The 54,635-nt window shown below is 69.2% G+C and carries 58 protein-coding genes and 3 tRNA genes (1 of these 61 only partly in view); 27 read left to right on the forward strand and 34 right to left on the reverse strand.

The genetic code is table 11. The features are described from left to right. Positions 1-62 precede the first annotated feature (62 nt). The 6 genes from TSO352_RS02575 to TSO352_RS02600 form a co-directional block, all read right to left on the reverse strand. Positions 63-560: a nitrate reductase cytochrome c-type subunit gene (locus TSO352_RS02575; RefSeq protein WP_109105819.1), complete on the reverse strand. Its 498-nt coding sequence runs from the start codon at positions 558-560 to the stop codon at positions 63-65. A gap of 15 nt (positions 561-575) precedes the next feature. Continuing rightward, positions 576-3,068, reverse strand: coding sequence for a periplasmic nitrate reductase subunit alpha (gene napA, locus TSO352_RS02580; RefSeq protein WP_109105820.1), 2,493 nt, complete (start codon positions 3,066-3,068; stop codon positions 576-578). A gap of 66 nt (positions 3,069-3,134) precedes the next feature. Then, positions 3,135-3,449 carry a chaperone NapD gene (locus tag TSO352_RS02585; protein WP_109105821.1) on the reverse strand — a complete coding sequence of 105 codons (315 nt, stop codon included), beginning with the start codon at positions 3,447-3,449 and terminating at the stop codon, positions 3,135-3,137. Then, positions 3,439-3,951 carry a ferredoxin-type protein NapF gene (gene napF / locus TSO352_RS02590; protein WP_109105822.1) on the reverse strand — a complete coding sequence of 171 codons (513 nt, stop codon included), beginning with the start codon at positions 3,949-3,951 and terminating at the stop codon, positions 3,439-3,441. Before napF ends, TSO352_RS02585 begins: the two co-directional genes overlap by 11 nt. A gap of 14 nt (positions 3,952-3,965) precedes the next feature. After that, positions 3,966-4,211 carry a periplasmic nitrate reductase, NapE protein gene (gene napE / locus TSO352_RS02595; protein WP_109105823.1) on the reverse strand — a complete coding sequence of 82 codons (246 nt, stop codon included), beginning with the start codon at positions 4,209-4,211 and terminating at the stop codon, positions 3,966-3,968. Between the two features lie 167 nt (positions 4,212-4,378). Next, positions 4,379-4,894 (reverse strand): winged helix DNA-binding protein, encoded by a 516-nt coding sequence (locus tag TSO352_RS02600; RefSeq protein ID WP_109105824.1) that lies wholly within the window; start codon positions 4,892-4,894, stop codon positions 4,379-4,381. A 537-nt stretch (positions 4,895-5,431) separates the two neighbouring features. On the opposite strand from TSO352_RS02600, the gene TSO352_RS02605 reads away from it, so the two are divergent. The 7 genes from TSO352_RS02605 (at position 5,432) to TSO352_RS33095 (ending at position 11,452) form a co-directional block, all read left to right on the forward strand. Beyond that, positions 5,432-5,851, forward strand: coding sequence for a curli assembly protein CsgF (locus TSO352_RS02605; protein ID WP_109105825.1), 420 nt, complete (start codon positions 5,432-5,434; stop codon positions 5,849-5,851). An 87-nt stretch (positions 5,852-5,938) separates the two neighbouring features. Continuing rightward, positions 5,939-7,024, forward strand: coding sequence for a CsgG/HfaB family protein (locus tag TSO352_RS02610; RefSeq protein ID WP_109105826.1), 1,086 nt, complete (start codon positions 5,939-5,941; stop codon positions 7,022-7,024). Positions 7,025-7,213: 189 nt separating this feature from the next. Further along, complete coding sequence (locus TSO352_RS02615; RefSeq protein ID WP_109105827.1) at positions 7,214-7,810, forward strand: hypothetical protein; 597 nt, start codon at positions 7,214-7,216, stop codon at positions 7,808-7,810. Between the two features lie 130 nt (positions 7,811-7,940). After that, complete coding sequence (locus TSO352_RS32835) at positions 7,941-8,645, forward strand: hypothetical protein (RefSeq protein WP_146210699.1); 705 nt, start codon at positions 7,941-7,943, stop codon at positions 8,643-8,645. A gap of 115 nt (positions 8,646-8,760) precedes the next feature. Then, entirely contained in the window at positions 8,761-9,264 is a 504-nt protein-coding gene (locus tag TSO352_RS02630; RefSeq protein ID WP_109105830.1) for a hypothetical protein, read from the forward strand. 326 nt (positions 9,265-9,590) lie between these two features. Continuing rightward, positions 9,591-10,325, forward strand: a complete 735-nt coding sequence (locus TSO352_RS02635) for a response regulator transcription factor (protein ID WP_158284509.1) — start codon at positions 9,591-9,593, stop codon at positions 10,323-10,325. Between the two features lie 434 nt (positions 10,326-10,759). Then, on the forward strand, positions 10,760-11,452 hold the full coding sequence (locus tag TSO352_RS33095) for a response regulator transcription factor (protein WP_158284510.1): 693 nt from the start codon (positions 10,760-10,762) through the stop codon (positions 11,450-11,452). Positions 11,453-11,473: 21 nt separating this feature from the next. Here TSO352_RS33095 and TSO352_RS02645 read toward each other — a convergent pair whose 3' ends face one another. Further along, the gene (locus TSO352_RS02645; protein ID WP_109105833.1) at positions 11,474-12,328 is read right to left on the reverse strand and encodes a LysR family transcriptional regulator; all 855 of its coding nucleotides are present in this window, start codon (positions 12,326-12,328) and stop codon (positions 11,474-11,476) included. Between the two features lie 119 nt (positions 12,329-12,447). Here TSO352_RS02645 and TSO352_RS02650 point away from each other — a divergent pair, with 119 nt between their 5' ends. Beyond that, a complete protein-coding gene (locus TSO352_RS02650) occupies positions 12,448-13,455 on the forward strand; it encodes a zinc-dependent alcohol dehydrogenase family protein (protein ID WP_247871857.1) in 1,008 nt (335 codons plus the stop codon). 83 nt (positions 13,456-13,538) lie between these two features. Here TSO352_RS02650 and TSO352_RS02655 read toward each other — a convergent pair. From TSO352_RS02655 to TSO352_RS02680, 6 genes are all read right to left on the reverse strand, one after another. Next, positions 13,539-13,614 (reverse strand) — tRNA-Ala (locus TSO352_RS02655). A 4-nt stretch (positions 13,615-13,618) separates the two neighbouring features. Continuing rightward, positions 13,619-13,705 (reverse strand) — tRNA-Leu (locus tag TSO352_RS02660). 150 nt (positions 13,706-13,855) lie between these two features. After that, positions 13,856-14,800, reverse strand: a complete 945-nt coding sequence (locus TSO352_RS02665) for a methyltransferase domain-containing protein (protein WP_109105834.1) — start codon at positions 14,798-14,800, stop codon at positions 13,856-13,858. Between the two features lie 189 nt (positions 14,801-14,989). After that, positions 14,990-15,904, reverse strand: a complete 915-nt coding sequence (gene mepA / locus TSO352_RS02670) for a penicillin-insensitive murein endopeptidase (RefSeq protein ID WP_247871858.1) — start codon at positions 15,902-15,904, stop codon at positions 14,990-14,992. A gap of 217 nt (positions 15,905-16,121) precedes the next feature. Continuing rightward, positions 16,122-17,255 (reverse strand): ABC transporter permease, encoded by a 1,134-nt coding sequence (locus TSO352_RS02675; RefSeq protein ID WP_109106635.1) that lies wholly within the window; start codon positions 17,253-17,255, stop codon positions 16,122-16,124. Between the two features lie 84 nt (positions 17,256-17,339). Then, entirely contained in the window at positions 17,340-19,160 is a 1,821-nt protein-coding gene (locus tag TSO352_RS02680) for an ABC transporter transmembrane domain-containing protein (protein WP_109105836.1), read from the reverse strand. 224 nt (positions 19,161-19,384) lie between these two features. On the opposite strand from TSO352_RS02680, the gene rpmE reads away from it, so the two are divergent. Beyond that, positions 19,385-19,609: a 50S ribosomal protein L31 gene (gene rpmE, locus TSO352_RS02685; protein ID WP_012974887.1), complete on the forward strand. Its 225-nt coding sequence runs from the start codon at positions 19,385-19,387 to the stop codon at positions 19,607-19,609. Between the two features lie 118 nt (positions 19,610-19,727). Here the strand turns inward: rpmE and TSO352_RS02690 are convergent, their stop codons facing one another. Then, positions 19,728-20,156, reverse strand: a complete 429-nt coding sequence (locus tag TSO352_RS02690; RefSeq protein WP_109105837.1) for a DUF1465 family protein — start codon at positions 20,154-20,156, stop codon at positions 19,728-19,730. A 279-nt stretch (positions 20,157-20,435) separates the two neighbouring features. Between TSO352_RS02690 and TSO352_RS02695 the strand changes: the two genes are divergently transcribed. Next, complete coding sequence (locus tag TSO352_RS02695) at positions 20,436-20,927, forward strand: Hsp20 family protein (protein ID WP_109105838.1); 492 nt, start codon at positions 20,436-20,438, stop codon at positions 20,925-20,927. Positions 20,928-20,996: 69 nt separating this feature from the next. Here TSO352_RS02695 and TSO352_RS02700 read toward each other — a convergent pair whose 3' ends face one another. Beyond that, positions 20,997-21,680: a hypothetical protein gene (locus TSO352_RS02700; RefSeq protein ID WP_109105839.1), complete on the reverse strand. Its 684-nt coding sequence runs from the start codon at positions 21,678-21,680 to the stop codon at positions 20,997-20,999. 256 nt (positions 21,681-21,936) lie between these two features. Next, positions 21,937-22,026, reverse strand: a tRNA-Ser gene (locus TSO352_RS02705). A 208-nt stretch (positions 22,027-22,234) separates the two neighbouring features. Here TSO352_RS02705 and rplU point away from each other — a divergent pair. The 5 genes from rplU to TSO352_RS02730 all read left to right on the forward strand — a co-directional run bounded on the left by rplU (position 22,235) and on the right by TSO352_RS02730 (position 26,096). After that, the gene (gene rplU, locus TSO352_RS02710) at positions 22,235-22,552 is read left to right on the forward strand and encodes a 50S ribosomal protein L21 (RefSeq protein ID WP_109105840.1); all 318 of its coding nucleotides are present in this window, start codon (positions 22,235-22,237) and stop codon (positions 22,550-22,552) included. Between the two features lie 66 nt (positions 22,553-22,618). After that, positions 22,619-22,903 (forward strand): 50S ribosomal protein L27, encoded by a 285-nt coding sequence (gene rpmA, locus TSO352_RS02715; RefSeq protein ID WP_109105841.1) that lies wholly within the window; start codon positions 22,619-22,621, stop codon positions 22,901-22,903. A gap of 148 nt (positions 22,904-23,051) precedes the next feature. Next, positions 23,052-24,311 (forward strand): GTPase ObgE, encoded by a 1,260-nt coding sequence (gene obgE, locus TSO352_RS02720; RefSeq protein ID WP_109105842.1) that lies wholly within the window; start codon positions 23,052-23,054, stop codon positions 24,309-24,311. Beyond that, complete coding sequence (proB, locus tag TSO352_RS02725) at positions 24,301-25,440, forward strand: glutamate 5-kinase (protein ID WP_109105843.1); 1,140 nt, start codon at positions 24,301-24,303, stop codon at positions 25,438-25,440. The genes obgE and proB overlap by 11 nt, the downstream gene beginning before the upstream one ends. Further along, on the forward strand, positions 25,437-26,096 hold the full coding sequence (locus TSO352_RS02730; protein WP_247871859.1) for an HAD family phosphatase: 660 nt from the start codon (positions 25,437-25,439) through the stop codon (positions 26,094-26,096). The genes proB and TSO352_RS02730 overlap by 4 nt, the downstream gene beginning before the upstream one ends. 16 nt (positions 26,097-26,112) lie before the next feature. Here TSO352_RS02730 and TSO352_RS02735 read toward each other — a convergent pair whose 3' ends face one another. From TSO352_RS02735 to TSO352_RS02775, 9 genes are all read right to left on the reverse strand, one after another. Continuing rightward, positions 26,113-26,691 (reverse strand): hypothetical protein, encoded by a 579-nt coding sequence (locus TSO352_RS02735; RefSeq protein ID WP_109105844.1) that lies wholly within the window; start codon positions 26,689-26,691, stop codon positions 26,113-26,115. 119 nt (positions 26,692-26,810) lie between these two features. Then, positions 26,811-27,992 carry a divergent polysaccharide deacetylase family protein gene (locus TSO352_RS02740; protein WP_109105845.1) on the reverse strand — a complete coding sequence of 394 codons (1,182 nt, stop codon included), beginning with the start codon at positions 27,990-27,992 and terminating at the stop codon, positions 26,811-26,813. Positions 27,993-28,012: 20 nt separating this feature from the next. Next, a complete protein-coding gene (locus tag TSO352_RS02745) occupies positions 28,013-29,455 on the reverse strand; it encodes a S41 family peptidase (RefSeq protein ID WP_109105846.1) in 1,443 nt (480 codons plus the stop codon). Further along, a complete protein-coding gene (locus tag TSO352_RS02750) occupies positions 29,456-30,766 on the reverse strand; it encodes a peptidoglycan DD-metalloendopeptidase family protein (RefSeq protein WP_247871860.1) in 1,311 nt (436 codons plus the stop codon). 333 nt (positions 30,767-31,099) lie between these two features. After that, positions 31,100-32,662, reverse strand: a complete 1,563-nt coding sequence (gene gpmI, locus TSO352_RS02755; RefSeq protein ID WP_109105848.1) for a 2,3-bisphosphoglycerate-independent phosphoglycerate mutase — start codon at positions 32,660-32,662, stop codon at positions 31,100-31,102. A gap of 86 nt (positions 32,663-32,748) precedes the next feature. Beyond that, positions 32,749-33,207, reverse strand: coding sequence for a 23S rRNA (pseudouridine(1915)-N(3))-methyltransferase RlmH (gene rlmH / locus TSO352_RS02760; protein WP_109105849.1), 459 nt, complete (start codon positions 33,205-33,207; stop codon positions 32,749-32,751). A gap of 25 nt (positions 33,208-33,232) precedes the next feature. Continuing rightward, entirely contained in the window at positions 33,233-33,679 is a 447-nt protein-coding gene (gene rsfS / locus TSO352_RS02765) for a ribosome silencing factor (RefSeq protein WP_109105850.1), read from the reverse strand. Beyond that, positions 33,676-34,320, reverse strand: coding sequence for a nicotinate-nucleotide adenylyltransferase (locus TSO352_RS02770; protein ID WP_109105851.1), 645 nt, complete (start codon positions 34,318-34,320; stop codon positions 33,676-33,678). The genes rsfS and TSO352_RS02770 overlap by 4 nt, the downstream gene beginning before the upstream one ends. Beyond that, complete coding sequence (locus TSO352_RS02775) at positions 34,301-35,575, reverse strand: glutamate-5-semialdehyde dehydrogenase (protein ID WP_109105852.1); 1,275 nt, start codon at positions 35,573-35,575, stop codon at positions 34,301-34,303. Before TSO352_RS02775 ends, TSO352_RS02770 begins: the two co-directional genes overlap by 20 nt. 208 nt (positions 35,576-35,783) lie before the next feature. Here TSO352_RS02775 and TSO352_RS02780 point away from each other — a divergent pair, with 208 nt between their 5' ends. The 8 genes from TSO352_RS02780 to TSO352_RS02815 all read left to right on the forward strand — a co-directional run bounded on the left by TSO352_RS02780 (position 35,784) and on the right by TSO352_RS02815 (position 44,003). Beyond that, on the forward strand, positions 35,784-36,527 hold the full coding sequence (locus tag TSO352_RS02780; protein ID WP_109105853.1) for a sulfite exporter TauE/SafE family protein: 744 nt from the start codon (positions 35,784-35,786) through the stop codon (positions 36,525-36,527). A 20-nt stretch (positions 36,528-36,547) separates the two neighbouring features. Next, positions 36,548-37,045, forward strand: coding sequence for an RNA pyrophosphohydrolase (locus tag TSO352_RS02785; protein ID WP_109105854.1), 498 nt, complete (start codon positions 36,548-36,550; stop codon positions 37,043-37,045). 162 nt (positions 37,046-37,207) lie between these two features. Beyond that, positions 37,208-37,528, forward strand: coding sequence for an STAS domain-containing protein (locus tag TSO352_RS02790; protein ID WP_109105855.1), 321 nt, complete (start codon positions 37,208-37,210; stop codon positions 37,526-37,528). Then, complete coding sequence (locus tag TSO352_RS02795; protein WP_199231462.1) at positions 37,525-37,890, forward strand: response regulator; 366 nt, start codon at positions 37,525-37,527, stop codon at positions 37,888-37,890. The genes TSO352_RS02790 and TSO352_RS02795 overlap by 4 nt, the downstream gene beginning before the upstream one ends. Positions 37,891-37,954: 64 nt before the next feature. Next, positions 37,955-40,234 carry a chemotaxis protein CheA gene (locus TSO352_RS02800; RefSeq protein WP_247871861.1) on the forward strand — a complete coding sequence of 760 codons (2,280 nt, stop codon included), beginning with the start codon at positions 37,955-37,957 and terminating at the stop codon, positions 40,232-40,234. A gap of 10 nt (positions 40,235-40,244) precedes the next feature. Then, positions 40,245-40,820 (forward strand): chemotaxis protein CheW, encoded by a 576-nt coding sequence (locus TSO352_RS02805; protein WP_109105857.1) that lies wholly within the window; start codon positions 40,245-40,247, stop codon positions 40,818-40,820. A 62-nt stretch (positions 40,821-40,882) separates the two neighbouring features. Further along, positions 40,883-43,708 carry a methyl-accepting chemotaxis protein gene (locus tag TSO352_RS34205; RefSeq protein WP_109105858.1) on the forward strand — a complete coding sequence of 942 codons (2,826 nt, stop codon included), beginning with the start codon at positions 40,883-40,885 and terminating at the stop codon, positions 43,706-43,708. 103 nt (positions 43,709-43,811) lie between these two features. Continuing rightward, positions 43,812-44,003, forward strand: a complete 192-nt coding sequence (locus tag TSO352_RS02815; protein WP_109105859.1) for a hypothetical protein — start codon at positions 43,812-43,814, stop codon at positions 44,001-44,003. Positions 44,004-44,030: 27 nt separating this feature from the next. On the opposite strand, the gene TSO352_RS02820 is transcribed toward TSO352_RS02815, so the two are convergent. Together TSO352_RS02820 and TSO352_RS02825 are read right to left on the reverse strand one after the other, a co-directional pair. Continuing rightward, positions 44,031-44,609 (reverse strand): protein-tyrosine-phosphatase, encoded by a 579-nt coding sequence (locus TSO352_RS02820; protein ID WP_109105860.1) that lies wholly within the window; start codon positions 44,607-44,609, stop codon positions 44,031-44,033. A 174-nt stretch (positions 44,610-44,783) separates the two neighbouring features. Continuing rightward, a complete protein-coding gene (locus TSO352_RS02825) occupies positions 44,784-45,428 on the reverse strand; it encodes a tRNA-uridine aminocarboxypropyltransferase (protein ID WP_247871862.1) in 645 nt (214 codons plus the stop codon). A 402-nt stretch (positions 45,429-45,830) separates the two neighbouring features. Here TSO352_RS02825 and TSO352_RS33390 point away from each other — a divergent pair, with 402 nt between their 5' ends. Further along, positions 45,831-46,001, forward strand: coding sequence for a hypothetical protein (locus TSO352_RS33390; RefSeq protein ID WP_199231463.1), 171 nt, complete (start codon positions 45,831-45,833; stop codon positions 45,999-46,001). Here the strand turns inward: TSO352_RS33390 and TSO352_RS02830 are convergent. Both TSO352_RS02830 and TSO352_RS02835 read right to left on the reverse strand, forming a co-directional pair. Continuing rightward, the gene (locus TSO352_RS02830; RefSeq protein WP_247871863.1) at positions 45,995-46,939 is read right to left on the reverse strand and encodes a hypothetical protein; all 945 of its coding nucleotides are present in this window, start codon (positions 46,937-46,939) and stop codon (positions 45,995-45,997) included. The two genes, TSO352_RS33390 and TSO352_RS02830, sit on opposite strands and share 7 nt — an antisense overlap. Before the next feature lie 136 nt (positions 46,940-47,075). Next, positions 47,076-47,498: an SH3 domain-containing protein gene (locus tag TSO352_RS02835; RefSeq protein ID WP_247871864.1), complete on the reverse strand. Its 423-nt coding sequence runs from the start codon at positions 47,496-47,498 to the stop codon at positions 47,076-47,078. A 392-nt stretch (positions 47,499-47,890) separates the two neighbouring features. On the opposite strand from TSO352_RS02835, the gene TSO352_RS02840 reads away from it, so the two are divergent. Next, positions 47,891-48,745, forward strand: a complete 855-nt coding sequence (locus TSO352_RS02840) for an EF-hand domain-containing protein (protein WP_158284511.1) — start codon at positions 47,891-47,893, stop codon at positions 48,743-48,745. Positions 48,746-48,875: 130 nt separating this feature from the next. On the opposite strand, the gene hemN is transcribed toward TSO352_RS02840, so the two are convergent. The 3 genes from hemN to nhaA all read right to left on the reverse strand — a co-directional run bounded on the left by hemN (position 48,876) and on the right by nhaA (position 52,187). Continuing rightward, positions 48,876-50,288: an oxygen-independent coproporphyrinogen III oxidase gene (gene hemN / locus TSO352_RS02845; RefSeq protein ID WP_109105864.1), complete on the reverse strand. Its 1,413-nt coding sequence runs from the start codon at positions 50,286-50,288 to the stop codon at positions 48,876-48,878. Positions 50,289-50,380: 92 nt separating this feature from the next. Beyond that, positions 50,381-50,827 carry a DUF4112 domain-containing protein gene (locus TSO352_RS02850; protein WP_109105865.1) on the reverse strand — a complete coding sequence of 149 codons (447 nt, stop codon included), beginning with the start codon at positions 50,825-50,827 and terminating at the stop codon, positions 50,381-50,383. A gap of 157 nt (positions 50,828-50,984) precedes the next feature. Then, positions 50,985-52,187 carry a Na+/H+ antiporter NhaA gene (gene nhaA / locus TSO352_RS02855; protein WP_109105866.1) on the reverse strand — a complete coding sequence of 401 codons (1,203 nt, stop codon included), beginning with the start codon at positions 52,185-52,187 and terminating at the stop codon, positions 50,985-50,987. Positions 52,188-52,514: 327 nt separating this feature from the next. On the opposite strand from nhaA, the gene TSO352_RS32850 reads away from it, so the two are divergent. Then, on the forward strand, positions 52,515-52,748 hold the full coding sequence (locus TSO352_RS32850; RefSeq protein WP_146210700.1) for a hypothetical protein: 234 nt from the start codon (positions 52,515-52,517) through the stop codon (positions 52,746-52,748). A gap of 147 nt (positions 52,749-52,895) precedes the next feature. Further along, on the forward strand, positions 52,896-53,630 hold the full coding sequence (locus TSO352_RS02860) for a TerC family protein (RefSeq protein WP_109105867.1): 735 nt from the start codon (positions 52,896-52,898) through the stop codon (positions 53,628-53,630). A 43-nt stretch (positions 53,631-53,673) separates the two neighbouring features. On the opposite strand, the gene TSO352_RS02865 is transcribed toward TSO352_RS02860, so the two are convergent. Both TSO352_RS02865 and TSO352_RS02870 read right to left on the reverse strand, forming a co-directional pair. Further along, a complete protein-coding gene (locus TSO352_RS02865) occupies positions 53,674-54,084 on the reverse strand; it encodes a CBS domain-containing protein (protein WP_109105868.1) in 411 nt (136 codons plus the stop codon). 151 nt (positions 54,085-54,235) lie between these two features. Beyond that, on the reverse strand, positions 54,236-54,635 hold the end of the coding sequence (locus TSO352_RS02870) for a YbfB/YjiJ family MFS transporter (RefSeq protein WP_109105869.1). The gene runs 824 nt beyond the window's last position; only the last 400 of its 1,224 coding nucleotides appear in the window; its start codon lies beyond the right edge, outside the window; its stop codon occupies positions 54,236-54,238.

Below are 54,635 nucleotides of genomic sequence, written 5' to 3' on the forward strand. Positions count from 1 at the left end.
GGTCCGGCTGGGCCGGGAAAAGGTCTGCCACGCCTGCCGCAGCGACACCGGGATGCGCGGCTTCATCGGCGGTCCCCCCGGTCGGACGGCCGGCTGACCAGGCTGTCGAGGTCCTTGAAGCCGTTGGGGACGATCGGCTGCGCCGTCGTCTGCGGCACATGGCACTGCATGCAGAAATAGCGCCGCGGCGACACCGCGCCCAGCGTCTGGCCTTCACGGTCGACGTAATGGGTGATGCTGACCATCGGCGCCTGCACCGCCTCGGTGAAGCGGCGGCTGTGGCAGGTCAGGCACTGGTTGTTGTTCAGCGTGATCTGGTAGTCGCGGACGTTGTGCGGGATCACCGGCGGCTGTTCGGGGTAATTGCGGGCGACCCGGCGGTCGTCGGTGACGTCGGGCGGGATCGGCGGGGCCGCGTTCTGCTCGACGAAATTCACCGGCGGCCGAAAGGGCGAGTCGAGCCGCCGCGGGTCCGCGTTCTGGCCGGCGCTCTGGGCCGACAGCACCGCGGGCACGAGGAAGGGCAGCACCGCCAGGGCGGCGAGATGATGGGGACGCATGGCTCAACTCCTCCCTCACGCGGCGACGATCTTGACGGCGCACTTCTTGAAGTCGGTCTGCTTGCTGATCGGGTCGGTGGCGTCCAGCGTGCATTTGTTGATCAGCCGGGCGGAATCGAACCAGGGCACGAAGACCACGCCGCGCGGCGGCTTGTTGCGCCCGCGCGTCTCGACCCGCGTCTGCATCTCGCCGCGGCGGGAGACCACCCGCACCTCCGACCCGCGGCGCAGGCCGCGCGCCTTGGCGTCGTCGGGGTGCATGAAGACCAGCGCCATCGGCATCGCCTTGTACAGCTCCGGCACCCGCATGGTCATCGAACCGCTGTGCCAATGCTCCAGCACCCGCCCCGTCACCAGCCACAGGTCAAAGTCCTGGTCGGGCGATTCGGCCGGCGGTTCGTAGGGGAAGGCGAAGACGTTGGCCTTGCCGTCGGGGTTGCCGTAGAACCGCACACCCTCCCCCGCCTTGACGAAGGGGTCGTGGCCCTCGCGGTAGCGCCAGCGCGTCTCCTTGCCGTCCACCACCGGCCAGCGCAGGCCGCGCACCTCGTGGTAGCGGTCGAAGGGCGCCAGGTCATGGCCGTGGCCGCGGCCGAAATCGGCGTATTCCTCGAACAGGCCCTTCTGGACGTAGAAGCCGAAATCCTTGGATTCGTCGTTGGCGTAGCCGGCGTCGACCTCCGACAGCGGGAAGCGGTCGACGGTGCCGTTGCGGTACAGCACGTCGAACAGGGTCTTGCCGCGGTAGGACGGGTTGGCGTCCAGCACCGCCGCCGGCCACACCTCGTCGGTGGTGAAGCGCTTGGAGAACTCCATCAGCTGCCACAGGTCCGACCGCGCCTCCCCCGGTGCGCTGACCAGCTGGTGCCAGAAATGGGTGCGGCGTTCGGCGTTGCCGTAGGCGCCCTCCTTCTCCACCCACATGGCGGCGGGCAGGATCAGGTCGGCGGCCGACGCCGTCACCGTCGGGTAGGCGTCGGACACCACGATGAAGTTGTCGGGGTTGCGGTAGCCGGGATAGGTCTCGTTGCCGCTGTTGGGCGCCGCCTGGAGGTTGTTGTTCACCATGATCCAGAAGGCGTTGAGCTTGCCGTCCTTCAGCATGCGGTCCATCAGCACCGCGTGGTAGCCGATCTTGCCGGGCAGCAGGTCCTTCGGCAGCTTCCACGCCTCCTCCGCGTGGGCGCGGTGGGTCGGGTTGGTGACCTGCATGTCGGCGGGCAGCCGGTGGGCGAAGGTGCCGACCTCGCGCGCGGTGCCGCAGGCCGACGGCTGGCCGGTCAGCGAGAAGGGACCGTTGCCGGGCTCGGAGATTTTCCCGGTCAGCAGGTGGATGTTGTAGACCATGTGGTTGGCCCAGACGCCGCGGACATGCTGGTTGAACCCCATGGTCCACAGCGACATGACCTTGGTCTTGGGGTCGGCGTACAGCTCGGCCAGCGCCAGCAGCCGTTCCTTCGGCACCTTGGTCAGCTCGGCGGTGTAGTCCAGCGTGTAGGTGCTGACGAACTTGGCGAAGGCGTCGAAGTCGATCGGCTTGGAATCCGCCGGGTCCTTGGCGTTGGCGGCCCGCACCTCCAGCACGCTCTCCGGCCGCAGGCCATAGCCGATGTCCTTCTGCCCGAGCCGGAAGTTGCAGTGCGTCTCGACGAACGCCTTGTTCACCCGGTTGGTCTGGATGATGTGGTTGGCGATGAAGTTCAGGATCGCCAGGTCGGTTCCCGGCTCGAAGATCATCGGGATGTCGGCCAGCTCGAAGCTGCGATGCTCGAAGGTGGAGAGCACCGCCACCTTCACGTGGCCGTGGGCGAGCCGGCGGTCGGTGACGCGGGTCCACAGGATGGGGTGCATCTCCGCCATGTTGGAGCCCCAGAGGACGAAGGCGTCGGCGTTCTCGAAATCGTCGTAGCAGCCCATCGGCTCATCCATGCCGAAGGTGCGGATGAAGGCGACCGCGGCCGACGCCATGCAGTGGCGGGCGTTGGGATCGAGGTTGTTGGTGCGGAAGCCGGCCCGCATCAGCTTGGACGCCGCGTAGCCCTCCCAGATCGTCCACTGTCCGGACCCGAACATGCCGACGGCGTCCGGCCCCTTCTCCTTCAGGACGCGCTTCCACTGGCGCGCCATCTCGTCGAAGGCGCGGTCCCACGACACCGGCTGGAACTCGCCCTCCTTGTGGTACTGGCCGTCGCGCAGGCGCAGCAGCGGCTGGGTCAGCCGGTCCTGGCCATACAGGATCTTCGACAGGAAATAGCCCTTCACGCAGTTCAGGCCGCGGTTCACCTCGGCCTGCATGTCGCCGTGGGTGGCGACGATGCGGTTGTCCTTGGTCGCCACCATCACGCCGCAGCCGGTGCCGCAGAAGCGGCAGGGCGCCTTCGACCATTTCAGCGCCGTGTCCTCCCCCGCCACCATCGAGGTCTGGGCGGCCGCCGGCAGGCCGATGCCGCCCGCCGCCGCGGCGGCGGCGACCGCCTGGGCCTTGATGAAGTCGCGACGATCCAACATGGGCGTTTCCCCTTTTCTTCGGACGTTCGATGGAGGCGTTCGGTGGTGGCGGGCAGGGTCGGCGGCTCAGCTCCGGGACGGCGCGTCATCCCCCCCTTGGTCGTCAGGCCGGTCGATGTGATGGAAGACCATGACGGCGGAGAACACGCCGTCCAGCAGGTGCAGCGCGGTCATGCGGTCGGCGATCCAGCCCTCATGCGGTCCCTCGACGGTGACCACCATCTTTCCGGGCTGGTCGATGTGAAGCTCCGTGCCGGGCATGGTCGCCATCGCGGCGCGGACCATCGCCTGCCGGTCGGGCCGGACATGCAGCAGCAGCGAGGCGAGGTGGCGTTCGGCGACCGGTGGCGGCGGTCCGGCGGTGGCGGCGTCAGGTGGCATGGCGAGCGGTCCCTGGCTGGCGGTTGAGGGTGACGGCGCCGACCGGGCAGGCGGCCACGCAGGCGCCGCAGCCGGTGCAGGCGTCGTCGTCGATCCGGGCGTGGGCGGCTCCGCCCGCGGCGGGCCGGAATGCGATCGCCGATTCCGGGCAGGCGTCCCGGCAGCTGCGGCACACCACCCGCTGCACCGCCAGGCAGGACGGCGCGACGACCGGGCGCAGCGACCAGGGCGCCGCCGTCCGGTCGAAGACCGGCTCGGCGCAGGCGTCGGCGCAGGCGCCGCAGAAGCTGCATTCGCCGCGCGCGAAGTCGACCTCCGGATAGCCGCCGTCGCCGGGGCGCAGGATCGTCTCCGGGCAGGCGTCGGCACAGGCGCCGCATCGGGTGCAGAGGGAGGTGAAGAACGCGGGACGGGACCAGGGGGGATGGATTGGCGCGGGCGTCGAAGCCGCACATCCGCGCAGGAACCCCCGCCGTCCGCGGTCGATGGCATCGGCGGCCACGGGACGCGGGCCCGTCAGACCGGCGGCGGACCGGGCGGCCCCAGGATCAGCTGCGACATCCACACCGCGAAGCCATAGCCGCCGACCACCGCGACCGACAGCACCGGCCAGATGAACACCGCCAGCAGCAGGAACATCGCGATCTCACGCCGGCGGGTCGCCGGACCGGCAGGCGGGACCGCATCCGGGGCGAGGCGGGGATCGGCAGACGGGGAAGCATCGGGGTGGCGGGCTGGGCTGGGGTGCCGGGCTGCGCTCATGGGATGCGGCCTTCTGCTTGTTCTGCCTGCCAACCCAACCGATAAGGACCTTCGCCGTTCCGTCGGTCGGTTCGATCATCGGGCTTACCGCCACAGGCCTATGACCCGTTCGGCAGAGCGCGGAAAGGCTCCCCTTCGTCCGCTTGGCCCGGACCGGCCGGCGTCAATCAGTCCGCCATCGCTTGGGGCGGCCTGCGCATGCCCGCCGCCGGGCCGCCGGGCGCGGCCGCGGAAACGGGATGGTCATGCCCATCATACCCGCTGTCCATCGCGTCGGTGTCGATGCCGAACCGGCGCAGGATGGCGGCACCCTCGTCCGTAATATGGAGCAGCTTGGCTCGCTTGTCCTGCGCGTGCGGACGCTCTTCGATCAGCCCGCGGCGGGCAAGCGGCTTCAGCGAGTGGGTGAGCGGCCGCTCGCGGTTGAACAGCAGCTTGCTCAGTTTCGTTGGTTGCAGGGGTTCCCGGCTCAGCGTGTAGAGGATCGCCATTTGGAGGGGCGTGAGATCCCGGATGCCGTTCCGTTCGATCCAGATCATGACGATGTGCTGGACACGGTCGAGATGCTCGTGCGCCAGGCACAGCTCGTCAAGCGCGCTGGCGGCTTTCAACGGCGTTCCCGGTACCGGTCCCGGTCCGGGGTAAAGGGGCGATGCCCGATGCGTGGTGAAGATCCCGACCATGACACACCTGTTCCGGTTGGGGGTTTGGTTCACAGGGCAGGGTAAATCCTTTTCCAGGGCGCGACCGCGTTTCTGAAGGTCAGACTACCAAGGGTGGACCGCCGCGCCCGCACCCCCCGCAATCGCCGGGGCGGTGATCGAAGGTATTTGATACGAAAGCGTGACAGATGCCGCGCACCCCCTCGCGGAGGGGCATCTTTCCGGCAAGGGCCTTCCCCCACCCCCTCCCGCGGCTACAAACCAAAGACAACACAACACAAAAGTTGACGATCTCTCCGTACCGAAGATCGCGATACATTTCCGGTTTTCCGGGCTATAAATATCTCGCAATCAACGCTGACGACGCGAGAAACAAAACTGAGACAGCGACCCGACAAACCGATCGTTTGCTTTCAGTGAGTGCACTGGCACCGTTACAAGACGATGGTTGTCCAATCATTTCTTTGATCTTCACGGCAGTAGACTTCCCCACCTTCACAAGGTCGTTGACCGGCACCGGTCCAACGGGAAGCGCCGCACAGTCGGGAGTTCGAAACCATGCGAACAATCGGCGGAATCCTGGCCCTGAGCGCCATCGGACTCGCCATGGCAGCCGCATCCGCCGGCGCCGGGGAGCTGAAATACCGGCCGATCAACCCCTCGTTCGGGGGTGATCCCTTCAACAGCAGCCATCTGCTGGGCATCGCCAACGCGATCAACAAGTTCGAGGATCCGAAATCCTCGACGACGAGTTCGACGGCCGACGCCGCCGACTCCTTCGCCAACACGATCCAGGCAAGCGTGCTGAGCCGCGTCGCCAGCCAGATCGCCGACCAGATCTACGGCGAGAACGCCAAGACGAGCGGCACGGCCTCCGTCGGCGGGACCACGCTGCAGTGGGCCCAGGTCAACGGCCAGATCAAGCTCACGGTCAACAACGGCAAGAGCACTCAGATCATCGAGATGCCGGCCTACTGAGCGCACGTCCACCGCGGAAGCGCGGGCGAAGGCCTGCGGAACGCCGGACGAGACCCAACGCATCCTTCGCACGAAGGGTTCAGCATCATGTCGATCTCGATCGCATCCCCCCGCCATGCACTGGCGCTGGCCATCGGCGTGCTCTCCCTGTCGGCCTGCGCGGCGACCCGCCCGGAAACCGCGTTTTCCGAGAAACCGCTGCCCGAACAGAAGACGCAGGCCCTCGACACGCTCCAGACGCTGCCGCCGCCGGCGCGCCCGCTGACCGTCGCGGTCTACAGCTTCACCGACCAGACCGGCCAGAACAAGCCGAACGACAGCTTCTCCGAATACTCGCGCGCCGTCACCCAGGGCGGGAACTCCGTGCTGATCAACGCGCTGAAGCGGACCGGCAACAAGAGCTGGTTCAAGGTGGTGGAGCGCAGCTCCCTGCCGCAGCTCCTGCAGGAACGGCAGATCATCCGCCAGACCCGGCAGGCCTACGGCGGCGACGCCCTGCCCCCGCTGCCGCCGCTGCTCTACGCCGGCCTGCTGATCGACGGCGGCATCATCGGCTACGACTCCAACACGCTGACCGGCGGCTTCGGCGCCCGTTTCCTGGGTGTCGGCGGCGACGTCAAGTACCGGCGCGACACGGTGACCGTCTACATCCGCGCCGTGTCGGTGCAGACCGGCGAGGTGCTGAAGTCCGTCAACACCAGCAAGACGATCTATTCCGCCGCCCTGAACGGCAGCGCCTTCCGCTACATCGGGTTCAAGGACCTGCTGGAGATCGAGACCGGCGTCACCACCAACGAGCCCGCCACGCTGGCGGTCAAGCAAGCCATCGAGAAGGCGGTGCATGACCTGGTGCTGGAGGGTGTCATCGACGGCTACTGGGGCTTCCTCGACCCCGGCGCGGCGTCCCGGCTGGTGCCGAAGTATCTGCAGGAGCGCGACGGCGCCTACAACGTCACCGTGCTGCACGGGTCCGACGCCCTGGCCGAACCATCCTCGGCCACGCCGGTTTCGGTCCCGCCGCCGCCCGCGCAGACGCCGACGCCGGGTGCCGGGGCCGACGAGCAGAAGGTCGCCCCGATGCCGCCGGAGCCGCCCGCACAGAGTTCTGGACCGACCTACGTTCTTCCCGGCGATCGCAGCCGCAGCCCGATCCCCCCATCCATCCAGCGGTGATCGGGCTACCAACGATCGGGCGCGATCGCCGGGCTTCTACCGCCCACCACAGCCCCGATACGAAGCATTCATCTCGAAGTCATTCGTTAGCCCATTGAAGACCTGACCGGTGGATCGACGGCATTGGGCGCCGCCCGCGACAGCGCACCCCGGTTCGCCTCCCTTCAACACCAACATGAGGTATACGCCATGAAACGCGTCCTTTTCGCCTCCGTCGCCATGATCGCTTCGATGACCGCCGGCCTGGCTCTGGCCGACAGCAGCAAGCCCGGCTGGCCGCCGGTGCCGATGAACGGTGGCAACGCCGCCTACATCGACCAGATCGGTGATCTGAACAGCAACGCGCAGACCCAGTACGGCAAGGCCAACCTGTCCGACAACTGGCAGAAGGGCAGCCGCAACGCGGTGGTCACCTACCAGGACGGCACGCTCAACCGGGCCTTCGTGAACCAGAACGGCGACCGCAACTACGCCAACCAGCTGCAGGACGGCACGGCCAACCTGGCCAAGGTCGACCAGTCCGACGCCGGCAACACGGCCTATCAGAAGCAGTTCGGCATCGACAACGACGCCAGCGTCGTCCAGTCGGGCTTTGACGGCCACTTCGGTTGGGGTATGAACGCCGGCAACTTCGCCTCCCAGTATCAGGACGGCGTCATGAACGAGGCCAAGATCGCCCAGAAGGGCATGGTGAACACCGCCTACCAGACCCAGATGAGCAACGGCAACCTGGCGATCGCCAACCAGACCGGTGTGGCGAACTACAGCACCCAGACCCAGCGGTGATCCGCGGGTTTGAGGCCGGGGTCGACGGGAGGGTCCCCGCCCCTCCCGCCGATCCGTCGGCGCAAGCGCCCAGCCCCGGTGCAGACCGCAAGGCTGGGCGCGCGTTTTCTTCCGCACAGGAGGAAAGGCCATGTCGCACAACATCGGGTTCCGAGATGCCGGACCCGGATTGATCGCGGCCGTCGCGCTGGTCGTCTGGGCGCTCGCCGTCGCACCGGCCCAGGCCGGCGGCAGCGTCGCCTACATCGACCAGATCGACGGTTCTCTCGCCCGCGTCTTCGACGGGAACCGGGCGGCCGTCATTCAATCCGGCTTCGGCAACCGGGCGGCCCAGACGCAGGTCGGCGAGAACACCGCCGCCATCCTGCAGGCCGGCTCGGACAATCTGCTGATCCAGGATCAGATCGGATCGGGAAACCGCGCGCGCGCCATTCAGGGCGGAGCGGCCAACGTCGGCCTGCAGTCCCAGGACGGTGCCGCGAACATCACCGAGCTTTCGCAGAAGGGGCAAGGCAACAGCGCCGCGCAGAGCCAGTCCGGCACGGCGAACCGTGCCGTCGCCTACCAAAGCGGAACGCGCAACGCCCTGAAACAGGTGCAGGACGGCTTTGACAACCTGTCCGTCGTGGCCCAGAGCGGCCAGGACAACAGCGCGCAGACCACCCAGGTGGGATCCCGGAACAAGACGGTCGTCGAACAGACCGGGGGCGAGAGCGTCGACCTCGTCCAGCGTGGCTCCAACCTTACGTTCGACAGCCAGAGCGTCGCGATGGTCAATGGCATGAAAGTCACCCAGACCGGCGTCGGCGCCACCATCAAGATCACCACGCGATAGGTGCGCCATGCGTTGCAGATCCATGCTCGGTGTCGCCGCCGCGGTCCTCGTGGGAGCCCTTGTCGGGGCCGCCGGACCGGTCCGGGCCGGCACCTGCCAATGCCGGAGCGATCCGATGACGGGAAACCGGTCCTACGTCTTCCAAAGCGGGCCGCCGGGCATCTGCGCCGTCGCGCAGGACCACGGCTTCTGCGCGCAGGCGCAGATCCAGTGGCCGGTTCGGGCTTCGGATCCGGGCCGCTCCAACCATGGCGGTCCGGCCGCGGCTCTGCGTCGGTTCGGCGCCGGCCTCGCGCTCGACGACGCGCTGGATCGCGCGGCGACGACCCCGCCGGAGCGCTGGACGGCGGCCGAGGCGCCGGACATCGTCGCGGCGATCCTGGCCAACGTCCTCTGGCACCGGCTGGACGATCTGGGCGCGATCTATGGTGCGCTTCGGGAGCAGGCCGGCACCGTCCAGACGCTGCTCGCCTCGACGGGCACGCCGACGACGGTGGAGCTGGGAACCTACCACGCCATCGTCGGATACGGCTGCATCGAGCTGAGCCGGGGCACCTTCCGGGTCTCGGCCCGAACGCCCTTCGCCGACGACGGCGCCTGCGCCCCCCGCCCGGGGTGAGCGCTCATCGCCGGAATGGAGCTGCCATACGGCTGAAACGCGTCGTAATAATTGAATAAACGTACATTAACTGAAAAACACGCCAAAGGTAATACAGGTCTATCGGCAGATGACATCGAGAATCACCATTCTGCATCGCTTTCTCGATTCTTGCCAGTCCTCACCCTTCTGCCTTGCCATCATCCACGCACAATACTTGATTGCAAATCGCTGGGCAATCTGCGGTTGACTTTTCCGCAAAAGTAGAAATAATTTGCGTCGCATCAGCCTGCATCGGTCGACTTTTGACGATCCCACACCGTGGGCGCAAACGCAGGGGTATGATCGTGTCTGAACCCTCCCTAGGGCTCGTCGCAGAAGGCCAGATCTACCGTGAGGGGATCAAGGCGCTGCTGAAGGAGCATTTCCCCCTCATCCTGGAAGCCGAAACTGCCAAGGATGCGGCACAATGGACCGTCGAACCGGACCTCATCGTCATCGATGCGGCGGAAGAGGGCGATGATTCCCTCCACACCGCGCTGACCAGCCGGTTTCGGAACGTCCGCATCGTCTACATGCTGCGGCATGCGTCGCATGACCACGCCGTCGACCTCATCCGGCACGGTGCGCACGGCGTCCTCGGCCCCGACCTGACGCCCGAGGTCCTGGTCCTCTACCTGCGCCTCGTCCTGGCAGGGCAGCTCGCCATTCCGGACTTTGCACTCTCATACGGGCCGACGGACCAGCAGCCCTCCCGGCTGCTGGGGGACGACATCGACGTCGCCATCACGGCGCGTGAGCGGCAAATCCTCGAAGGGCTCGCGATCGGCCGTGGAAACAAGTCGATCGCCCGCATGCTCGGCATCAGCGAGCAGACGGTGAAGTTCTACGTGAAATGCATCATGCGCAAGCTGAAGGTCGCCAACCGGACGCAGGCCGCCATCTGGGCGCTGAGCCACGGCGACCACGCGGTGGCGCACGACATGGCCGCCGCCGCCGCCGCCGCGGCGACGGATGACGAGCACGACGATGCCGATGATTCCGACGAGCTTGAAGCGGTGCCCATCCCCGTCACCCATTGAGACGGGTCGGATGTCGGACAGCGCCACTCCGTCAAACGGATCGATGTGGCCGCAGTCGGCACACCAAGCAATCAAACCTCTTTGGTGTCATATTCCCTGCTCAAAAGAAAGATCGATTCCGTACTTCTTTTGTCTGGGATGTATGCTTTTCCATGATCACTGTTCTTTCATTTGAGACTAGCCCTTTGTCTGATCAACATTGTGTCCTTTTCTCTTGATTTTCGAACAAAATTCCCGCAACTTTTATGTGTGAACAGCAAGGTCCGGGCTGCTGGCCCGCCTTCGAGCCCCGGGTTGCCGCGGCCGTCGCAATTTCTCCTTGTCCGATCCCGGCGGTTGCCGCCGGGGTCTGCGCGACCGCATGTCCGTCCGGCGCTTCTTCGCCAGAGTCTTGCCCATCTGTTGCGATCGTTCTTCACTGCACAGGTGTTGTCATGGCTGATGTCATCACTGGCCTTCTCGCGGAGAGCCAGTTGTATCGGAGAGGTGTCAAAGCTCTCCTGGGAGACAAGTTCACCGTCGACTTCGAAGCGGCCGGGATATCCGACGCCACCCGCTGGCCGGCGGAGCCCCATCTGGTCCTGGTGGATGACGCCGACGGTCAGGACCAGCCGGTCTGCACCGCGCTTCGCCGCCGCTTCCCGGCCGCCAAGCTGGTGTTCCTGCTGCGGCGGAGCGCGCCGGAGCAGGCGATCGACATCATCCGGCACGGCGCGCACGGCGTTCTCGGCCCGCAGCTCTCGGCCGAGGCGCTGGTGTTGTCGCTGCGGCTGGTGCTGCTGGGGCAGGTGCTGGTTCCAAGCTTCGTCATGGACCTCGTGCACGACACGCACGCGATGGCGCCGCCGTCCCTCGACGAGCTTGAGGCGACGATCACCCCGCGCGAGGCGCAAATCCTGGAGATGATCGTCCGCGGGCACAGCAACAAGCGGATCGGCCTCAGCCTGGGGCTGCAGGAAACGACGGTGAAGTTCTACGTCAAGAACGTCATGCGCAAGCTGAAGGTCACCAACCGGACGCAAATCGCGGTCTGGGCGATGACGCATGGCTGCCCGCCGGACCCGACGGCGTCAGCCGACCCCACCCTCGCCGCCGCCAAGGTCCGGCATCTGGAAGTGGCCCACTGAGCGGCCCGGCCCCGTCGTCGGTCACGACTGCGCAAAGCGCTCGATCGTCAGGTCAAGCAGGGCGCGCAGCCGCGCCAGACGGCGCAGATCCTGATGATAGCCGACCCAGACATCGCGTCCGGGCGGCGGTTCGCCGAGATCGACGACCTCAAGCTCCTCCAACGCATCGCCGATGGGCCGCGGCAGGACCGCCAATCCGGCCCCCAGGGCCGCCATGCGGGCCTGGGCGTCGCGGTTGTTGCTGCGGAACACGACGCCGGCGTTGGGCAGCATCCGTTGCAGCCACCTCACGTCCGGCATGCCGCCGAACGCGGTGTCCATGGTGACCAGCCGGCAGCCCGCCCCGTCGCCGGCCTTCGGCACACGGCTTCCGGCAACGCCGTAAAGCGCGTACTCGACGCGCGTCAGCTTGCGCTGCACCACCTCCGGCTCGTCGAAGGGGCGAATGCGGAACACCAGGTCCGCCTCACGTCTGGCAAGGCTCAGCAGCCGGGCGTCGGTCAGCAGCTCGACCGTGACCCCCGGGTGGCGCCGCGCGAAGTCGTTGAAGATCGGCGTCAGCGTGTGGACGCCGAACCAGTCGGACGAGGACACCCGCAAGCTTCCCTCCAGCCGGCCACCCTGCCCGGCCAGCGCGCGTTCCAGCGCCAGGCACTCCTCCTCCATGCGTTCGGCATGGCGCAGCACGGCAGCCCCTTCGTCGGTCAGCACGAAGCCGTCGCTCGTCCGCTGGAACAGCGTGTGGCCGACATCCTCTTCCAGCGCGCGCAGGCGTCGGCCCATCGTCGGCTGGGTCTGCCCGATCCGCCGCGCCGCCGCGCCCAGCGTCCCCTCGCGGGCGATCGCCAGGAATATCCGAAGGTCGCTCCACTCCATGCCCCACCATACAGAAATGCATGGGCATCGAACAAGAACGTTGATTTCCAAACAACACCGTTCGACCGATCCTTCAACTCGACCGCGGCAACGCAGAACATCCGACGAGGAGCAGGATCATGGCACACGAACTGAACACCACGATGCGCGCCCAGGTGCTGGAGGCGTACGACGCCCCGTTCCGGCTGACCGACATCGCGCGGCCGGTGGCCGGCCCCGGCCAAGTGCTGGTGCGGATCGCCGCCAGCGGGGTCAACCCGCTGGACACCAAAATCCGCGCCGGTGCGGCGGCGCACGCCAAGCAGCCGCTGCCGGCCATCCTCGGCATCGATCTGGCCGGCGAGGTCGTCGCCGTCGGTCCCGGCGTTGCCGCCTTCAAGCCGGGCGACCAAGTCTATGGAATGACCGGTGGCGTCGGCGGCCGCCAGGGCTCGCTGGCGGAATACGCCGCGGTCGAAGCGGACCTGCTGGCGCACAAGCCGGCCAACCTGACCATGCGCGAGGCCGCCGCCCTGCCGCTGGTCACGATCACCGCCTGGGAAGGGCTGGTTGACCGCGCCAAGGTCCAGGCCGGCCAGACGGTGCTGGTCCAGGGTGGCGCCGGTGGCGTCGGCCATGTCGCCGTGCAGATCGCCCGCGCCTTCGGCGCGACCGTCTGGGCGACGGACTCGGCGGACAAGAAGGCGGTCCTCGAGCAGTTGGGCGCCAGCCCCATCGACTACCGTGCGGAGTCGGTCGAGGATTACGTCGGGCGCAGCACGCAGGGCCGCGGCTTCGACCTGGTCTACGACACGGCGGGCGGGCCGGTGCTCGACGCCTCCTTCAAGGCGGTGCGGCGGTTCGGCCATGTCGTCAGCTCCCTGGGGTGGGGCACCCATGCCCTGGCGCCGCTGTCGTTCCGCGCGGCCACCTACTCCGGCGTCTTCACCCTGCTGCCGATGCTGACCGGCGAGGGCATGCCGGCCCACGGTGAGATCCTGCGGCACGCCACCGCGCTGATCGAAGCCGGCAAGCTGCTGCCGCGGCTCGACCCTCGCCGCTTCTCGTTGGAACAGGCGGGCGACGCCCATGCGGCGATCACGGACGGTACCGCCAACGGCAAGATCGTCGTCGACATCGCCGTCTGATCGCGCCGCTTCCCACGGCACCGCGGCGACGCGGTCGGAACAAGAAAAAGGCCAGCAATCCGTCGGGATTGCTGGCCTCTGTCTGGTGGAGCCAAGGAGGATCGAACTCCTGACCTCTACAATGCCATTGTAGCGCTCTCCCAGCTGAGCTATGGCCCCACATTGGTGCGCTTGGAGGGAGTCGAACCCCCACGACCTTTCAGCCACTAGGACCTGAACCTAGCGCGTCTACCAGTTCCGCCACAAGCGCGTCCGCGTTACTTGGGGTTACGCGGGGCGCTCTATGTACCCAGCGGCGCAGCCATGCTCAAGAGAAAAATTGCACTCGCGCAAAAGTTTTTTGGCTGGGTGGGTGACGGCCGGGGACGGGGCGCGGATGTGGCGGGCGATCGCCCGCCGCTCATTCCGCCGGCTTGATCGCGTAGAAGCGGAACACCCGCATGCCGGCCTCGATGGCGGCGACACGGCGGGCCCACAGCTCGACCTCTTCCATCACCGCCAGCTTGGTCGGGGTGTCGAGCTGGTACTTCTCCAGATGCTCCACCAGCCCCTGGATCGCCGTCAGGATCAGGCCGCGGTGGGTGTCGGTGATGTCCTCGGCGATGCGGAGGTCGAGGTTGCGCTGGGCGAAGGCGTTGGCCATGCGGTCCTTGGGCCACAGGTTGGGGGCCAGAGGTTCCTTGTCGCACCAGGTCTGGATCGCCTTGGCGCCGATCTTGTCGGGTTCGGCGATGTAGTCGGTGATCAGCAGATGGCCGCGCGGCTTGAGCGCCAGCTCCATCCCGTCGAACATCTGCTCCTTGTCGCGGACGGAGAACAGCCCCTCCTTGTAGACGATGGCGTCCACCCGCTTCGGATAGCCGAAATGCTCGGGGTCGAAGGATTCGATCGGCGCCTTCTTCTCCAGGCCCATCTTGAAGGAGCGGACCATGCCCTCCTTCGCCAGCACATCCGACGCCTCCAGCCCGGTGACCCAGCAGCCGTACTTGCCGGCCATCGTGCGGCTGGTGCCGCCCAGCCCGGCGGCGAGGTCAAGCACGCTCATCGCCGGGTTCAGGCCCAGCGGCTTGACCAGATAGGGGATGTGCTCCGCCCCGCCGGGGGTGTTGAAGCCCTCGCCCCACATCGTTTCCGCCACCTCGATGCGGGTCGCGGTCCACAGCGGCTTGCCCCAGCGGTTGACGCCGGGGCCGGGGGCCGGGGCCGACGCCTCCCCCTTGGGCGGAGCCGCCTCGCCCTCGTCCTTCCGGGATTTCAGGCCGGAGAGGTCGTACCCCTCCCACCAGGCGTAAAGCCGTGTCTTCAGGCTCGGTCCGTGTCCGGACTGGTCGTCTTTGGCCGTCATCGCCGCCGTTTACTCCGCTGGCCACCCTGTCGGCTGACCGGCACGCCGGTACCGGCGCCGTGCGGCGCAACGTTCCCGAGGTTGTCCCATGCCGTCACGACACATCCCACGCAGGGCATGGCCTTGCTTCAGGTTAGACAGACGCGAAATGCATGCAAGTGGAAAAATTTCTCCACGGCAACCCCACGTTCATCGTGTCGTCGCGACGGTGGCCGGCGCCGATTCGGGCAGCGAGGCCATGCGCGTCCCGGCGGCGTTCAGCACCGTCCGGCAGGCCGCCGGAACCTTGCGCACCACCCGCGGCTCCGGCTGATGGCCCGGCGGATGCTCGATCGCCGGGGAGGCGCTGTCCAGCCAGGAGATCAGCTCCTCGCCGCAGCCGTCGCCGTCGGGCTGGGCCGCCTGCGCCTCGCATTGCGGGCTGCCGGGCGGGCAAGACAGGCGGATGTGCATGTGGCCGTCATGGCCGTTCCACGGCCGCAGCTTGTTCAGGAAACCGCGGTCCGGCCAGGAGCGCTGGCACATCGCCAGCTTGATCGCCGGGTTGACGAAGATGCGGGCGACGCGCGGATCGCTGGCGGCGATCTGGACCATGCGGGCCTGCCGGTCCGACCAGTCCGCGGTCACCCGCATCCGGTCGTAGTCGACATACTTGATCTCGTCCAGCCGCTCGCGCCCGGCGCGGCCCATCGGCGGCAGGTCCAGCCGCAGCCAGACGTCGGCGTCCAGCCCGATCTGGTGGCTGGCGTGGCCCGACGGCATCGGCCCGCCGCGCGCCTGCCCCATGTCGCCGATCAGCGCGGTGCCCAGCCCGGCGGCGGCGACGCGGCGGCCGAACTCGCGCAGCGTGTCGATCAGCACCGGATGGCCGTAGTTGCGTTGCCGCGACAGCCGGATCACCTGATAGCCGACGCCCTCCGGCGGCAGCGGCCGGGCTCCGGCGATGCAGCCGGCGGCATAGCCGCCGATCGGCTGCGCCGCGCCCAGCGACGGTCCGGGCACCGCGGCCCAGGCGACGCTGGTGGCGTAGGCCGGGATCGGCTGCGGCTTCTTCTTCCGCGCCGCCTCGGCACTCCCCGCCGACAAGGATACCGACACAGCCATCACAAGCCCGACGCACGCCATCAGCCCAAACGCCCGACGCCCCATGGTCTTCCCCCGCCCGTCTCCGGTCCCACAGCCGCCCCCGCTATACCCCAAACGCGGTTAAGGAATGATGGAGACCCGTGTCGGGCCGCACAACCGAGAGGGCGGCGGGCCGCATGGCAATTCCGCGGTGCGCCCAAGGTTGGGCGGGGGCGCCGATCAATCCCCCAAAGACTCAGTCCAAAGTCTGGCGATAACGCTTCAGCGCCACCACGGTCACCACCGTCAGGAACAGGGCGAGCGCCAGCACCTCCGCCGCGATCTCCGCCATGCCGTTGCCCTTCAGCAGGATGCCGCGGACGATGCGCAGGAAGTGGGTCAGCGGCAGCAGCTCGCCCACCGCCTGGGCCCAGCCCGGCATGCCGCGGAACGGGAACATGAAGCCGGACAGCAGCATCGACGGCAGAAAGAAGAAGAAGGACATCTGCATCGCCTGCAACTGGTTCCGCGCCAGGGTGGAGAAGGTGAAGCCGACGGCGAGGTTGGCGGCGATGAACAGGATCAGCACCGCCGACAGCAGGCCCAGGCTGCCGACGATCGGCACGCCGAACAGCAGCCGCGCCGCGACGACGATCAGCAGCACCTGGACATAGCCGACGACGACGAAGGGCACGATCTTGCCCAGCATCACCTCGAACGGCCGCACCGGCATGGCCAGCAGGTTTTCCATGGTGCCGCGCTCGCGCTCGCGGGTGACGGCCAGCGCGGTCATCATCACCATGGTCATGGTCAGCACCACCCCCATCAGGCCGGGCACGACGTTGTACTGGGTGATGCCCTCCGGGTTGTAGCGGCGGTGGACGCGCAGTTCCACCGGGTCGGCCCCGGCGCGCAACGCCAGCAGCGGCCCGGTCAGGTCGGGGTTCAGCGCCTGCCGGACGATGGTGGTCAGCGCCGACAGGGCGTTGCTGGTCGCCGCCGGATCGGTGGCGTCGGCCTCCACCAGCAGCACCGGGCGGGTGCCGCGTTGCAGGTCGCGGGCAAAGCCGGCGGGGATCGTCACCGCGAACTGCACCGCGCCCTCGGCCAGCAGCCGGTCGACCTCCGCCTCGGAGGTGACGGAGCGGCCGATGTCGAAATAGCCGGAATTGCCCATCGCCGCGACCAGCGTCCGGGCGAAGGGGCTGGCATCGGCGACCAGCACCGCGGTCGGCAGCGCCTTGGGGTCGGAGTTGATGGCGAAGCCGAACAGGATCAGCTGCAGGATGGGCACCCCGACCATCATGGCGAAGGTCAGCCGGTCGCGCCGCATCTGGATGAATTCCTTGACCATCACCGCCATCAGGCGGGCCGCCGATATGCGCGCCATCACCGCCACCCTCAGCATCAGGACGGAAAGCCCGAGGGTAGACCGCTTTCCGGGCGGGCGCGACAGCGCTTTGGGACGCAGCCGCTACAACAGCGCCGCGTCCGCCCGGTCGAACTGCAGGGCCGCCAGCCTTGCGTACAGTCCACCTTCGGCGACCAGCTCGGCGTGGGTGCCGGTCTCCACCACGCGGCCCTGGTCCATCACCACGATGCGGTCGGCGTTCAGCACGGTGGCCAGCCGGTGGGCGACGATCAGGGTGGTGCGGCCGTGCATCAGCCGGTCGAGCGCGTCCTGCACCATGCGCTCGCTCTCGGCGTCGAGCGCGCTGGTCGCCTCGTCGAGCAGCAGCACCGGCGGGTCGCGCAGGATGGCGCGGGCAATGGCGAGGCGCTGGCGCTGGCCACCCGACAGGCGGACGCCCTTCTCGCCCAGGAAGGTGTCGAGCCCCTCCGGCAGCGCGTCGAGGAACTCCAGCGCGTGGGCGGCGCCGGCGGCGGCGCGCACCTCGGCGTCGGTCGCGTCGGGACGGCCGTAGCGGATGTTCTCCCAGGCGTTGGCGGAAAACACCACCGGGTCCTGCGCGACGAGGCCGAGACGGCGGCGGACCTCCAGCGGGTCGGCTTCGCGCAACTCGACGCCGTCGAGCCGGATGGCGCCGGCCTGCGGGTCGTAATAGCGCAGCAGCAACTGGAACACCGTCGACTTGCCGGCGCCCGACGGCCCGACCAGCGCCACCCGCTCGCCCGGGCGGACGTCGAGCGAGAAGCCCTCCAGCGCCGCCCAGTCCGGCCGCGACGGGTAGTGGAAGCGCACCGACTCGAAGGACAGGGCGCCCGCCGCCGGGGTGGGCAGCGGCTTCGGCAGCGCCGGCGGGCGGATGTCCGACTCGACGGCCAGCAGCCCGAACAGCCGTTCGGTGGCGCCGGCGGCGCGTTGCAGGTCGCCGATCACCTCGCTGATCGCCCCGACCGATCCGGCGACGACCACCGAATAGATGACGAAGGCCGACAGCTCGCCCGGCGACAGCCGCCCGGCCACCACGTCGTGGCCGCCGATCCACAGGATGATGCCGACGGCGCCGAACACCAGCACGATGACGATCACCGTCATCAGCGCCCGCACCCGCACCCGGCTGATGGCGACGTCGAAGGCGTCCTCCACCCGCCGGCCGAACAGGGTGCGGTCGATCGCCTCGTGGGTGTAGGCCTGCACGGTGCGGATGGCCGCCAGCGTCTCCTCGACGAAGGAGCCGACGTCGGCGATGCGGTCCTGGCTGTCGCGCGACAGCTTGCGCACCCGCCGGCCGAACAGCACGATCGGCGCCACCACCAGCGGAACCACCAGCGCCACCAGCCCGGTCAGCTTGGGCGAGGTCACCAGCAGCATGCCGGTGCCACCCAGGAACAGCAGCGCGTTGCGCAACGCGATCGACGCCGACGAGCCGACCACCACCTGCAGCAGCGTGGTGTCGGTGGTCAGGCGCGACAGGATCTCGCCGGTCTTGGTCGTCTCGAAGAAGCCGGGCGACAGGGTCAGCACATGGTCGTAGACGGCGCGCCGGATGTCGGCGACCACCCGCTCGCCGATCCAGCTGACCAGATAGAAGCGGCTGTAGGTGGCGCCGGCCATCAGCGCGATCACCGCCAGCAGCACCAGCAGCGCGCGGTCGAGCAGCGAGGTGTCGCCGGCGGCGAAGCCCTGGTCGACCAGCACCCGCATCCCCTGCCCCAGCCCCAGCACGGTGCCGGCGGCCACGGTCAGCGCCACCATGGCGCCCAGGATCCGCAGCTTGTAGGGCATCAGGAACGGCACGAGGCGGCGCAGCGGGCCGAGGTCGCGGCGGCGGTTGTCCGCCTCGCCGCGGGCGGAGGCGGCGATCAGGTCGGGGGATGGTTGGCGAGCCACAATGTTCCCGCTGGGCTGTTGGGGGGCTGTTGGCGCAACTTGCGGACTGCCGGCATATAGCGCGGCGCGAACACCCCAACAAGGCGAGGCCTGGACGATAAGGGCGCGGCCGAACGGCCCCGGCGCAAGGCAATCATGGAAAGCGCTGAAACAGCGTCGGTTCGGGGTTGCGCCGGCGGGGGGCTTTTGGTATAGACGCCGCTCGCTTTGCAGGAACCCCGGCCATGAAGACTGACATTCACCCCGACTATCACGAGATCACCGTGGTCATGACCGACGGCAGCTCGTTCACGACCCGCTCCACCATGGGCAAGCCGGGCGATACGCTGCGTCTCGACATCGACCCGAAGTCGCACCCGGCCTGGACCGGCGTGCAGAAGCTGCTGGACACCGGCGGGCAGATCGCCAAGTTCAACAAGCGCTTCGCGAACTTCGGCCTCAAGAAGTAAGCGTTCCAGCGCTTCTTTCCTGCCGAATCGAAAAGGGCGCCCGATCTGGTCGGGCGCCCTTTTCGCATGCGCGGTTTCCTGTCCCGCGTTCAGCCGGCCTCTTTTCAGTTGGCCCTTTTCAGCCAACCGCGCGTTCGGCCGCCGCGCGTTCCACATCGGCGCGGACCATGGCGTCGAGCCGGTGAACCCGCATGTACAGGCTGTGGCTGCGTTCCAGCAGGCTGCGCAGGCCGGCCGGCAGATCCTCGTTGTCGGGGCCGCTGGGGTCGGAGCAGATCTCGCCGCCGGACAGCGCGAAATCGTCGCTCGCCGCCTGCTCCTTGGTCATCTCGCCGGCATGCACCGCCTTCTGGGCCAGCAGCCACGCCATCACCTGGGTCAGGCGGCTGGTTACGCGCATGGATTCGTAGGAGATCTGCAAACGGACCTGCGGCGGCAGCTTCCGATGCTCGGCCACGTCATGGTACGCGATGTAATTCCGCGCCTCGATCAAAAGGGCCATGGTCTCGTCATAGGGACCATTGAAGAAGAAGGTATGCGAACTCATGATCGTCGTACCCCTCCCGCGGACTTACGGCCCTAGCGTGAGCCTTGCCGCAACTGATTAACAATTGGTGACCGCGCGACACCCCGGCAACCCCAGGCGGGCTTTGACGTTCACCCACCGCCCGTCTTGCCGCCGGCCCCTCTTGAACAGGAAAAACGGTCGACTATCTCTCGCTCGTCCGGCGGATGCCCATGCGGGGTCCGCCCGTCACACACCCCGAGAGGACCGACCGACGCTGTGGTCCTCGACGGCCCGTATCGCTCTTTTGGAGGATATGTCATGCGCAGCTACGACCTTTCGCCCCTGTTCCGCTCCACCGTCGGTTTCGACCGCCTGTCGCGCCTTCTGGAAACCGCGACCACCGGTGACGAGGCGGCGTCCTACCCGCCCTACAACATCGAAAAGTTGAGCGAGGACTCGTACCGGATCACCATGGCCGTCGCCGGCTTCGGTCTCGACGACCTCACGATCACCGCTCACCAGAACTCGCTGACCGTCACGGGTAAAGCTAAGAAGGACGAACCCTCGGGCCAATTCCTCTACCGGGGTATTGCCGGACGCGCGTTCGAGCGCCGCTTTCAGCTCGCCGATTTCATCAAGGTCAACGGCGCGTCTCTTCTGAATGGCCTTCTGCACATCGAGCTGGCGCGCGAGGTACCCGAAGCGATGAAGCCGCGCACCATCCAGATCGCCGGCGCCCAGGGCAACGACGCCCGCAACGCGGTCGAGGTGGACGCGCCGAAGCCGGCGCTGACCCGGCAGGCGGCCTGACACGCTTCCATCGCCTGACGGCGTGAACAGGACAACGGCGCCCCGGACCATCCGGGGCGCCGTTTCCGTTTACGGGTTCCGGCCTGAAGACCAGCCCCGCCGGAAGCTGTCCGGTGGGGCCAGCACCCACTCGGCATAGCCGGCGCGCATCAGTTCGTAGGCGGCGACCAGCCCGGCGGCGCCGGCGTAGGCGGTGACCAGCACCTGCTGCGGCGACACCTGGGCACCGAAGCCGATCAACAGGGCCCCGAGGAAGGGGCCGCCCAGCAGCATGGCCGCCAGCCACAGCGGCTCCGCCGACAGCCAGGCGTTCAGGACGTTGCGGGTGCGCTGCGACAGGCGGAGCATCGCGCCGGCCTTGGCGTCGAGCGCCGCGAGGCTGCCGGCCCGCAGTTCGGCCAGCCGGTTGCCGTCGGCGTCGAGGAACACGACCTCCACCTTCATGCCCAGCCGCCGGACCGAGGCGCGCACCGAATCGCCCAGCGGCGTGTCGAGCAGCAGCGCGTTGCCGCCCAGCGACGGCAGCGCGTCCAGCACCTCCGGCGGCGGCTCGCCCCACTCCCGCAGCGCCGCCAGGATGACCCGCGGGTCGTCGCAGGGGATGGCGTCCATATGAAGCACGCGCCCGCGCGGCCCGACCACCCGCAGCATCAGCACGCGTTCCGCCGGATCATGCGTGCCCTCCACCCGCAAGCCGCCCTCGGCCACATAGGAGAATCGCAGGCATCCATCACGGCGGCTGAGCGTGTTCATGGCGGCACCCTTCCGGTCGTACCCTGGGCGATCGAGACCCCGAAGGATCCAAACGAGGGATCTGGGCTTTGATGATCGAATGACCAACAAACCAGCCGGGCTAACGGCCATCGGAAAGGCGCGGCGCAAAAGGGGACGTCCGTCCGGCAGAGCGCCGGTTGGGCGGCGGCCGGATTGGAACAGCGGACGGCGGGCATGAAAAAAGCGCCGAGCCGATCCGGCTGGCGCTTGCTGTTCTCTCCGTTAAGGGAGAGAATGGCGGATGGGGGGAGATTCGAACTCCCGATACCCGTGAAGGTATGCCGCATTTCGAGTGCGGTGCATTCAACCGCTCTGCCACCCATCCGCAACCCCGTTTGGCGGGGTGGGCGGAACCTATATAAACGCGTTTGGCCGTGCAAGCCTTTTTTGCAGAAAAATGCGCTGCGGAACGGCCGCATCCCTGTTGACTTCCGGGCCCTCCTGCGTATAGATCGTCGCTCCCATGAACGGGCTTGCGCATCGAACGGTGGGCGAGAAGCCCGCCGTTTGTTTTGACATAGGCAGTGACGACAATGTTTGCAGTGATCCGCACCGGCGGCAAGCAGTACAAGGTCGCCAATGGCGACGTGATCCGTGTTGAGAAGCTTGAGGCCGAAGCTGGCGCCTCCATCACGCTCGATGACGTGCTGATGGTCGGCGACACCGGCAACACGACGATCGGCACCCCGACGGTGGCCGGCGCCAGCGTCGTCGCCGAGGTGGTCGCCCAGGACCGCGGCCCGAAGATCATCGTCTTCAAGAAGAAGCGCCGCCAGAACTACCGCCGTAAGAACGGCCACCGCCAGGACCTGACCGTCCTGCGCATCACCGGCATCAACGGCGCGGCCTGATCCGCCAACGGACCAGCGGTCGCCCGATCTGGTCCGGCGCCTCTTCAGTTTTAGGAGCAACACCCCATGGCACACAAAAAGGCAGGCGGCTCGTCCCGCAACGGCCGTGACTCCGCCGGCCGCCGTCTCGGCGTGAAGCGTTTCGGTGGCGAGTTCGTCATCTCCGGCAACATCATCGTCCGTCAGCGTGGCACCACGTTCCACCCGGGCGAGAATGTCGGCATCGGCCGCGACCACACCCTGTTCGCGATGGCCAACGGCCAGGTCTTCTTCAAGCACAGCTCGAACGGCCGCACGTTTGTGAACGTCGTTCCGGCCAACGACCAGGTCCCGGCGGTCGCCGCGGAGTAACCAGGGTCGTTGCATGGCCTCGTTGTCATAGGCCAGCACGCTTGTGGGATAAAGTCGGGGGACCGGGCGACCGGACCCCCGATTTTCGTTTTTGTTCCGGCACTGCCCCGCTGCCGGTTTTCCTTCCGTTTACGGGCAAGGTCCCCCGATGAAGTTCCTCGATCAGGCCAAGGTGTTCTTGAAGAGCGGTGACGGCGGCCCCGGTGCCGTGGCGTTCCGGCGCGAGAAGTACATCGAGTTCGGCGGTCCCGACGGCGGCGACGGCGGCCGGGGCGGCGACGTGGTGATCGAGGCGGCGGACGGCCTGAACACGCTGATCGACTACCGCTACAAGCAGCATTTCAAGGCGCAGCGCGGCCATCACGGCATGGGCAGCAACCGCAACGGTGCGCGCGGCGAGGATGTCGTCCTGCGCGTGCCGGTCGGGACCCAGATCCTCGACGAGGACCAGGAGACCGTGCTGTGCGACCTGACCGAGGCCGGGCAGCGCCGCGTTTTCCTGCGCGGCGGCGACGGCGGGCACGGCAACGCCCATTTCAAGACGCCGACCAACCGCGCCCCCCGCAAGTTCCACCCCGGCTGGCCGGGGCAGGAGCAGTGGGTGTGGCTGCGGCTGAAGCTGATCGCCGACGCCGGCCTGCTGGGACTGCCCAACGCCGGCAAGTCGACCTTCCTGGCAGCGACCACCGCGGCCAAGCCGAAGATCGCCGACTACCCCTTCACCACGCTGGCGCCCAACCTGGGCGTCGTCCGCGCCGGCGACGAGGAATTCGTCATCGCCGACATCCCCGGCCTGATCGAGGGCGCGCACGAGGGGCATGGGCTGGGCGACCGTTTCCTCGGCCATGTCGAGCGCTCGCGCATCCTGCTGCATCTGATCGACGGCACGGAGGACGACGTGGTCGCCTCCTACCGGACGATCCGCAACGAGCTGGAAGCCTATGGCGGCAACCTCGCCGACAAGCTGGAGGTGATCGGGCTGAACAAGGCCGACGCCCTGCTCGACGAGGAGATCGAGGAGAAGAAGGCGGCGCTGGAAAAGGCGTCGGGCGCCGAGGTCATGGTGCTGTCCGGCGCCACCGGCCAGGGCGTGCAGAAGGTGCTGTACCGGCTGCTGACCGTCATCAAGGAATCGAAGGCGGAAGAGCCCGAGGTCATCCACGCCCCCGCCACCCGCTCGCTTCCGCGCCCGCCGGTCGGCCAGAAGCTGCCCGACGACGGCGAGATGCGCTGGGACGACGAGATCGGCGAATGGGTCGGCGGCGAGGAGGAGGAACTCGACGAGGAGTTGGACGGCGAGGAACTGGCGGACGGCGACTCGGACGACGCGCTTGACGGCGACGAGCCGGAGGGCGAAGACGACGGTTCCGAAGACGACACGGACGGAACCCCCCGCCATGGCGCTTGACGCCCCCACCCTTCTCGAGTCCCGCCGGCTGGTCGTGAAGATCGGCTCGGCCCTTCTGGTGGACGGGGAAACCCGGCAAATCCGCCGCGACTGGCTCGACGCGCTGGCCGATGACGTCGCCGCCTGCCGCAAGCGCGGCCAGGAGGTGGTGATCGTCACCTCCGGTGCGGTGGCCTGCGGGCGCGAGCATCTCGGCCTCGTCGGCCGGACGCTGAAGCTGGAGGAGAAGCAGGCGGCGGCGGCGACCGGCCAGATCCGTTTGGCCCACGCCTACCAGGAGACGCTGGCCCGCCACGACGTCACCGTCGCCCAGGTGCTGGTGACGCTGGAGGACACCGAGGAGCGGCGGCGCCACCTGAACGCCCGCAACACCATCGTCACCTTGCTGAAGCTGGGCGCCGTCCCGGTCATCAACGAGAACGACACCGTCGCCACCGCCGAAATCCGCTTCGGCGACAACGACCGGCTGGCGGCCCGCGTGGCGCAGATGGTCAGCGCCGACACGCTGGTGCTGCTGTCGGACATCGACGGCCTCTACACCGCCGACCCGCGCAAGGACCCGAACGCCCGCCACATCCCCACCGTGCGCGAGCTGACGCCGGAGATCGAGGGCATGGCCGGCGAGCCGCCCCCCGGCTACAGCAGCGGCGGCATGGTGACCAAGATCGCCGCGGCGCGAGTCGCGCTGTCGGCCGGCTGCCGCATGGTGATCGCCAAGGGCAAGCGGATGAACCCGTTGGCGGCGCTGGAGAAACGGCCGGAGGATGGCGGCGCGCTCTGCACCTGGTTCATGCCCTCGGCGGAGCCGAGCAGCGCCCGCAAGGCCTGGATCGCCGGCCATGTGAACGCCGCCGGCGTGCTGACGGTGGACGACGGCGCGCTGCGGGCGCTGGCCCACGGCGCCAGCCTGCTGCCGGCCGGCGTCACCGCCGTGCAGGGCGATTTCGACCGCGGCGACGTGGTGATCGTGCGCGCCGAGGACGGGCGCGAGGTGGCGCGCGGCCTGGCCGCCTACAGCGCCGACGACGCCCGCCGCATCCTGCGCCACAAGAGCACCGAGATCGAAGAGGTCCTGGGCTACCGTGGCCGCGACGAGATCATCCACCGCGACGATCTGGTGGTGCGGTGACCGGGAACACCGCAAGCCGTTCGCCGATCCGCGCCATCCTGTGGGACATCGACGGCACGCTGATGGACAGCGAGCCCTGGCACCAGCGCATCACCGTCGAGGTCTGCCGCGGCTACGGCCATGAGCTGAGCGACGAGGATTGCGAGGCGATGCGCGGCGTCGCCTTCCGCGAGCTGTACGCCACGCTGCACGCCCGCCGCCCCTTCCCGATCGCGATGGACCGCTGGGCCGACGAGATCAACACGCTCTACGTCGCCCGCGTCCATCAGGTGCAGCCGCGCGACGGCGCCTTCGCCCTGGTCGAAGCCTTCGCGGCGCGCGGCCTTCAGCAGGCCTGCGTGTCGAACAGCGGCCGGATGATCGTCGACGCCAACCTGAAGGCGATGGCGATGCCGCATTTCCGCTTCAGCATCGCCCGCGAGGACGTCGCCAACGGCAAGCCCCACCCGGAGCCCTACCTGCTGGCCGCCTCGATGATGGGATTGCCGCCGGAAGCCTGCGCGGTGATCGAGGACAGCCCGACCGGCGCCCGCAGCGCCAAGGCCGCCGGCATGCTGACCATTGCCTGGCCGCAGCACCCCGCCGTGGTGTTCGACACCGTCGACCATCTGGTCGAGGATCCTGGCGCGCTGGACTGGGACGCCCTCTGCGGCTGAGCGCGCGGGCGAAGCGTCAGTCCAGCGTCCAGCGGGTCATATGGGGGAAGGGCGGCAGGCCGTTGTCGCCCAGGAACGCGAACATGCCGGAAAAGCCGGTCATGCCAGCGTCGGCCAGCGCGTTGGGGCCCATGTGGGTTCCCTGTTCCAGCCACGCCAGCATCGGGTGCGCCCCCTCATAGCTGTCGTACCGGTAGGAGCCGGGGAAGAACAGGCAGCCCATCGGCAGGCCGAGATGCCGGACGACCGCGTAGGACCAAGCTTGCGACATGAACTCGCCCTGGCGGGCCGCCATGGTCAGCACCGGGTCGGCAACCCCGTCCCGCGCCGTCTGCTCCGCCAGCAGACCGTCGATGTCGGCCTGCAGGTCCTTGCCCACCAGCGGCCAGAAGCGCCGCGGCAGGACGATGATGTGACCGGCCTCGTGCAGCAGGTCGCCCGGCCCCAGCAGGGCGTCGGGATCGACATGGATCGCCCCGGCGTGGATGTTGACGCCGGGCAGGAAGCCGTCGCGCGCGCCCTCGCCATACTCGACGCCCAGGCCGAGGCCACGCAGGAAGGTGACGATGGGCTCCAGCGCTTCCGGGTGATACATCCGCCTCTCCGCCAGTTTGGAATCCGGCGGGGATATTCGCGCAATGCGGGCGGACAGGCAACAGATACCGCAGGGCGCGTGCAGTCTTCGTTGCCGCAGCCCCCTGTCCGGTACCCACGCTATTTCTGGATGTTCACCACCGCCGACACCGGGGCCAACGCGATGCCGCGGTCAGCCAGCGCGGTCATCCACAGATTGATCCGCTCGATCGTCGTCGGATAGGGCGAGGCGAAGCCGACGGCGGCGCCGTTGGTCTTGGCCAGTTCCTCCAGCTCGCGCAACTGGTCGTCGATGGCGCCGCGCGACAGGTCGCGGTCGATGGTGCGGTCGGCCTGCGCCCGCGGCACGCCGGCCAACGTGGCGAGCGGCCCGGCGACGCTCTTGGGGTTGGCGCGGGCGTCGACGAACAGCAGGCCGCGCGCCTTCAGCGCGTCGACCATCGGCTGCACCGCCGCCGGATTGGCGGTGAACTTGCTGCCGGTGGTGCTGGTGATGCCGACATAGCCGACCGCCTTGCCCAGCGACCATTCCAGCCGCTCGATGTTGCGGTCGGGGCCGAGCATGGTCAGCAGCGCGTTGGGGCCGGGGTCGTCGCGCGGGTAGTTCAGCGGCTCCATCGGCACCGACAGCATCACCTCGTGCCCCTTGGTGCGGGCACGCTCGATCCAGTCGTCCAGCCGCTCGGCATAGGGAACGAAGGCCAGCGTCACGCCGGGCGGCAGCTTCGCCAGCGCGTTGCCGGTGGTGACGCCGCTGATGCCGAGGTCGCTCATGACGATGGCGATGCGCGGCCGCTTGTCGGTGGCCGGGAACGGGCGGGCGTAGACCTGCCAGGGCTTGCGCCCGTCCTGGGCGATGCGCGGCAGCGGCCCGTTGCGGCTGTCCTCCACCAGCCCCGGCACCGGGGCGGGCGTCAGCGTCACCGCCGCCGTCGGTGCGCCGGGCAGCGGCAGCGGCGCCGCGTCGGTCGGCACCGGCGCCGCCGGCTGCTGCAGTTTGGGCGCGGGAGGCGGCGGTGGCGGCAGCGGGGCGACCGCCACCGTCAGTGCCGGAATGGCGGCCCGCCACGCCTCGGTCGTCTCCGCCGCGTTCAGCGCCAGCCAGCCGGCCAGACCGGCGCCGGCGACCGCCACCAGGGCGACGGCGCCCAGCAAGGCCCGCGACAGCGGCTTGCGCGGTGCACGCCAGCTCCCATCCCCGGCCCCGGTCTTGTCGCGTCGGAAGCGGCGCAGCCAGCCGAAGCCGGGGCGCAGGCCCCGGACATCGAACCGCAGACGACCGAGCAGGGCGGGTGCCTTCACCGTGGTGGTCTCCGGTCCCGTCAGCGCGCCGCGGAGCGCTGCTGGAACAGGGCGACGCCACGCAGCAGATCCAGCGCGCGGGCGAGCTGGAAGTCGAACGGCGGTGCATCACCCTCAGCCGCCGCACCATCGGTCGGCGCGGCCCCCGGAGCGGCGGGAGCGGCCCCCGGCGTTGCGCCGGGCGCGCTGTTGGTCGCCCCCGGAACCGCACCGGGGTTCGGCGCGGCCGGCGTGCCGGGCGCGGCCGGGTTGGTGGTGGCCGGAGCCGGAGCCGCCGGGCGCGGCTTGTTCTGGTTGGCGGCGTCGGGGTTGACCAGCGCCCCCTTCAGATCGGCCTCGCGGCGGCGGACGACGTTCTTGTCGAGATCCTCGACCTTGGCGACGTGCACCTCGATGTCCGGGGTGATGCCCAACTGCTGGATCGAGCGGCCCGACGGCGTGTAGTAGCGCGCCGTGGTCAGCCGCATGGCGCCGTGGCCGGGCAGCGGGATGATGGTCTGCACCGATCCCTTGCCGAAGCTCTGGGTGCCCATGACGATGGCGCGCTTGTGGTCCTGCAGCGCGCCGGCGACGATCTCCGACGCCGAGGCCGAACCGCCGTTGATCAGCACGACCAGCGGCAGGCCCTTGATCAGATCGCCCGGCTTGGCGTTGAAGCGGGTGCCCTCCTCCGCCTTGCGGCCGCGGGTCGACACGATCTCGCCCTTGTCGAGGAAGGTGTCGGACACCGACACCGCCTGGTCGAGCAGGCCGCCGGGGTTGTTGCGCAGATCCAGCACATAGCCCTTCAGCTTGTCGCCCAACTGCTGCTGGATCGAGGCGATGGCCTTTTCCAGCCCGCTCTGGGTCTGCTCGTTGAAGCTGGTGATGCGGACGTAGCCGATGTCACCCTCGGTGCGGAAGCGGACCGACTGCACCTTGATGACCGCGCGGGTCAGCGACACGGTGAAGGGCTCGCCGGCTTCGCCTCGGCGGACGGTGACCTTCAGCTCGCTGCCGATCGGCCCGCGCATCTTCTCCACCGCCTCGTTCAGGCTGAGGCCCATCACCGGATCGCCGTTCAACTGGACGATCAGGTCACCGGGCTGCAGGCCGGCGCGGAAGGCCGGGGTGTCGTCGATCGGCGAGACGACCTTGACCAGGCCGTTCTCCATCGTCACCTCGATGCCCAGCCCGCCGAACTCGCCGCGGGTCTGCACCTGCATGTCCTGGAAGCTTTTCTTGTTCAGATAGCTGGAATGCGGGTCGAGCGAGGTCAGCATCCCGTTGATCGCCGATTCGATCAGTTGCTCGTCGGTCACCGGCTCGACATATTCGGCGCGGACCCGCTCGAACACATCGCCGAACAGGTTCAGTTGCCGGTAGGTGTCCGACGAATTGCTGGACTGCGCGGTGACGGTCGCGACGCCGGCTCCCAGAAACACCAGTGCAGCCGCCGTGGCGGCGCGCTTGATCATCCTCATCTACCCTTGTCCTTTCCCCTCCGGGGCGCCGAACCCGCGCTGCGGGTTGATCGGCTGACCGTTTCGTCGCAGCTCGAAATAGAGATCCGGATCGCCGTCGGCCGGCATGACGGCCAGCGGTTCCCCGCCGACCACCTTACGCCCGACGGCCGTGTCGATCCGGCCCAACCCCGCAATCAAACTATGATATCCGTTGCCGTGTTCAACGATCAAGATAAGGCCATAGCCTTTGAACGGACCGGCGAACACGATCGTGCCGCCGCGCGGCGCCACCACGGCCGCCCCGGCGCGGGCCTGCACCGTCACGCCGCGGCTGGTGACGCCGAAACGGTCGGTCTCGCCGAAGCGGGTCGTCAGCTTGCCGCCGACCGGCAGGGTCATCCCGCCGGCCGTCGACCGCCCATCGGCATCACGGCCGGCAGGCGCGGCGCGGCTGGCCAGCGCCTGTTCCCGCGCCGCCTCCTTCGCCGCCTCGTCGCGGGCGCGTTTTTCCTCGGCGGCCTTCTGTTCCGCCGCCTTCTGTTCGGCGGCGCGCAGCTCTGCCAGCTTGCGCTCGGCCTCCTTGCGCTCCGCCTCCTTGCGGGCGGCGAGGCGGCGTTCGGCCTCGCGCTGTTCGGCCAGCCGGCGTTCGGCCTCCTTGCGCTCCGCCTCGCGCCGTTCCGCTTCGCGCTTGGCGGCGGCCTCGGCGGCGGCGCGGCGCTCGGCCTCGACCCGCTCCATCAACTGGCGCAGGTCGGTGGCCTGCCCCGACAGCTCGCCCATGCGCTGGGAGACCTGGAGCCGCTCCTCCTCGGTCTGGCGCGACAGCTCCTCGCGCCGGGCGATCAGGCGGTTCATCTCGCCCTGCTTCGCGGCCAGCGCCACGCGGGCGGCCAGCGCCTTGGCCCGCTGGTCGACCAGCTTGCCGCGGGTGTCGGCCAACCCGGTCAGCGCCTGGGCCAGCGCGTCGGCGCGGGCGCGCAACGCCGGCACCGCGTCGCGCAGCAGCAGGGCGGAGCGCAGCGTGTCCACCGGGCTGTCGGGCCGGGCGAGCGCCGCCTCCGGCGGGATGCGCGCCAGCCGCTGCAAGGCGCCGAGCAGGGTGGCGATCTGCTGCCGTTCGGCGTCGAGCGTGCTCGATCGCTCGCGCTCCTCCGCCTCCAGCGCGGTGAGGGTCTCCTCCAGCCGGGCGAGCGCCTCTTCCTGGCTGCGCGCCTGATCGGCCAGGGCAATCAACTGGCCGCGCAGGTCGTCCAGTTCGGTCTGCAACGCCTGCGACTGGCGTTCGAGCTGCTGCTGGCGCTGCTTGCCGGTCTGGAGCTGCTGCTCCACCCGCTTCAGCGTGTCCTTGGGCGCTTCCGGCTGCGCCGCGTTCGCTGGCTGGGCGAGAAGCAGGGTGGCGACGATGACCCCGGCTAGAAACCCCTCTCCCGCCCCAGCAACCCTCTCCCCCCCGGGGAGAGGGCTGGGTGAGGGGGATTCGTGGCGAAGCTTCACTGGGGACAAAGGGCAGAGCCGCAATCCCCTCGCAAACCCACGCCGCGCGTCCCCCTCACCGGCCCTGCGGGCCACCCTCTCCCCGGGGGGGAGAGGGTTATGGACGCGGAGCGCGTCCCCCTCTCCCCTGGGAGGGGAGTCAGCCGTCAGGGAGACACGCGCCATCCCTTACTCCGCCGCCGCGCGGGCGGCGGTGCGGGTCAGCAGGTTGCGGCCGGTCATCTCGGCCGGCTTCGGCAGGCCCAGCAGGTCGAGCAGCGTCGGGGCGATGTCGGCCAGACGGCCACTGGCGATGCGGGCGCCGGCCGGGCCGTTGACCAGGACCAGCGGCACCTTGTCCAGCGTGTGGGCGGTGTGCGGGCCGCCGTTGTCCGGGTCCTTCATCAGCTCGCAGTTGCCATGGTCGGCGGTGACCAGCATGGTGCCGCCGGCGCGGCGCACCGCGGCCTCCACCCGGCCGACGCTGGTGTCGACCGCCTCCACCGCCTTGATCGCGGCGTCCAGCATGCCGCTGTGCCCGACCATGTCCGGGTTGGCGAAATTGACGACGATCAGGTCATAGGTGCCCGAATCGATGGCGCCGACCAGCTTGTCGGTCACCTCGGCCGCCGACATCTCCGGCTGCAGGTCGTAGGTCGCGACCTTGGGCGACGGCACCAGGATGCGGTCCTCGCCCTCGTACACGCGCTCCTCGCCGCCGTTGAAGAAGAAGGTGACGTGCGGGTACTTCTCCGTCTCGGCGATGCGCAGCTGCTTCATCCCGGCCTCGCTGACCACTTCGCCCAGCACCTTGGTCAGGGATTTCGGCGGAAAGATGGTCGTCATCAGCTTGGCCAGCGCCGAGGAGTACTCGACCATGCCGACCACCGCCGCCAGCTTGGGGGCGCCATCGACCGGGAAGCCGTCGAAGGTCGGTTCGACATAGGCGGCCAGGATCTCGCGGGCGCGGTCGGCGCGGTAATTCGCCATCAGGATGGCGTCGCCGTCCTTCATGCCGGCGAAGTCGCCGATCACCGTCGGCAGGATGAATTCGTCATGCTTGCCGGCGGCGTAGCTCTGCTCGATCGCCTGGATCGGGTCGGCGGCGCGCTCGCCCTCCCCCTTGGTCATGGCGGCGTAGGCCTTGGCAACGCGGTCCCAGCGCTTGTCGCGGTCCATCGCGTAGTAGCGGCCGACGACGGTCGCCACCTCGACGCCCGGCATCTCGTGGACGTCGGCCATGAACTCGGCGACCTGGTCCTTGGCGCTCTGCGGCGGCACGTCGCGGCCGTCGGTGAAGGCGTGGACGGCGACCGGAATACCCTCGCGCGACAGCACGCCGGCCAGCGCCGCGATGTGGTCCTGGTGCGAATGGACGCCGCCCGGCGACAGCAGCCCCATCAGGTGGACGCGGCCGCCCGTCTCGCGCATCTTTTTGGCGAGGTCGTTCAGCGCCGGGTTGCGCTCCAGCTCGCCCTCGACGATGGCGTGGTCGATCATGACGAGGTCCTGCATGACGACCCGGCCCGCGCCGAGATTCATGTGCCCGACCTCGGAGTTGCCCATCTGCCCCTTGGGCAGCCCGACCTCCTCCTCGCTGGCGTCGAGGAAGGCGGTCGGCTCGTTGGCCCACAGGCGGTCCCAGTTGGGGGTCTGGCCCAGTGCGATGGCGTTGTCGGACCGTTCCTCGCGGTAGCCCCAGCCGTCCAGGATGCAAAGAACGACAGGGCGGGGTCGGTTGGTCTCGGTCATCGCGCTGTACCTTTCTCGAAAGGTTCGTGGTCTCGGAGGGATTGGTTTTCGGCTCCGGCGCGTCGTTGCGGCGCCGGCTTCGACGCTCAGGCTCTGTGATAGGGGTGGCCGGCCAGGATTTGTTGGGCGCGATAGAGTTGCTCCGCAAGCATCCCGCGCACCAGCATGTGTGGCCAGGTCATCGGCCCGAAGGCCATCAGGAAATCGGCCCGCGCGCGCACCGCGTCGCCATGGCCGTCGGCACCGCCGATCAGGAAGGCGAGATCGCCGGCGCCGCGGTCGCGCCACTCGCCGACCTTGGCGGCGAAACTTTCACTGGGCAGGGCCTTGCCGCGCTCGTCCAGCGCCACGACGATGGCGCCGGCGGGGATCGCGGCCAGCAGCAGCTCGGCCTCCTGCCGCTTCAATTCGTCGGAGGAGAGGCGCTTCTTCACCTCGACCTCCTTCAGGGTGAAGGGCCAGCTCAACCGTCCGACATACTCGTCGAACAGGTCACGCGTTGGTCCACCCCGCGACCGCCCGACGGCGGCGAGCCACAGACGCATGATGCGGCCCTCCGCCTCCGGCCCGTCAGGCGCTCAGCCGGGCCGCGTCGGACGGCTTCGGCAGATCCAGACCCCACATCTTTTCGATGTTGTAGAAGGTCCGGACCTCCGGCTTGAACAGGTGGACGATGACGTCGCCGGCATCGACCAGGACCCAGTCGGCCTGCGCCAGACCTTCCATCTCGACGCCGCGGACACCGGCCTGCTTCAGCTTTTCGGCCAGCTTGATGGCCATGGCGCCGATGTGCCGCGTGTTGCGGCCCGACGCCACGATCATGTAATCGGCGAAGGTGGTTTTCCCGGCGAGGTCGATGACGGTGACATCATCCGCCTGGTCGGCGTCAAGCGACGCCTCGATGAGCGCCTTCAGCTCCTGCGGTTCCAGGATCTGGGGAACGGGGGCTGGCCGCGGAGCGGTCGCGGCCGTTTCGGTGTGCGTGGTGATGGCTCCAACCTCTTGCAACGGTGTCACAACCCGGAGGCCCGCGCCTGCCGGATCGCCGTCGCCGAGGCCGGATGCAGAGGGTTGCGTAAGAACGCCCAGGCCGGCCGCCGATGGCGCGCCAGCCCTTTGACCCCAGACACCGACACCCGCCGACGGATGTAACGCCGGGCGGCCTTGCCGCTCAGCGCACTTAAAGAATAGGTCGGACGGGCGAAAACCGCAACGGCCACCGACTCGAAGATTCGTGTCCAGTGCTTCCAGCGCGGAATTTGCCGCAGATTGTCCGCTCCCATCAACCAAACAAAGCGTGTTTTGGGGAATCGCCGCTGCAGATTCGCCAAAGTGTCGGCGGTGTAGCGGGTGCCGAGCGCGGTTTCGATCGCGGTGACCTCGATCCGCGGGTGGGCGGCGACCGCCCGCGCCTCCGCCAGCCGCGCGTCCAGCCCCGCCATGCCGGCCGCCGACTTCAGCGGATTCTGCGGGCTGACCATCCACCAGACACGATCGAGCCCGAGCGCCTTCAGCGCGAACAGGCTGATGTGCCGGTGCCCGTCATGGGCCGGGTTGAACGACCCGCCGAGGATGCCGACGGTCAGCCCGGCGTAGAGCGGGCCGGAATAGAGGTGGGGGGCACGGGCTCCCTCACCCTTACGGTCGCGTCTGGCCATCGCCACGCACGACGTACTTGTAGCTGGTCAGCTGTTCGGCACCCACCGGGCCGCGGGCGTGGAACTTGTCGGTCGAGATGCCGATCTCGGCGCCCATGCCGAACTCGCCGCCGTCGGCGAACTGGGTGGAGGCGTTCCACAGCACGATGCCGCTGTCGATCCGGCCGAGGAACCGCTCCGCCACCGCCGGATCCTCGGTCAGGATCGATTCGGTGTGGTGCGAGCTGTGCTGGTTGATGTGGTCGATGGCGCCGTCCACCCCGTCGACCACGCCGCAGGCGATGATGGCGTCGAGATACTCGGTGTCCCAGTCCTCCGGCGCCACCGGCGTCACCCGCGCATCAACGGCCTGCGCCGCCGCGTCGCCGCGCACGGCGCAGCCGGCGTCGAGCAGGTCCTTGACCAGCAGCGGCAGGGCGGTGCCGGCGATGGCGCGGTCGACCAGCAGCGTCTCGGCGGCGCCGCAGATCGAGGTGCGGCGCATCTTGGCGTTCAGCACCACCTTGCGCGCCTTCTCCAGGTCGGCGGCGGCGTCGACATAGACGTGGCAGTTGCCGTCCAGATGCTTGATCACCGGGACGCGGCTCTCGTCGGCGATGCGCTGGATCAGCGACTTGCCGCCGCGCGGGATGATGACGTCGATGAACTCCCGCATCGTCAGCATGTGGCCGACGGCGGCGCGGTCGGTGGTCGGCACCAGCTGGATCGCGGTTTCCGGCAGGCCGGCCTCGCGCAGGCCCTGGGCCAGGCAGTCGGCGATGGCGCGGGACGAGCGGATGCTCTCCGACCCGCCGCGCAGGATGGCGGCGTTGCCCGACTTCAGGCACAGGCCGCCGGCGTCGGCGGTCACGTTGGGCCGGCTTTCATAGATGATGCCGATCACCCCCAGCGGCACGCGGACGCGCTGGATGCGCAGGCCGTTGGGCCGCGTCCAGTCGGCCAGCACGCCGCCGATGGGATCGGGGAAGTCGGCGATGTCCTCCAGACCCTTGGCCATCGCCTCGATGCGCGTGTCGTCCAGCATCAGCCGTTCGCGCATCGGGCCGGACAGGTCGCGGGCGTTCGCCATGTCCTCGGCGTTGGCGGCCTTGATCTCGGCCGCACGGGCGCGGATGGCCGCCGCCGCCGCCCGCAGGGCCCGATCCTTGTCCGGCCCTGGCACGGTCGCCAGCGTGACCGCGGCGGCGCGGGCGGCGCGGCCGAGGGACAGCATCTGGTCGTGCAGGGCATCGGTGGTGTCGAGCAGGGCGGACATCGGTGTCTCCGGGAACACGCGTTCGTGACGGGAGAGTGACCTTAACGAATTGTTTCGGGTTGCGAAAGACGCGCGGCTGTGGGACTCCGGCGTCCGGTGGGAGGCGGGCGTGACGAAAACGCAAAGGGCGCGCCGGCCGCGCCCAGGGCATAGTCGCGCCGGCCGGATGCCCAGCCAGGAAAAGCCCGCCGGAGTTGAGAAGGTTTCGATGCTGACGCTTCTGCTGATTGTCTCCGCGTTTTTCGCCGGCGTCCTGAACGCCGTGGCCGGGGGCGGCAGCTTCCTGACCTTTCCGGCGCTGATCCTGGCCGGGGTGCCGCCACTGAACGCCAACGCCACCAGCACCGTCGCGGTGTCGCCCGGCGCGCTGGCCAGCGCCTACGGCTACCGGCGGGAGCTGGGGAAGATCCGCGAGATCCACCTGCCCTCCTTCCTCGGGGTCAGCCTGGTCGGCGGGCTGCTGGGCGCCCTGCTGCTGCTGTGGACGCCGCAGCGCACCTTCGAGGCGATCGTGCCCTGGCTGCTGCTGTTCGCCACGGTGCTGTTCGCCTTCGGCCCCAAGGCGTCGACCTGGATTCGCCAGAACTGCACGGTCGGGCACGGGGCGGTGCTGGCCAGCCAGTTCCTGATCGCCATCTACGGCGGCTATTTCGGCGGCGGCATCGGCATCCTGATCCTGGCGACGCTCGGCGTCTTCGGCCTGACCGACCTGCACGCGATGAACGGGCTGAAGACGCTGGTGTCGGGCTGCCTGAACGCGGTCGCGGTGGTCGCCTTCGTCGCCGGCGGCGCCGTCTACTGGAACGAGGCGCTGATCATGCTGGTCGCGGCGATGGCCGGCGGCTATGCCGGGGCCGCGGTCGCCCGCCGCATCCCGCCGCCGCACCTGCGCCGGTTCGTCATCCTGGTCGGTGCCGCGATGACGGTCTATTTCTTCGTGACCAAGCTCTGAACCGGACGGACCCCGCCGCCATGACCAAAATCGTCGCCCGCGACACTCTGCCCTACCGCCCCTGCGTCGGCATCATGCTGCTGAACGACCGCGGCGCGGTGTTCGTCGCCAGGCGCTGCGGGTCGGAGGCCGACTGGCAGATGCCCCAGGGCGGCATCGACGAGGGGGAGGACGCCCGCAGCGCCGCCTTCCGCGAGCTGGAGGAGGAGATCGGCACGGCGAAGGCGGAGTTCATCGCGATGACCGCCGCCCCCCACCGCTACGACCTGCCCGACGAGCTGCTGGGCCGGGTGTGGAAGGGCCGCTGGCGCGGGCAGGAGCAGATGTGGATGCTCGCCCGCTTCACCGGGACCGACGCCGACATCCGGCTCGACACCGCGCATCCGGAGTTCGACGCCTGGAAATGGATCGATGCGGAGGCGCTGCCCGGCCTGATCGTCGCCTTCAAGCGGCCGGTCTACGAAGCGGTGCTGGCCGAGTTCCGCCCGCGGATCGCCGCCCTGAAGACTTTGGGCTGAGGGGCCGATGTCCCATCTTTGATCGCGGTTTGCCCTAGGTGTGAAGCCCTCCACCCCTGTGTCAGAGATCCCCAGCTTAACGAATCCTTGAGACGGCTCTGGCAACGTCGCTGCTGCAACCGCAGTGCGCAAGAGGCGGCACGGGATGGGCGGAGGGGTGGCATGTCGCTGATCAAATGGACCGAGGAGGACGGGCGTGTGCGCCTGGGCCTGCCAAGCGACCTCGACCTGCCGATGGCGCAACCACTGCTCGACAGCCTGCGGGCCGGACTGGCGGCCTCCGCCGACGTGACCGTGCAGGCCGATCAGGTCGAGCGCATCAGCGCCGCCTGCGTCCAGGCGCTGGTCGTCGCCGCGCGCGACGCCGCGGAGCGCGGCGCCGCCTTCACCGTCGCCGCTCCGTCTGAGGTGCTGTCCGAAGCGTGCGAGGACCTGGGCCTCGCCGCTTGGTTGAAGGAATGGAGCGGGGAGAGCCGAGCGTGAAGAAGACAGTGATGACGGTGGATGACTCCCGCACGATGCGCGACATGGTGTCCTTCACCCTGCGCGGCGCCGGCTATGACGTGGTCGAGGCCGCCGACGGGCAGCAGGCGATGAGCGCCATCGCCACCCGCAAGGTCGATCTGGTCATCACCGACCTGAACATGCCGGTGATGGACGGGCTGAGCCTGATCCGCAAGCTGCGGGCGATCCCGGCGCACCGCACCCTGCCGATCCTGATGCTGACCACCGAAGCGGACGACAGCAAGAAGGCCGAGGGCCGGGCCGCCGGCGCCACCGGCTGGATCGTGAAGCCCTTCAACCCCGACAAGCTGGTGTCGGTGGTGCAGAAGGTGTGCGGCTGACCCGGTCGGCCAGCACGAGAAGGGCCAGCACGAAAAGGGCCGGCGAAGGCGCCGGCAAAGGGGAATGCCCGTGGACGATCTCAGCCGCTTCAAACAGACCTACTTCGACGAAAGCGCCGAACTGCTGGCCGTCGCCGAGGCCGGGCTGTTGCGCCTCGCGCCCGGCGGGGTCGACATGGACGAGGTCAACGCGATCTTCCGCGCCGTCCATTCGATCAAGGGCGGCGGCGGCGCCTTCGGCTTCGGCGAGCTGGTCGCCTTCGCCCACGAGTTTGAAACGGTGATGGACGGCGTGCGCAACGCCGACATCCCCGTCACCACCGGGCTGGTCGACACGCTGATCCGCGCCAACGACGTGCTGGCGCAGATGCTGTCCTACGCCGCCGACGGCACCGAGGCCCCGGCCGGCACCACCGACGACACCGTCGCGGCGCTGCGCCGTTTCCTGGGCAAGGCCGACCCGGCACCCGGAGCCGCCGCCCCGCCGCCGGAGCCCGCCGCCCTCCTCCCCGACGACGAGGACGACGAGGCCGGCATCTTCGGCGACGCGCTGGCCGCCATCCAGGCCGCCCGCGACGACCGCCCGGCGGCGGCCCTCCCCGGCGCCATCCCGGACGGCAAGGTCCGCTGGACCATCGTCTTCCGCCCCAAGGCCGAGCTGCTGCTGTCCGGCAACGAGCCGACCTACATGCTGCGCGCCCTGCGCCGGCTGGGCGAGGCGGAGATCGTCTGCCACCTGGACCGGCTGCCGTCCCTGCGCGACCTCGACGCCGAGCTGCTGCACCTGTCCTGGACGGTCACCCTGCTGGCCGACGCCGGCGTCGACCGCGCCCGGATCGACGACGTCTTCGAATTCGTCGCCGACGACTGCGACATCCGCATCAGCGCCGAGGCGCCGCCGCCCGCCGTCATCCCTCCGGCGGAGGCCGTTTCCGCGAACGCCGCTCCGGCGAACCTGCCCGAACCGGCCGCGCCCACCGCCGCCCCGGCTGCCCCGCCGGCGGCGACGACCTCCAGCCCGTCCGGCCCGCCGCCCGGCGGCGCCAAGCCCAAGGCCAACGGCAACGGCGGCGACCATGCCGGGCCGACCACCCACACCATCCGGGTCGATCTCGACAAGATCGACCGGCTGGTCAACATGGTCGGCGAGATGGTGATCACCCAGGCGATGATCGCCGAGCATCTGCGCGACCTGCCGCCCGGCCAGTTCCAGGAGCTGCGGGAAGGGCTGGAGGGGCTGGCCCAGCACACCCGCGAGCTGCGCGAGAGCGTGATGTCGATCCGGGCCCAGCCGGTCTCCAGCGTCTTCTCGCGCATGCCGAGGCTGGTGCGCGAATGCGCCGCCGCCACCGGCAAGGAGGTGATGCTGGTCACCTCGGGCGAGACGACGGAGGTGGACAAGACGGTGGTGGAGAACCTCGTCGATCCGCTGACCCACATGATCCGCAACTCGATCGACCACGGGCTGGAGGGCCCGGACGAGCGCGAGCGGATCGGCAAGCCGCGCGCCGGCACCGTGCACCTGTCGGCCGCCCACCGGTCGGGCCGCATCGTGATCGAGGTGACCGACGACGGCCGCGGCATCAACCGCGCCAAGGTGCTGTCGAAGGCGATCGAAAAGGGACTGGTCCAGCCGGGCGCCAGCCTGTCCGACGAGGAGATCGACCACCTGATCTTCCTGCCCGGCTTCTCCACCGCCGACCAGGTGTCGAACCTGTCCGGCCGCGGCGTCGGCATGGACGTGGTGCGGCGGAACATCTCCAGCCTGGGCGGCCGCATCGGCGTCTATTCGGCGCCGGGCGAAGGGTCGCGCTTCGTGCTGTCGCTGCCGCTGACGCTCGCGGTGCTCGACGGCATGGTGATCTCGGTCGGCGAGGAGCGCTTCGTCCTGCCGCTGACCAACATCGTCGAGAGCCTGCGGCCCAAGCCGGCCGACCTGCACGGGCTGGTCAACAAGTGCGACGTCATGATGGCGCGCGGCGAGTATGTCCGGCTGGTCCACCTGCACCGGCTGTTCGGCATCCCCCGGGCCATCGACGACGCCACCCGCGGGCTGGTCGTGCTGGTGGAGACGGAGGACGGCTCGCGCCTCGGCCTCGTCGTCGACGAGGTGCTGGGCCAGCAGCAGGTCGTCATCAAGAGCCTGGAGGCCAATTTCCGCCGCCTGGACGGGGTCGCCGCCGCGACCATCCTGGGCGACGGGCGGGTCGCGCTGATCCTCGACGTCGCCGGCCTGCGCGAGATGAGCCGGCATTCCGGCACCACCACCACCGCGCCCACCACCACATCGGCCCTGCCCGCCCTGCAGGATCAGGCCGACCAGCGTCAACGCCAACCGGTTTGAGGCCCAAGCGATGAGCAGTTCCACCGCAATCGCCCCCGTCGGCGGCAGCCGCAGCGCAAGCTCCGGCGACGGCCGCACCGACCTGCAGGCGCTCAACAACGCCGGCAACGGGACGGAGGAGCAGTACGTCACCTTCACCGTCGGCGCCGAGGAATACGGGGTCAACATCCTGGCCGTGCGGGAAATCCGCGGCTGGACACCGGAAAGCCGGCTTCCCAACCTGCCCGACTATGTCCGCGGCGTGATCAACCTGCGCGGCATCATCATCCCGATCTTCGACCTGCGCGCCCGTTTCGGCGGCGGCATGACCCAGGTGACGAAGCGCCACGTCGTCGTGGTGATGCAGGTGGGCGAGCGCACCCGCGGCATCCTGGTCGACGCCATCTCCGACATCCTGGCCATCGGCCCCGACGCGATCAAGCCGCCGCCCGACGTCGACAGCGGCCTGATCGACGCCGAATACCTCAGCGGCCTCTACACCGCCGACGACCGGATGGTGACCCTGCTGAACGTCGACAAGCTGTTCGCCGGCGAGCATGTCGACCACGAGGCCACGCCGCGCGCCGCGCTGCCCGAACAGACCTGACGCGCCGACCCAGGGCACCGCGCAAGGCCGACGAACAAGAAGCACGAAGGGAAGACCCAGCGATGGCCAGCGACAGCACGACCGCCAAATCCGGATCCATCCTCAGCAACATGCGGATCGCCAAGCGCCTTTGGCTGGTCTTCGGCCTGCTGCTGGTGCTGATCGCCGCCCAGTCCGGCGTCGGCGTCTTCGGCCTCGACGGCATGAACCGCCGCATCGACGGCGTCATCGCCGCGGGCGACCTCGCCGTCTTCGCCAAGGATCTGGAAATCAAGCTGGCCGCCGAGCGCCTGCAGACGCGCGAGTACATCAACCTCGGCACGCCCGAAGCGCTGGAGCGGCTGCGCGTCCTGCGCGGCGCCTTCGACGCGGCGATGGCCGAACGGCAGGCCCGGCTGAAGGCCTCGCCGCAGGCCGCCGCCTTCGCCGAGCTGAACACGCTGCACGCCGCCTACCACGCCCGGTTCGACGCCGTGCGCGCCGTACGCGAGCGCGCCGACCGCACCCTGCACGACCGGATGGACCCGGTCGGCGCCCGCGTGACCACGCTGCTGGAACAGGTGATCGCCGCGGCCGGGGAAAAAGGGGCCGGGGAAAAGGCCGCCGCCTTCGACGTGCAGGAGGCGGAAAAGCACTGGATCATGACCCGCTTCGTCGCCAACCGCGCGCTCGGCCTGCGGGACGCCGCCGCCGCCGCCCAGGTCGAGGGCGAGGGCAAGGCGATGGGCGACAGCCTCGCCCGGCTGCTGGCCGGCACCCGCGGCAACACCGCGCTGGCCGCGACGATCGGACCGGCGCTGCGCGAGATCGACGCCCGCGCCGCCGATTACCGCGCCGCCTTCCGCGACGCGATGGCGGCGAACGACGAGGCGAAGCGGCTGGCCGACGACCTCGCCGCCGCCGCCGCCGCGATCAACACCGCCATCGACGGCATCGTCGCCGCCATCGCCAAGGGGTCCGCCGCCGTCGAGGACGAGGCCGGGCGGGAGGCCGCCTTCACCATCCGGCTGACCCTGGTCCTGGGGCTGCTGTCGCTGGTGATCGGCGTCGTCGCCGCCAACCGCCTCGCCGCCTCGATCATCGGCCCGGTCACCGGCATCCGCCGGGTGATGGCCGACCTGACCGACGGCAAGCTGGCGGTCACCGTGCCGCACACCGGCCAGCGGGACGAGCTGGGCGACATGGCCCGCGCCGTCGCCGCCTTCAAGGACGAGGCGGTGGAGGCCCTGCGCTCGCGCATCGCGCTGGAGCGGGTGTCGGCCAACATCATGATGGCGGACACCGACGGCCGCATCCTGTACGCCAACGACTCGATCATGGCGATGTTCCGCCACGCGGAAGCCGACCTGAAGGCCTCGCTGCCCGGCTTCGACTGCCGGACGCTGGTCGGCCGGAACTTCGACGCCTTCCACCGTGAACCGGGCCACCAGCGCCACCTGCTCGCCGACCTGACCCAGACCCACCGCGGCATCGCCAAGACCGGCGGCCGCACCTTCCAGATCGTCGCCAATCCGGTGGTCAGCCGCCAGGGCGAGAAGCTCGGCACCGTCGTCGAATGGCGCGACCTGACCGAGGAGCTGGCGATCGAGGCCGAGATCGGCGACATGGTCGACAGCGCGGTGCGCGGCGACTTCAGCCACCGCATCGGGCTGGACGGCAAGAGCGGCTTCTTCCGTCTGGTCAGCGAACGCATCAACCGGCTGGCCGAGAACGTCGCCGGCGTCACCGAAGAGCTGGCGACGATGCTGGAGGCGCTGTCGCGCGGCGACCTGACCCGCCGGATCGACAAGCAGTACGAAGGCGTGTTCCAGCGGCTGAAGGAGGACTTCAACGGCACGGTGGAGCAGTTGTCCGGCATCGTGCAGCGCATCGACCAGGCCGCCGCCTCCATCGCCGTCGCCAGCCGCGAGGTCGCCGAAGGCAGCATGGACCTGTCGGAGCGGACCGAGCAGCAGGCCTCCTCCCTGGAGGAGACCGCGGCCAGCATGGAACAGCTCTCCGCCACCGTGCGGTCCAACGCCGACAACGCCCAGAAGGTCAACGGCTACGCGACGGAGGCCCGCAGCGCGGCGTCGCGCGGCGGCAGCGTGGCGACCAACGCCGTGGAGGCGATGCGCCGGATCGAGCAGTCGTCGCAGAAGATCTCCGACATCATCGGGGTGATCGACGAGATCGCCTTCCAGACCAACCTGCTGGCGCTGAACGCGGCGGTCGAGGCGGCGCGGGCCGGCGACGCCGGGCGCGGCTTCGCCGTGGTGGCGCAGGAGGTGCGGCAGCTCGCCCAGCGCTCCGCCCAGGCGTCGAAGGAGATCAAGGGCCTGATCCTGGACAGCGATGCCCAGGTCAAGGACGGCGTCGATCTGGTGCGCAAGGCCGGTCAGGCGCTCGACGGCATCGTGTCGGGGGTGCAGCAGGTGGCGACGCTGATCGCCGAGATGGCCTCGGCCTCGACCGAGCAGGCGACGGCGCTGGACGAGATCAATTCCACCGTCGCCAACATGGACGAGATGACCCAGAAGAACGCCGCGCTGGTCGAGGAAACCACCGCCGCCGCCCACGCGATGAGCGGTCAGGCCGGCGACCTCAAGGCGCTGGTCGGCTTCTTCAAGTTCGAGCAGGCGGCCGGGGCCGGCTATGGCGCCGCCGCACCGCGCGCCGCCGCCCCCATCGCGCCGATGGCCCGCCGCGCCGCTCCCGCCGCCACCCATGCCGCCCACGCCCCGGTCCGCACCGCCGCCAAGCCGGCGGCCAAGCCCGCCGCCCGCAACGGCGCCACGGCCTCCACCACCCGTCCGGCGCCCCGCCCCGACGCCCCGGCCCGCGGCGGCGCCCCGGTCGCCGTGCTGAAGCACAGCGTCAGCGACGACGACGATTGGAAGGAGTTCTGATCGGGCGGCGCCGATCGGGCCTTTGCGCTAAAAGCCGGAATTAACGAATCGGTGGGGATTGCGTGCTGCAATCCCCACCGAACTCGTTTCAGGAGGACGCTTCATGTCCCGCCGCCCGACGCCCAAGCGCCCGATCCGCCGCCTTCTCCCCCTCGCCGCCCTGCTGCTGCTGGGCGGCTGCGGCGCCGTTACCGGCGTGGCGAGCGGCGCCGCCAGCCTCGCCGGCACCGCGGTGGACGTCGTCGGCACCGTCGCCAGCACCTCGGTCGACGTGGTCACCGCACCGATCCGCTGAGAGGCCCAGCGACCGTTTTCCGCGTCCTCAGTCGATCAGATCCTCGACCTCGCGGACGCGGCCGTTGTCGATCATGAACTGGACCAGTTCGGGGCGTTGCTTGCCCAGGGTGAAATGACGCTGGCGCACGGCGGCGATCAGGTCGCCGTTGCGGCCGAGGATGTTATCGGCGAACTCGATCATGCGCAGGTTGGGCCAGGTCTGGGCGCGGATGGCGACCACGGCGGCCACCGCGTCGGCGGCCGGGCGGTCCGGGCAGGCCTGGGCCAGGATCATCGTCAGCGCGGCGGTGGAGCGCGACACGCCGGCGTGGCAATGGACCAGCAGGTGGCGGCAGTCCACCGGGTCGGCCAGCAGGTCGCGGCCGAAGGCCAGGATGCGTTCGACGTCGGCGCGCTCCGGCGCGATCTGGCCGCGGGTCGGCTCGATGATGTCGTGGAAGCGCAGCTCCAGCCGCTCATGCTCGCCATAGTCGCCGAAGGCGCTGGGCTCCGTCATCTCGGGGTCGAGGATCGACAGCACATGGCTGACCTTGCCGCCGCCGAAGTCGCAAAGCTCGCTCAGACCGCAGACGGTCAGGCCGAAGGGGACGAAATCGTTGGCCATGATTCTCTCGCTGGAAAGCAGGGAGGGGGAAGGCAGGGAGGGGACCGGAGGGGGCGGCATTTGGCACCCCGCTCCGCTCCGCCGTCAACCGGCGGACTTTCGCGGGCAGCCATTCGTGCACGAACACCACCGACACCGCCTCCCGGCAGCGGCGTGGCCGCTGCGGCCGGCGCGTCAGCCCTCCCCGTCCCCGCCATCCGCCATGTCGCCATCCGCCATGCCGTCCGGCGCGGACGTATCCGCGTCGCGGCGGGGGCGCGGGGTGCGGAGCTTCTTCAGCAGCAGCGAGAAGGGCTTCAGCGCGGTGTCGAACACCGTCGGATCGCTTTCCAGCCGCGACAGCAGGAAGGCCCCGGCTTCCAGGGTGGAGACGCTCTCGCGCCGCGGCTCCTTGCGGGCCTGGCCATAGAGCGAGCGGAAGCGCGGGTGCAGCACGATGCGGCGGCATTTCAGCAGCCACGCGTTGCGCCACCACAGCGTCTTGGCCTGGCTCCAGGTGCCGTCCAGCACGATGACGCCCTCCAGCCCGTCCAGGATTGCGGCGCTGTCGCGCAACGGCTCGCCGTTCCGGTCGACCACCCCCACTTCGGGCCGGCTGCCGGCGTCGCCGGGCTTCACCGGGCCGAGATAGAGCACGCCCCAGCGCTTGTGATCGACCTCGCGCCCCAGGATGCGCCGCAGGCTGGGCCAGCTGAGACCGACCTTCACCATCGAGTTGGCGAATTGCAGGTGGGCGATCTGGGCGGTGCCCAAATTCTCCCGCTTTTCCTGCGGGTGCTGCAGGATGAGCAGAAAGACGCCGTTGTCGATCGGCTGCACTGCCTCGCAAATGCACAGGTGATTAGGTTTCAGGCAGGTGGGGCAAGAGTCGGGTGCGGTGTCGCTGTGCATGGGAGGTACGCATTCCTTGAACGGGATTCACCGATATTCGGCGGGAATATGGGTTGGAACGGCGCCGAAGGGAACCACATCTCACCACGGACGGGGACAAAGGTGGAAAAGACCGGCGCCGCCGTCCCGGCATGTACGACAGATCCGCGGTTGGTGTTGGTTCGTATAAACCGTTTGTAGAGAGTTCGTCGTGTGTCATTGGACTCGTGTGACGCGACTCACAGCTGGCCTGGAACTTGCGTAATAGGATCCAGGCAAACAGGACGGTTGGGCCAAGGACGGCCACAGGGCTGATCCACGGTTCATCCGACGCTCAGAAGGAGACCTGCCATGCTGCCCGCCCATCTCGCCGACCGCCTGCTGAAGCAGCGCCGCGAAACGGACGCCGCGGACTTCGCCCGCCAACTGCCGTTGCACGCCGAGGATCCCCGCTGGATGACCGATCCCGACCTGTCGGAGCAGCACATCCGCCGCGACCCCGACTGGACCAGCAACTACTGACCGGCCCCCGACAGACGGTGATGCCGGGAATCCGGCAGCGCCGTCCGTTGCGCCCCCCATTGCGGCGGCCATGATGCCGCCCATCGGTCAGGATGACCGCCGTCGGGACGCCTCCCGGTGACGGCGTCGTCCCCCATCTCCCGCCAGACGCCCCGCTCCCAGCCAAGGACCCAGTGTCCCGGCCGGCCGGCCCGGCAGCGCTCCAGCGCGACACGCCAGCGCGGCGTTCCAAGACCCGGCCCCAGCCGCTCCGGCAGCCCTTCCGCCGGGCGCCATGCCGCATCCTCCGCGTCGTCCCGGCTGGGCGCCGCCTCCAGCCGCCAACGGGTCACCGCGGCGCTGATCGTCTCTGGTTTGGCACCCCCCTGGCGACGGGCCGGGCCGAGGTCGAGCAGCAGGCCGGTGACCCCCGACGACTCGGCGGCGAGTTGCAGCCGCCGGCTGGCGGTCAGGTCCACCGCCCCCAGTTCGCCCAGCACCGCCGACAGGGCGGAGCAGCGCAACGCTTCCTCCATCGCCCACAGCGCGTCGACCGCCCGCACCGCCCGCACCGCGACCAGCCGGTCGGGCGTCAGCCCATAGGCGGCCAGCCCGGGGGCGTGCAGGTCGCGCCCGCGCAGGATCCACAGCACCGGCGCCCGCGGCGTCGCCAGCCGCGCCAGCAGCGCCGCGGCGAAGGCGGTGCCGGCCCCGGCATCCTCCGCCGTCACCGCGTGCAGGCAGCCCAGCGGCAGCCCGCCGTCCGGCAGATGGCCATCGACCGCCTCCACTCCGAAGGGCAGCGTCCGCCCCCCTTCCCCGCCGGCGCCCTCGATCCGCCGGATGCGTGCGCGCAGCTCGGCCAGCCGGCCGGCATGGTCGCGCGACGGATCGTCTGCCGACAGGATGGGCGCCGGCAGGATGGGCGCCGCCAGGGTTGAGGACGGCAGGGTGGGCATGACCAGACTCCGCTCGACAGGCATATGTTCCTGATATGTTCTATCATGGAGCCGTGTCGAGGGGGAGTCTGAGACTCCCGTCCCCTGTTCAGTCGGACCGGATCACTTCGCGATCGGGATCAGTTCGCGATCGGGATCAGTTCGCGATTGGGCTGGCGCCGATCTTGTGGCGTGGCGCGGCCTTGATGCTCGGCCCGGCGTTGTCGACCGGCTTGGCCAGCGTCGTGCTGGTACCGCGGGTGCCGCGCGGCGTGTTGCCCTTCAGCCGCAGCAGGTGCAGCCGGACATAGGCGGTGGAGCCGCCGGTCTTCACCGCGATCCAGTCGCTGTTGCGCACCTTGCCCACGGCGGTCACCGCCTGCCCGGCGCCCAGCGTGGCGACGACGCCCGACCCGGTGGTCGGCTGGGCGTAGAGCGGCGTCGCCTTGTCGACCTCCCACTCGCCATAGACCGGCTCCAGCCCGGCCCCGGTTTCGGGCGCGGTGCGCACCGTCGGGGCGTTGGGAATGCGCTCGCGCGGCATGCAGCCGGGGACCATCAGCGTGGTCAGGGCCAGCATCACGGGCGCAAGAAACTTGGGGCCAGTCAAACGGGGCAAGGTACGCGCACGCCGAATCATCACTCACCTTATGGGCCGGTGCTTCGCGGGGGGTTCGCAGAGGTTGGACGACCGTCGACGCGACCATACAGGAGGCGGGGCGTCCTTCGCCACCGCAGCGCAACCAGATTCGCTATGCGCTTTTTGGGTCGCCGGATTTCAGGTCGCCGCCCGGCCGGAACAATTTCTCTAAAATGCCGAATATTTTGCCGTTCCCCGCGCAGGAGTCTCCGCCACCCCCGCGTATCTTGTCCATCGAGACGCCCGAGCCGAGCCCACCGGCCCAATCCAACGGCCCAACCCACCGAGCGTCCACGACCCGACGGCAGTCCATCAAACGGGGGCATCCGGCCATGATTTCGTCCCTCAGCAGCTACGGCAGCACCAGCACCGCGGCGACGCTTCAGAAATTCTTCTCCAAGGCGGACGCCAACAGCGATTCGTCCCTGTCCAAGGACGAGCTGCTGAGCGCGCTCGGCGGCACGTCCGCCAGTTCGGACAGCTCCAAGCTCTCCAAGGCGGTCGACGGTCTGGTCAGCAGCCTGGACAGCGACAGCGACGGCTCGCTCAACGCGACCGAGTTCAGCTCCTTCGGCAGCCAGTTCGACTACAGCAGCGGCAGCACCCTGCTGGCGGCGCAGGAACAGGCGAGCAGCCTGCAGCAACAGTTCGCCCAGAACCTCTATTCCAGCATCGACAGCGACAGCAGCGGCGGCATCAGCGCGGACGAGCTGGGGTCGGCCCTGTCCTCCGCCCTGTCGGCGACCGGCCAGTCGACCAGCGACAGCAGCAGCATGGCGGCGGACCTGTTCAAGAGCCTGGACAGCGACGAGGACGGCACCGTCTCGCAGGACGAGCTGACCAGCGCGCTGAAGCAGGCCGAGGCCAACCGTCCGCCGCCGCCCCCGCCGCCGGCCAACGACAGCGGCTCGGCGAGCAGCGATTCGGACAGCACCTCCGCCACGTCCTCGACCTCTTCGTCCTCGTCCTCGGCCAGTTCGTCGTCCACCTCGGCGAGCAGCGCGTCGGCCGGCAGCTCGACCAGCTACGACCCGCTGGACACCAACAAGGACGGCTATGTGTCGGAGGAGGAGCGAATGGCCGGCCTCGGCGTCGGCACGCAGCAGACAAACGGCGTGACGTCGAACCGCCTGAGCGGCGACATGCTCCGCACGCTGATGCAGGGCATCAACGAGGTTGCCGCGTAGCCTTGTGGGTTCGGCTGCGCGGCACGGGGGAAGGCGGTCGGCGGGTGGCGCCGGCCGCCTTTTCTTTTGCCCGCCTTTTCTTTTGCCCGCCTTTTCTTTTGCCCGCCTTTTCTTTTGGGCGAGCGCCGGCTCAGACCGCGCGGCTGTGGCGGCCGGCCCCCTTGGACAGGTGGGTGTCGAAGCGGGCGGCGACGATGCGCATCAGCGGGCGGGCGGCTTCCGGGACATGGACACGCCGCCCCTCCACCACCGCCACGCCGTCGGCGACCAGATCGGCCATGCCGGCCAGTTCCGGGTCGAAGGCGCCCTCGTCCAGGCCATGGGCGCGGGCGATCGCGGCGGTGTCGACCGACAGGTCGCACATCAGCCGCATGATCAGGTCGCGCCGCACCTTGTCGTCCTCGGTCAGGGCGATGCCCTTGGCGGTGGGCAGGCGGCCTTCCTCGATCGCCGCGGCGTAATGGTCGAACGGCACGGCGTTCTGCACATAGCCCTGCGGCAGCGCGCCGATGGAGGAGGAGCCGAAGCCCAGCAGCACCTCGGCGTCGTCGGTGGTGTAGCCCTGGAAGTTGCGGCCGAGCCGCCCTTCCTCCTGCTGCACCGCCAGCTCGTCGCCGGGGCGGGCGAAATGGTCCAGCCCGATGGCGCTGTAGCCGGCGGCGGCCAGCGTGTCGGCGATGGCGGCGAACTGCTCCCAGCGGCCGAGCGAGTCGGCCAGCACCGACTCGTCGATCTTCTTCTGGTGGGTCTTCATCCACGGCACATGGGCGTAGCCGAAGACCGACAGGCGGTCGGGCGCCATCTCCAGCGCGATCTCGGCGGAGCGGGTGACGCTCTCCACCGACTGGTGCGGCAGGCCGTACATCAGGTCGAGGTTGATGCTGTCGATGCCGGCGCCGTGCAGCCATTCCAGCGCCTGTTCGGTGACGGCACGCGGCTGGACGCGGTTGATCGCCTCCTGCACCACGGCGTCGAAGTCCTGCACGCCCAGCGAGGCGCGGTTGACCCCGGCGCGGCCCAGCGCCGCCGCCATCTCCGCCGTCAGGGTGCGCGGGTCGATCTCCACCGCCAGCTCGGCGTTGGCGGCGATGTCGAAACGCTCGCGCAGCAGGCCGATCAGCGATTCGAAATCGGCGGGCGCCATCATCGTCGGGGTGCCGCCGCCGAAATGGATGTGGCGCACCGCCAGCCGGCCGGGAATGCGGTCGGCGACCATGCCGACCTCGCGCCGCAGATGGCCGAGATACTCGGCGATCGGCTCGTAGCGGGCGACGATCTTGGTGTGGCAGCCGCAGTACCAGCACATCTTCTGGCAGAAGGGGATGTGGAGGTAGAGCGATCCCGACCGCGACGGCTCGATCGCCGCCAGCCAGCCGCCATACACGTCGCCGTTCACGTCCGGCGTGAAGTGCGGCGCGGTCGGGTAGCTGGTGTAGCGCGGCACCCGCAGCCCGTCATACTTGGCGAGCAGCGCGGCGTCGACACCGTGGGACGGGGACTTGACGGGGGCCGGGCGACCGGCCAGGGCGGTGATGGCGTTCATGAGCGACAGAGTGCCGCAGCCGGGCCGCCCCGTGCCTTGATGTACGTCAAGCTTTGAGACCCGCCCCCGGAAACCCGCCGTCCGGAGCGCCGTCAGCGGCGCGGACGCGTCGCCGCCGCGGCGGCCAGACGCTGTTCCAGATGCTCGTGCAGCAGGTCCAGGTTCATCCGGTTGGCCTTGAAGGCGATGTCGAACACCGTGCCGACGACCGGCACCGACCCGACCGCCCAGTCCAGCGCGACGTTGAACGCCATGCGGGCCAGCAGCGTCTTGGGCAGGTCGAAACGGGCGGCCTCCATGATGATCCAGGCGGACACCACCGCGGTCAGCGTGTCGCCGGCCACCGGCACCAGGCTGGCGATGCCGTCCAGCCCGACCGGGATGCGGGTGCCGGGGATGCGCCAGCGGGTGTCCATCAGGCGGGCCAGCCGGCGCAGCCGCTCCAGCCGGCGGAAATCGATGGGGACCGATCCGCCGCCGCCGCCCGGCTGGGGTTCGGTCGAAACGGTGCGCTGGCGTGTGCGGATGGCGTCGATCATCGCATTTCCCCCCATAGGCGGCCACGCGCCGGACGCGTGGAACCCCGCATGGTATGAACCCGTCACCGCACCCCCGGGTTCCGCCACCCCACCGGCAAAGTTCGTCCCCTCAACCATTCCGCACCGGCCTTCCGAACCGGGCGCGTTGCCGCAACCGCTAGCGCGCCGCCACCGCCGCCCGGGTCCGCCGCGCGCCGGCCGCGTACAGCAGCGCGTAGCCCACCAGCGCCGAGGCCAGCGACCCGCTCAGCACGCCCAGCCGCACCGCCACCGCGTGGCCCGGGTCGGCGAAGGCCAGCGTCCCGATGAACAGGCTCATGGTGAAGCCGATGCCGGTCAGCACGGCGACGCCGTAGATCTGGCCCCAGCCGGCGCGGGCCGGCCGTTCGACCACGCCGATGTGCACGGCGATCCAGACCGCCAGGAACACCCCGGCCTGCTTGCCGACGAACAGGCCCAGCGCGATGCCCAGCGGCACCGGCTCCAGCAGGCTGGCCGGCGTCAGACCGGCCAGCGGCACGCCGGCGTTGGCCAGCGCGAAGACCGGCATGATCAGGAAGGCGACCCAGGGGTGCAGCGCGTGCTCCAGGCAATGGAGCGGCGCGTCCTCCGACGGTGTGCCGTCGGCGTCGGTGACGCGCAGCGGAATGGCGAAGGCCAGCACGACGCCGGCCAGCGTCGCGTGGATGCCCGACTTCAGCACGCACACCCACAGCACCAGCCCCAGCAGCAGATAGGGCGTCAGCGACCGCACCCCCGCCCGGTTCATCAGCCAGAGCCCGACCGCCGCTGCCGCCGCCAGCCCCAGCGCCATCGGCACCATGCCGTGGCTGTAGAAGATGGCGATGATCACGATGGCGCCGAGGTCGTCCATGATGGCGAGCGCCAGCAGGAAGACCCGCAGGCTGCTGGGCACCCGGTCGCCCAGCAGCGCCAGCACGCCGAGCGCGAAGGCGATGTCGGTCGCCGCCGGGATCGCCCAGCCCTGCAGCGCGCCGGGCTCCGCCTGGGCGAACAGGCAATAGACCAGGGCCGGGGCCGCCATGCCGCCCAGCGCCGCGATGCCCGGCAGCATCGCCTTGGCCGGGCTGGACAATTCGCCCTCCAGCACCTCGCGCTTGATCTCCAGCCCGACCAGCAGGAAGAAGATCGCCATCAGCCCGTCGTTGATCCACAGGATCAGCGGCTTGTCCAAACCGACGCCGCCCGCCGTCACCGCGACCTTCATCGCCAGGATCGTGTCGTAGAGCGGGGCCGCCGGCGAGTTCGCCCACAGCAGGGCGAGCACCGCCGCGACCATCAGGACGACGCCGCTGGCGCTTTCGGTTTTCAGGAAGGTGGCGAGGCGTGTCAGTTTCATCGCGTCTCGTCTTTCAGCGTGGTGGATCGGGCAAAGGGCTAAGCGGGACAGATAGGGCCGTTACGCTTCCGTTCAAAGACATCAGCCCACCATGGGGCGGCGAATTGACGCGGTTCCCAGGTTAAATGGTTGCCGTTGCAACGGTTTTTCCGGCCGAGACTGCCGGATCCCTTACCCCGGTCCGGTTCTTATGTCTTTTGACGGGTGGCGAGCCGGGCAACCACTGGTCACAATGGCTCCACACCAACAAAGCCGCGGGCCGGTTCCATCCCGGCGGCTTGGAGGCAAGGCCGGACCAAACGGCCGCCTTTTCCGGAGGAAACGCCCATGGACACCCTGTATTGCGCCTGCTGCGGGCGCCCGTTCCTGCGCGCCTCGTCACGCGGGCCGGCACCGCTCTACTGCTCACGCGATTGCCGGTTGCAGATCGCGGTGCGCCGCCGCGCCTGGACGGCGCTCGAGAACGCGTCGGCGCGGCATGCCGAACCACCGGCGGAGCCCACCGTCATCCACTGGTCGCGGGCGGCCGGCGGGCGGCGGGCGCTGGGGCAGCGAGCTTAGGCGCGGCCGGGTCCGACGCTTGCCCACAGGAAGGTGCTCCTAACCCTCTTGCAGCGCGGCGGCACCGGCATCATGTGGTCGCGGTCACGCTGGACGCTCCCCGCGCCCCGGCGGGCGGACCTGTGACTGCCGGAGCCTCGCCCCTTCATGCTCGACCTGCTTGCCGACCCGAATGCCTGGGCCAGCCTTCTGACGTTGACCGCGTTGGAAATCGTGCTGGGCATCGACAACATCATCTTCATTTCGATCATGGCGTCGAAGCTGCCGGTCGAGCAGCAGCACAACGCCCGCCGCGTCGGCCTGGCGCTGGCGCTGTTGACCCGGCTGGCGCTGCTGGCCTCCATCGCCTGGGTGGCGCAGCTGACCCAGCCGCTGTTCACCGTCCTGGGCTGGGCGGTGTCGGGGCGCGACCTGATCCTGATCCTGGGCGGCCTGTTCCTGCTGGCCAAGGGCACGCTGGAGATCCACCACACCGTGGAGGGCCACGAGGAGGAAGGGTCGGCGCCGAAGCGCGCCACCTTCACCTCGATCGTCATCCAGATCATGTTCCTGGACATCGTCTTCTCGCTCGACAGCGTCATCACCGCCGTCGGCATGTCCGACCATCTGCCGGTGATGATCGCCGCCGTCGTCATCGCCATGGCGGTGATGCTGTTCGCCTCCGGCCCGGTCGGCGACTTCGTCAACCGTCACGTCACGGTGAAGATGCTGGCGCTGTCCTTCCTGCTGCTGGTCGGCGTGGCGCTGATCGCCGACGGCCTGGGCTTCCACATCCCCAAGGGCTACCTGTACTTCGCCATCGCCTTCTCCACCCTGGTCGAGGCGCTGAACCTGATGGCCGCCGGCCGGCGGAAAAGGGCGGCGGCAGCGGCGAAGCACTGACGGGACAGGTTGGGGGCCGTCGCCGGCCCCCTCCCCCACACGCTCACGCCCCGGCGCGCTCGGTCATCAGATGCTCGTAGGCGACCTTGAACAGGTCGCGGATCGACACGATGCCGACCGCGCGGTTGCCCTGGGTGATCGGCAGGTGGCGGTAATGCTTGTCGTGCATCAGCTTCAGCGCGTCGACCGCGTCGGCGTCGGGCGGCAGGCTGTCGGGGTTGCGGGTCATCACCGTCGCCACTTCGACCGACGACGGGTCGAGATCCTTCGACAGCACCTTGTTGTTCAGGTCGCGCTCGGTGACGATGCCGATCAGCGCGCCGTGGCTCACCACCAGCACGGCGCCGATGTTCTTGTCGGCCATCATCTTCGACACGGTGGCGACGGAGGTGTCCTCCGGCACCAGGATCAGTTCCTGCGACTTGACGACGTCCGGAACCAGCTTGCGTTTCATGATTGCCCCGATTGACTGTTGGCGATTGGTTGTTGGTCGCGCGACTGTAACCAATGCCAACGATCAGGGAGAACAGCAGTCTTGCGCCGGCCGGGGCGCCGATTGTCGCAGGCCCCGCCCAGCCCTTTCGACCGCTGTTTCATACGAATACTTACGAAGCATTCCCCGGGGCGTTGCGGGAGCCGAGGACCGGCCGCCCCGTTGCTGCCCGCCCGGCGATCAGCATTCCCGCGACCAGCAGCAGCGCGGCCAGCACCACCGCGGCGGCCGCGCCGAGCAGGGCGGAATCGAAGCTGCCGGTGCGCGCCACCACCAGCCCGGCGGGCAGCGGCCCGATGATCTGGCCCAGCCCATAGGCGGCGGTCAGCGCGCCGACCACCCGGGCCGAGGCGCCGCCCGACAGCTGCCGCCCCAGCGCGAAGGACTGCGAGACGATGCCGACGAAGGTGCCGCCGAACAGCAACGCCGAGACGACGGAGATCGTCGGCGAGCCGGTCATCGGCAGCAGGATGGCGGCGGCCTGGGTCAAGTGCGCCAGGATCAGCGCCCAC

This window comes from Azospirillum sp. TSO35-2 (assembly GCF_003116095.1).
Classification (GTDB): Bacteria; Pseudomonadota; Alphaproteobacteria; order Azospirillales; family Azospirillaceae; genus Azospirillum.

What these genes read in the sequence shown, in the direction of transcription:
- nhaA (WP_109105866.1), bottom strand. Translation starts at nt 52,187, where the DNA reads ATGAAACTGACACGCCTCGCCACCTTCCTGAAAACCGAAAGCGCCAGC.
- TSO352_RS33095 (WP_158284510.1), top strand. Translation starts at nt 10,760, where the DNA reads ATGGCTGATGTCATCACTGGCCTTCTCGCGGAGAGCCAGTTGTATCGG.
- TSO352_RS02865 (WP_109105868.1), bottom strand. Translation starts at nt 54,084, where the DNA reads ATGAAACGCAAGCTGGTTCCGGACGTCGTCAAGTCGCAGGAACTGATC.
- napE (WP_109105823.1), bottom strand. Translation starts at nt 4,211, where the DNA reads ATGAGCGCAGCCCGGCACCCCAGCCCAGCCCGCCACCCCGATGCTTCC.
- TSO352_RS32850 (WP_146210700.1), top strand. Translation starts at nt 52,515, where the DNA reads ATGGACACCCTGTATTGCGCCTGCTGCGGGCGCCCGTTCCTGCGCGCC.
- TSO352_RS02790 (WP_109105855.1), top strand. Translation starts at nt 37,208, where the DNA reads ATGTCGCTGATCAAATGGACCGAGGAGGACGGGCGTGTGCGCCTGGGC.
- TSO352_RS33390 (WP_199231463.1), top strand. Translation starts at nt 45,831, where the DNA reads ATGCTGCCCGCCCATCTCGCCGACCGCCTGCTGAAGCAGCGCCGCGAA.
- TSO352_RS02860 (WP_109105867.1), top strand. Translation starts at nt 52,896, where the DNA reads ATGCTCGACCTGCTTGCCGACCCGAATGCCTGGGCCAGCCTTCTGACG.
- TSO352_RS02800 (WP_247871861.1), top strand. Translation starts at nt 37,955, where the DNA reads ATGCCCGTGGACGATCTCAGCCGCTTCAAACAGACCTACTTCGACGAA.
- TSO352_RS02815 (WP_109105859.1), top strand. Translation starts at nt 43,812, where the DNA reads ATGTCCCGCCGCCCGACGCCCAAGCGCCCGATCCGCCGCCTTCTCCCC.
- TSO352_RS34205 (WP_109105858.1), top strand. Translation starts at nt 40,883, where the DNA reads ATGGCCAGCGACAGCACGACCGCCAAATCCGGATCCATCCTCAGCAAC.
- TSO352_RS02770 (WP_109105851.1), bottom strand. Translation starts at nt 34,320, where the DNA reads ATGGCCAGACGCGACCGTAAGGGTGAGGGAGCCCGTGCCCCCCACCTC.
- TSO352_RS02575 (WP_109105819.1), bottom strand. Translation starts at nt 560, where the DNA reads ATGCGTCCCCATCATCTCGCCGCCCTGGCGGTGCTGCCCTTCCTCGTG.
- TSO352_RS02665 (WP_109105834.1), bottom strand. Translation starts at nt 14,800, where the DNA reads ATGACGGCCAAAGACGACCAGTCCGGACACGGACCGAGCCTGAAGACA.
- rplU (WP_109105840.1), top strand. Translation starts at nt 22,235, where the DNA reads ATGTTTGCAGTGATCCGCACCGGCGGCAAGCAGTACAAGGTCGCCAAT.
- TSO352_RS02830 (WP_247871863.1), bottom strand. Translation starts at nt 46,939, where the DNA reads ATGCCCACCCTGCCGTCCTCAACCCTGGCGGCGCCCATCCTGCCGGCG.
- TSO352_RS02775 (WP_109105852.1), bottom strand. Translation starts at nt 35,575, where the DNA reads ATGTCCGCCCTGCTCGACACCACCGATGCCCTGCACGACCAGATGCTG.
- TSO352_RS02610 (WP_109105826.1), top strand. Translation starts at nt 5,939, where the DNA reads ATGTCGATCTCGATCGCATCCCCCCGCCATGCACTGGCGCTGGCCATC.
- TSO352_RS02745 (WP_109105846.1), bottom strand. Translation starts at nt 29,455, where the DNA reads ATGAGGATGATCAAGCGCGCCGCCACGGCGGCTGCACTGGTGTTTCTG.
- TSO352_RS02615 (WP_109105827.1), top strand. Translation starts at nt 7,214, where the DNA reads ATGAAACGCGTCCTTTTCGCCTCCGTCGCCATGATCGCTTCGATGACC.
- gpmI (WP_109105848.1), bottom strand. Translation starts at nt 32,662, where the DNA reads ATGACCGAGACCAACCGACCCCGCCCTGTCGTTCTTTGCATCCTGGAC.
- rlmH (WP_109105849.1), bottom strand. Translation starts at nt 33,207, where the DNA reads ATGCGTCTGTGGCTCGCCGCCGTCGGGCGGTCGCGGGGTGGACCAACG.
- TSO352_RS02835 (WP_247871864.1), bottom strand. Translation starts at nt 47,498, where the DNA reads ATGCTGGCCCTGACCACGCTGATGGTCCCCGGCTGCATGCCGCGCGAG.
- mepA (WP_247871858.1), bottom strand. Translation starts at nt 15,904, where the DNA reads ATGGCTGTGTCGGTATCCTTGTCGGCGGGGAGTGCCGAGGCGGCGCGG.
- TSO352_RS02650 (WP_247871857.1), top strand. Translation starts at nt 12,448, where the DNA reads ATGGCACACGAACTGAACACCACGATGCGCGCCCAGGTGCTGGAGGCG.
- napA (WP_109105820.1), bottom strand. Translation starts at nt 3,068, where the DNA reads ATGTTGGATCGTCGCGACTTCATCAAGGCCCAGGCGGTCGCCGCCGCC.
- TSO352_RS02780 (WP_109105853.1), top strand. Translation starts at nt 35,784, where the DNA reads ATGCTGACGCTTCTGCTGATTGTCTCCGCGTTTTTCGCCGGCGTCCTG.
- TSO352_RS02850 (WP_109105865.1), bottom strand. Translation starts at nt 50,827, where the DNA reads ATGATCGACGCCATCCGCACACGCCAGCGCACCGTTTCGACCGAACCC.
- TSO352_RS02630 (WP_109105830.1), top strand. Translation starts at nt 8,761, where the DNA reads ATGACGGGAAACCGGTCCTACGTCTTCCAAAGCGGGCCGCCGGGCATC.
- TSO352_RS02840 (WP_158284511.1), top strand. Translation starts at nt 47,891, where the DNA reads ATGATTTCGTCCCTCAGCAGCTACGGCAGCACCAGCACCGCGGCGACG.
- TSO352_RS02645 (WP_109105833.1), bottom strand. Translation starts at nt 12,328, where the DNA reads ATGGAGTGGAGCGACCTTCGGATATTCCTGGCGATCGCCCGCGAGGGG.
- rpmA (WP_109105841.1), top strand. Translation starts at nt 22,619, where the DNA reads ATGGCACACAAAAAGGCAGGCGGCTCGTCCCGCAACGGCCGTGACTCC.
- TSO352_RS32835 (WP_146210699.1), top strand. Translation starts at nt 7,941, where the DNA reads ATGTCGCACAACATCGGGTTCCGAGATGCCGGACCCGGATTGATCGCG.
- TSO352_RS02805 (WP_109105857.1), top strand. Translation starts at nt 40,245, where the DNA reads ATGAGCAGTTCCACCGCAATCGCCCCCGTCGGCGGCAGCCGCAGCGCA.
- TSO352_RS02700 (WP_109105839.1), bottom strand. Translation starts at nt 21,680, where the DNA reads ATGAACACGCTCAGCCGCCGTGATGGATGCCTGCGATTCTCCTATGTG.
- TSO352_RS02785 (WP_109105854.1), top strand. Translation starts at nt 36,548, where the DNA reads ATGACCAAAATCGTCGCCCGCGACACTCTGCCCTACCGCCCCTGCGTC.
- TSO352_RS02600 (WP_109105824.1), bottom strand. Translation starts at nt 4,894, where the DNA reads ATGGTCGGGATCTTCACCACGCATCGGGCATCGCCCCTTTACCCCGGA.
- TSO352_RS02820 (WP_109105860.1), bottom strand. Translation starts at nt 44,609, where the DNA reads ATGGCCAACGATTTCGTCCCCTTCGGCCTGACCGTCTGCGGTCTGAGC.
- hemN (WP_109105864.1), bottom strand. Translation starts at nt 50,288, where the DNA reads ATGAACGCCATCACCGCCCTGGCCGGTCGCCCGGCCCCCGTCAAGTCC.
- TSO352_RS02585 (WP_109105821.1), bottom strand. Translation starts at nt 3,449, where the DNA reads ATGCCACCTGACGCCGCCACCGCCGGACCGCCGCCACCGGTCGCCGAA.
- rpmE (WP_012974887.1), top strand. Translation starts at nt 19,385, where the DNA reads ATGAAGACTGACATTCACCCCGACTATCACGAGATCACCGTGGTCATG.
- TSO352_RS02675 (WP_109106635.1), bottom strand. Translation starts at nt 17,255, where the DNA reads ATGGCGCGCATATCGGCGGCCCGCCTGATGGCGGTGATGGTCAAGGAA.
- proB (WP_109105843.1), top strand. Translation starts at nt 24,301, where the DNA reads ATGGCGCTTGACGCCCCCACCCTTCTCGAGTCCCGCCGGCTGGTCGTG.
- TSO352_RS02605 (WP_109105825.1), top strand. Translation starts at nt 5,432, where the DNA reads ATGCGAACAATCGGCGGAATCCTGGCCCTGAGCGCCATCGGACTCGCC.
- TSO352_RS02735 (WP_109105844.1), bottom strand. Translation starts at nt 26,691, where the DNA reads ATGTATCACCCGGAAGCGCTGGAGCCCATCGTCACCTTCCTGCGTGGC.
- TSO352_RS02695 (WP_109105838.1), top strand. Translation starts at nt 20,436, where the DNA reads ATGCGCAGCTACGACCTTTCGCCCCTGTTCCGCTCCACCGTCGGTTTC.
- TSO352_RS02690 (WP_109105837.1), bottom strand. Translation starts at nt 20,156, where the DNA reads ATGAGTTCGCATACCTTCTTCTTCAATGGTCCCTATGACGAGACCATG.
- obgE (WP_109105842.1), top strand. Translation starts at nt 23,052, where the DNA reads ATGAAGTTCCTCGATCAGGCCAAGGTGTTCTTGAAGAGCGGTGACGGC.